The following is a 55,937-nucleotide window of genomic DNA, read 5'->3' on the forward strand; positions in this document are numbered from 1 at the left end:
CTGGACCGCGCGGACGCTGGGGCTGCACGACAAGCCGCTGGTCCTGCTGGACCCGTGGGGCCTCTACGCGCCGCTGAAGGAGCTGGTGCAGGGCATGCACGAGGCGGGCTTCACCCGGGCCGGCGTCTTCGACGCGATCTCCTGGACCACCACGGTCGAGGAGGCGTTCGAACATCTGGAGAAGCCCGCGGGGCGCCTGGCGCCGAGCCTCGACGAACTGGGCGAGGCCACGGCGGGCTAGGCGAGGCCGCGGCGGGCCAGCGCGGGCGGGCGCCTCCCGGCCAGGGACTCGGTCATCGCGACCGCGAGCCGTACCTGGTCCGGGCGGGCGGTGCGGAAGACCCGGGCGCCCAGCCAGGCGCAGATCGAGGCGGCGGCGAGTTCGGCGGCCTCGTCGTCCTCCGGGTCCCGGAAGGCCGCCGCGCCCTCCGCGGCCGCTGCGCCCCCGGCGTCCTGTACGCCCTGGGTGTCCCCGGCGGTTACGGCGCCCGCTGCGCCCCCGGCGGCCCCCGCCGTCCGCGTCGAGGTCCGTACCGAAGCCCGTACGGAGGCCCGTGCCAGTGCGGACGGGGTGACGACGACGGTGCGACCGGCCCGGACGAGGCGCTCGACCTCGTCGAGCGAGTGGGCCTCGACCCAGCCGGGTCCGTTCTCCGTGTCCGCTCCGACCACCAGGGGATCCGCCATGCGGCGATCATAGGTCCTGGCGCCGTGGACCTTGCCGGATGCCCGGTACGGAGCCCGGGGGAAGGGAGTTGTGGCACGATTCGTATGTGCTGGTCGTACTCGTTCTCGCTGCCCTGGCCATCCTCGCCGGCGTGGTGCTGGTCGCCACGGGCCGCGGCGGTGAGCTCAAGGAGTTCGCCCCCGACGTGCCGCCTCTGGCCCTGCCCGCCGCCGGACAGCTCACCGCGGTGGACTTCATGGCCCTGCGGCTGCCGGTGAGCCTGGTCGGCTACCACACGCAGAGCGTGGACGAGACGCTGCAGCGCGCCGCGAACGCGCTGAGCGAGCGCGACACCCGGATCGCGGTGCTGGAGCAGCGGGTGTCGGAGCTGCTGGCGAGCAGGCTCCAGGCGCGTCAGGAGATGCACGCCGCTCCGGCGTACGGGCCGGTCACCGAGCACCGGCCCGGCGCGCCCCGGCAGGATCTCGCCGCGGCGGGCGGGGACGCGGCCGTCTCCGCCCCCGCCGCTCCCGCCTCGCTCGGTGACCTGGAGGAGCCGGAGGACCCCGGCGACCCGGCGGAGGCCGGCCGTTTCGAGGGGCCGGGGGACGCCGGGGACCGGGAGGGTCCGGGAGGGGCCGGTGCCGAGGAGGCCGCGGACCGGGACCCGCGGGACGACCCGGAGCGCGAGCCCGGCGCCGCCTCCGCCCGGCGGGCGGGCGGACCGGCGGACGAGGCGGGACGCGGGTGACCGGGCCCGTCCGGTGCGGATGGGTGAGCTCCGCCCCCGAGTACATCGCCTACCACGACGAGGAGTGGGGCCGCCCGGTCGAGGGCGACGACCGCGTGTTCGAGCGGCTCACCCTGGAGGCGTTCCAGTCGGGCCTGTCGTGGATCACGATCCTGCGCAAGCGGGAGAACTTCCGGAGCGCGTTCGCGGGCTTCTCCATCCCCGCCGTGGCCGCGTTCGGCCAGGACGACGTGGACCGCCTCCTGGCCGACCCGGGCATCGTCCGCAACCGGGCCAAGATCGAGGCCGCGGTCTCCAACGCGCGGGCCGCGCTCGGCGTCGGCCTGTCCGACCTCGTCTGGCGCCACGCCGATCCCGGCGCCCCGGCGCCCGCGAGCGGCGCCGACGTGCCCGCCCTGACCCCCGGCTCCGTGGCGCTGGCCAAGGAGCTGAAGCAGAACGGCTTCCGCTTCGTCGGACCCACCACCGCCTATGCGCTGATGCAGGCCATCGGGCTCGTCAACGACCACGTCGCCGACTGCTGGGTCCGGGGCCGGATCTAGCGCTCCGCCGGGTTCTCCCGGTCCGCCGGGTCCGCGCAGGCGTCCTGGCGCCCGGCCTCCGGACGGGGGCGGGCCCCTCACGGGTCGGTCAGGTGGCGGTCGACGAAGGCCGAGGCCGCGGGGAGCAGGCGGGCGGCCTCCCGCTCGAAGTAGGCGCGGGCCTTCTCCCCGGGCCAGCCGCCCGGCAGCAGCTCGGCGGGCAGGCCCGGGTCGCGGAACAGGAAGTTGCGCCAGCCGTGCAGCAGCCTGCTCCGCACGGCGAACACCCGGTCGTCGTCGGCGTCGTCCGGCAGCGAGCCGAGCAGTTCCGTCGCCAGGGTCAGCCATTCCTCGTAGGCGGCCGCGATGGCGTCCAGGTCCCAGGTGCGGGCGACGAGCGTCCGGGGGTCGCCGTCGAGGACCGCTTCGAAGCGTTCGGCGCGGACCCCCTCGCCCGCGAGCAGCGGGTCGAGCTCGGGGGAGGGGCGCGGGCTGATCCAGGTGCCCTCCGTCAGCGGCGCGTACCCGAGGAAGGACAGGTCGGCCCGGAGCCGCTCCCGCCGGGGCCGCTCGCGTACCGGTTCGATCACGAGCAGGTGCCACCGGCCCGACCAGGCGGCGGCGCCGGGCCGGTAGATCCGCAGCGCGGCCTCGTCGAGCCGCCGCACGCATTTCGGGGTGACCTCGTAGCCGGGCCCCTGGGGCAGCCGGGCGGGTGCGAGCCAGCCCTGCCGGACCATGCGGGAGATGGCGGTGCGCACGGCCGGGGCCGCGATCTCCAGCGGGGCGAGCAGGCGGACGAGGGCGGCGACGGACGCGCGGCCGCCCCGCGAGCGCAGGTGGTCCCCGTACAGGTCGAAGAGTGCGGCGCGGGCGTTCACGGGGACCAGTCTGGTCGGCCGAGGGGTCCCGGACAACGGTATCGGACCTCCGCCGGAACCGGTCGCGAACCTGATCGTTCCCATTCCGAGCGTGGAGGCGGGATAATAGGACATCACAGAAGACGTGAATGCGTCGGCCACCCTCGGGTCAGTCGGAGATCCGGAGCCCGAAGCAGGAAGGGATACACGCATGGCGGCGATGAAGCCGAGGACCGGTGATGGTCCGCTGGAGGTCGTCAAGGAAGGCAGGGGGATCGTCATGCGGGTTCCCCTGGAGGGTGGCGGCCGGCTCGTCGTCGAGCTCTCCGCGGACGAGGCCGGCGCCCTGGGTGAGGAGCTGAAGAAGGTCGTCGGCTGAGACCGGACCGATGACACGGACCGACGACACGGCCCTGGCCGCAGGGCCGCCCCCGCGGCGGCCCGCGCCGGGGCCGCGGCGTCTCGCCCCGGCCCCGCGTCGGAGTCGTCGGAGTCACCGAGGCCCCGCCCGGAAGCCGGGACCTCCGCGTTGGAAGGAATGAGCGACGTGCCCCTGGAGACCTCGATCAGTACGGCCGTGCGGGCGCCGGAGGACGCCGCGTTGCTCGCGGTCCCCTTCGCGGCGGATCTCGACCCGCCGGTCGGGCTGCCCGTGCCCGCCGCCGAGCTGCTGGCCTCCTACCAGGCCAAGGGAGAGGCGGGGGAGATCGTCGAGGTGCCGGTGGCCCGGGGTGAGGCCGTCGGCCGGATCCTGCTGTACGGGATCGGCGACGGCTCGGCCGACGCGCTGCGCAGGGCGGGCGCGGCGGTGGCCCGCCGGGGCCGGGGCCGCGAGGAGATCGCCGTCGTGCCGCCGCCCGGGGCGTCCGCGGGATCGGTGGCCGCGTTCACGGAGGGCGCGCTGCTGGCCGCCTACGCCTTCCGGATCGGCGAGACCGTCCTCTCGTCCCGGCCGGTGGCCTCGATCCTGCTCGTCACCGGGGACTCCGGGGACTCCGGGGGGACGGACGGGGCGGCGGGAAGCGCCGAGACCGCGGGGACCGCGGCGGCGGCCGTCGAGGCCGGGATCGCCCGGGGGAGGGCCGTGGCCGGCGCCGTCGCGCTCGCCAGGGACCTGGCCAACACCCCGGCGTCGGTGAAGACCCCCGCCTGGCTCGCCGAGCGCGCCGCCGAGCAGGGCGTCGCCGTCCGGGTCTGGGACGAGCGGGAACTGCGGGCCGGCGGGTTCGGCGGCATCCTCGCCGTCGGGCAGGGCTCGGTGAGCCCTCCGCGGCTCATCCAGCTCTCCTACGAGCCGGAGGGCGAGGCCGCCGGGCACGTGGTCCTCGTCGGCAAGGGCATCACCTACGACACCGGCGGCCTCTCGCTCAAGCCGACCGAGGGCATGAAGTTCATGAAGACCGACATGGCGGGCGGCGCGGTCGTCATCGCCGTCCTGGGCGCGCTGGCCGCACTCGGCGCGCGGGTCCGCGTCACCGGCCTGATCGCCGCGGCGGAGAACTCCTTCTCCGGCGCGGCGCAGCGCCCCGGCGACGTGATCACGCAGTACGGCGGGCGGACCGTCGAGGTGCTCAACACCGACGCCGAGGGCCGGCTGGTGATGGCCGACGCGCTGGCCTACGCCGACGCCGAGCTGGACCCGGACGTCATGGTGGACATCGCCACGCTGACCGGGGCGATCGGCATCGCCCTCGGCAAGGGCCTGGGAGCGCTCTTCGCCTCCGACGACGGGCTGGCCGCGGAGCTGGCCGGGGCCGGAGAGGCCAGCGGCGAGCGGCTCTGGCGGATGCCGCTGATCGACGACTACGTCCCGGCGCTGGAGTCCTCCGTGGCCGACCTGGCCAACATCGAGGCCGGGTCCGCCTACGGCGCGGGCTCGATCACCGCGGCGCTGTTCCTGCGCGAGTTCACCGGAAAGCGGCCGTGGGCGCATCTGGACATCGCGGGCGTCGGCCGCAGCACGGTGGACGAGGGCCTGTCCGCCAAGGGGGCGACCGGCTTCGGGGTCCGCCTGCTGCTGGAGTGGCTGTCCGGCCGCTGAGCCCGGCCGCTGAGTCCGGCCGCTGAGCCCGGACGTGACCGGTGGCCGGGTCAGCCGGCGAGCTTGACCGCGGCGAGGATGCCGCCGCCGAGGGGGAGCAGCAGGGGGCGGAGCCGCTCGTCGGTGCGGACCAGCCGGCCCAGCTCGCGGACGGCGACGGTGTCCGGGTCGCGCCGGGCGGGGTCGGCGACCCGGTGGTGCCAGAGCGCGTTGTCGAAGACGACGACGCCGCCCACCCGCAGCAGCCGGACGGACTCGGCCAGGTAGTCGCCGTACTCCTGCATGGCGCCGTCGCAGAAGACCATGTCGTAGCCGCCGTCGGACAGGCGCGGCAGGACGTCCAGGGCCCGGCCGGTGATCAGCCGGACGCGGCCGCCGGAGAAGCCCGCCTGGGCGAAGGTCTGCCGGGCCAGCCGCTGCAGCTCGGGCTCCACGTCCACGCTGGTGAGCGTGCCGTCGGCGCGCATGCCGCGGAGCAGCCAGAGACCGGACACCCCGCAGCCGGTGCCGATCTCCACGACGGCGCGGGCGTTGACGGCGCTGGCGAGGAAGCAGAGGGCGGCGCCGCCGCTGGGCGAGGTCGGGGAGATCCCCACCTCCAGGCTCCGCTGCCGGGCGAGGAGGAGGATCTCGTCCTCGGGATGGAAGTCCTCGGCATAGGCCAGAGTGGCCTCCAACGGACTTGTCGGCGTCTCTGCCATCGGCCTCTCCTCCCGCTCTCTCGTGCACAGTCGCATGGGCGCTGGGTCGCAGCCTAAGGGAGGCGGCCCGGATCGGGAACTCATGCCCCGGGCAGGACGTTGCATGGATTAAAGCGGCGTTTGCCGGTCCTGTGGGTAGTGAGCGCGCACGAAGGGACGAAACCAGGCACTATGGCGATAGCGGTGGTCCCGAAGAGAGGGGTGCTGGTGGACGAGCCCGACCACCAGGTGGATGCTCCCGTGTCCGACTGGAAGCCTCCCACCTGGGACGAGGTCGTCCGGACCCACTCGGCGCGCGTCTACCGGCTGGCCTACCGGCTGACCGGCAACGTCCACGACGCCGAGGACCTGACCCAGGAGGTGTTCGTCCGGGTCTTCAGGTCCCTGTCGAACTACACGCCCGGCACGTTCGAGGGCTGGCTGCACCGCATCACCACCAACCTGTTCCTCGACATGGCGCGGCGCAAGCAGCGCATCAGGTTCGAGGGGCTCGCCGACGACGCGGCCGAGCGGCTGCGCGGGCGCGAGCCGTCCCCCGCCCAGGTGTACGACGACACCCACCTGGACGCCGACATCCAGGCGGCGCTGGACGCGCTGGCCCCCGAGTTCCGCGCAGCCGTCGTGCTGTGCGACATCGAGGGGCTCTCCTACGAGGAGATCGCCGCGACGCTCGGCGTGAAGCTCGGGACCGTCCGCAGCCGGATCCATCGCGGCCGGGCACAGCTGCGTGACGCGCTGGAGCACCGCGCGCCCCGGAGCGAGCAGTCCCCCCCGACCATCACCCGCGGGGAGGAGTTCGCATGACAGACCACAGACATCCGAAGCGACGGACCGGGAGCGGAAGCGTGAACGCGAGGCGAGGACCCGGATCGGCCCCGGCCGTCAAGGGCGACGTCCACGACTTCCACGACGAGCCGTTCGGCAAGGAGTCGGTATGAGTCATCTCGGAGAACGCGTTTCCGCGCTCGTCGACGGCGAGCTGAACCACCACGAGCGCGACCGCGCCCTGGCGCACCTGACCTTCTGCGCCGGCTGCCGCGCCGAGGTCGACGCCGTACGGGCGCTGAAGAGCCGGCTGCGGTCCCTGGAGGGGCCGTCGATGCCGACGGACCTGACCATGTCGCTGCTGCGGATGGCCGAGCCCGGTGGCCCGCTGCCGCCGCGGGAGCGGCCCTTCCCCGCCTCCCGGACCTTCGGGGGGGCGCCGATCCCGGGCATGCACAGCATCGCGCCGCCGGACAACCGGCCGCGCGGCCGGGCCGGCGGAGCGCGGCGGTCACGCCGGGCGGGCTACATGGCCGTGGGGTTCGCCTCCGCGGCGGTGGCGCTCGGCACGCTGTTCGTCGTCGGGGGCGCCGAGTCCAACCCGCGCGTGCCGCCGGTCGACATGTTCGCCAACCAGCCCGGGAGTCCCGCGAGCACCGTGCACCGCGGCGGTACGACGACACCCGTGCCCTCGCTGACGCCGTCGCCCGCTCGGTGACCCGCCCGCCCGTCACCGGGCCGCCGGAGGCCGCGCGCCCCCGGAGCAGGTGGCGGGCGGCCTCGTTTCCGCGGTCCCGCCGGGCGGAGCGCGGGGCCGCGGCTCGTGCACGGCGAGTCTCCGGGATACTGGTATCCGAGGCATTCGGACGGGCAAACCGCGCTTTACGTCTCTCGTATGCAGCTCCGGGGAAGATTGCCTGGCTGCCGCCGGCGAGCGGCCTCATACGAGGCAAGGAGTAGTGAGTATCCGATGACGACCGACGACCCCCGCACCCACGAGGCGCACGATGCCGAGGGACGTGCGCCGTCGGACTTCAACGGCGGCCGGGGCCCGGCCCCGGAGTCCTCGCGGCCCGACTTCCTGCCCGCGGGCGAGACCGCGGGCCTCCCCGGCGAGCGGAGCGGGCAGCAGGGCGACGAGGGGTGGAGCCAGCTGGGGAGGCCGCCGGCGCCGGGCGGATGGAGCCAGGAGCAGCCGGCGGCCCCGGCCGCGCAACAGGGCCGGGACGGCTGGGCCGACGCGCCGGAGGAGAGCGGCTGGGGCGACCCCTCCGGCCGTCCGCGCCCGGAGCCCGCGGTCGCGGGCCCGCCGTACGGGCAGGCGCCCGGCCACACGGCGGTCCTGGCCGCCCCGCCCCCGCCCCCGCCCCCGCAGGCGCTCGGCATGGGCTCCGGCTGGGCCCCGCCCCCGCCGCTCCCGCCGACCGCCGGCCCGGCGGGCGCCACGGCGGCGGCCGGGCGGCGCGGACCGGGCACGAGGACGCTCGTCGCCCTCGCGGTGGTGATCGCACTGCTCGCCTCGGTGCTCGGCAGCGTCGGCACCTACCTGCTGACCCGGCCGGGCGGCTCGGGGCTGGACCCGTCCTACCGGATCCCCGCGGCTGCCGGCGGCGCCACCGCCCGGCCGCCGGAGTCGGTCGCGGGCGTGGCCTCCAAGGTGCTGCCGAGCGTGGTCTCCCTGGCCGTCGAGGCCGGCGGCGGCGCGGGCACCGGCTCGGGCTTCCTGATCAAGGGCGGCTACGTGGTGACCAACAACCACGTGGTCGCGGCGGCGGCGGGCGGCGGGCAGATCCAGATCCAGTTCAACAACCGCAAGTCCACCGCGGCCAGGATCGTCGGCCGCGACCCCGAGTCCGACCTGGCCGTGGTCAAGCCGGACGACACCTTCGGCATGCCGGAGATCACCCTCGGCAACTCCGACAACGTGGTGGTGGGCGACCCGGTCATCGCGATCGGCTCGCCGCTCGGCCTGACCGGCACGGTCACCACCGGCATCGTCAGCTCGCTCAACCGGCCGGTCCAGGCGGGGGAGGAGAACAGCTCCGACACCACCTGGTTCAGCGCGATCCAGACCGACGCCGCCATCAACCCCGGCAACTCCGGAGGCCCGCTGGTCAACGCGCGCGGCGAGGTGATCGGCGTCAACTCGGCGATCGCCACCCTCGGCAGGCAGGTCGGCGGGCAGAGCGGCAGCATCGGCCTGGGCTTCGCGATCCCGGTCAACCACGCCCGCCGGGTCGCCGAAGAGCTGGTCACCACCGGCTCCGCGAGCAAGTCGCGGATCGGCGTGCTCATCGACCAGGCCTACCAGGGCACCGGCGTGCGGATCAGGAGCGAGGCGCAGGACGGCCAGGCGCCGGTCTCGCCCGGCGGCGCGGCCGACAAGGCGGGCCTCAAGCCCGGAGACGTCATCCTGGAGGTCAACGGCCTGACGTTGCAGGACGGTAACGAGCTGATCGCGCTGGTCCGGGGCCGGGCTCCCGGTGACAAGCTGGAGGTCACCTTCCAGCGGGGCGGCCAGGAGAAGACGACCACCGTGATCGTGCAGGCCGATCGCGCCACGCCCACGCCACGGCCCTCCTGACCGGCGCTTCATGGGAGTGTCCTCGCGGTTGGGGGCATTAGTCTGGAAGTGCTCCGGGACCCGTCCCGGAGCACTGACCTGAAGGGGGGCCGATGAACCCGCGCTCGAGAAGGGCCGCATCGGCAGGGCACCCCCTCGTGCTGAGCCGCTAGGAGATCGCCGTGTTCGGACTCGGGTGGTTTGAGGTCGCGGCACTGGTGGTCATCGCCCTGCTCGTCTTCGGGCCGGAGAAGCTTCCTCAGGCCGCCGCGCAGGCGGGCCGGACGCTGCGCAACCTGCGGCGGATGGCCAACAACGCCAAGGACGACCTCCAGGCGGGGCTGGGGCCGGAGTTCGCCGACTTCGACCCGGCGGACCTCAATCCGAAGAACTTCGTCCGCAAGCACCTGACGGCCGACCTGGAGGACGACTGGAACGGCGCCGCGTCGGCCGCGGTGCTCGCCTCACCCGCCTACACCCCGTCGTCGTACGCGGCCGAGGCGGCCGGAGAACTCGGCTACGGCGAGATCCCGCCGTACGACCCCGAGGCCACCTGAGGCGCGGCGGGGCCGCGGCGGAAGACGGCGACGCGCGAGGAGGCGCCCCCGGCGTGGGGCGCCTCCTCGCGCGTCTCCGTGCGCCGTGCGTCGTGTCCCGCGGATCCGGAAGGACGCCGTGCGTCGTGTCCCGCGGATCCGGAAGGACGCCGCTCAGCGGCCCCGGGTGGGGGAGATGCCGAGTTGCAGGCCCTTGAGGCTGGTGGACTTCTTGCTCAGGCCGGCGGCGATGCGGTGCAGTTCGGCCGCGGCGGGGGCGTCCGGGTCGGTGAGCACGAGGGGCTTGCCCTCGTCGCCGCCCTCACGCAGCCGCATGTCGATCGGGACCTGGCCGAGCAGCGGGACCCGGGCGCCGAGCGTGCGGGTCAGCGCGTCGGCCACGGACTGGCCGCCGCCCTCGCCGAAGACCGAGATCCGCTCGTCGCAGTGGGGGCACGGCAGCCAGGACATGTTCTCGATGACGCCGGCGATCTGCTGGTGGGTCTGCGCCGCGATCGACCCGGCCCGCTCGGCCACCTCGGCGGCGGCCTGCTGCGGGGTGGTCACCACGAGGATCTCGGCGGAGGGCATGCGCTGCGCCACCGAGATCGCGATGTCGCCGGTGCCCGGCGGCAGGTCCATCAGCAGGACGTCGAGGTCGCCCCAGTAGACGTCGGCGAGGAACTGGTGCAGCGCCCGGTCCAGCATCGGCCCGCGCCACACCACCGGGGTGTTGCCCTCCGGCTTGAACATGCCGACCGAGATGACCTTGATGTCATGCGCCACCGGCGGCATGATCATGTCCTCGACCTTGGTGGGCCGCTCGGAGACGCCCAGCATGCGGGGCACGCTGTGGCCGTAGATGTCGGCGTCCACCACGCCGACCTTGAGCCCGTTGGCGGCCATGGCGGCGGCGAGGTTCACCGTGACGGAGGACTTGCCGACGCCGCCCTTGCCGGAGGCGACGGCGAAGACGCGGGTCAGCGAGCCGGGCTTGGCGAAGGGGATCTCCTTCTCCGGTCCCCGGTCGCCGCGGAGCCTGGTCTGCAGCTCCTTGCGCTGCTCGGCGCTCATGACGTCCATCTCGACCTGGACGCCGGTCACCCCGTCGACGCGCGAGACCGCGGCGGTGACGTCGCGGGTGATGGTGTCCTTCATGGGACAGCCCGACACCGTGAGGAAGACGCCGACGCGCACCACCCCTTCGGGGGAGATGTCGACGCTCTTGACCATGCCGAGCTCGGTGATCGGCCGACGGATCTCAGGGTCGTTGACGGTCGCGAGAGCGGCCGTGACGAGTTCCGGGGTAGGTGCCATCGAAGTGTGGGCACGAGACCGCCACCGGTGAGGGCGACGGGGGATGCCGTCCCTCCTTGTCTGTGTGTCGTCCGGGCGTTCCGCGGGCGGGTCCATCGTATGAACCCGGGTGGGGTGCGAAGAATTCCGGGTGCTCGGTGCGGCGGAGGCGTCTTTGACGTCCCGTTACCCGCCGGGGGCGGGGGTTCGGAGGCGCCTCGTCGCGTGATCCGGACAATTCGCTATGTAGATGCGTGTGCAACGTTCTAAGGTTACTGGGTGACCCTGACGGCGGGCGAGTCAAGAGATGCCATCGGCTCGGAGGAGCTGGAGGTCTGGCGCATGCTCCAGCGGGCCCAGGTGCGGATCACCCGGCTGCTGGAGGCGGACCTGATGGTCGCGCACGACCTGGCGCTGGCCTCCTACGACGTGCTCGACCAGTTGGCGGAGTCGCCCGGCCGGCGGCTGCGGATGAACGACCTGGCCGAGCGGGTGCTGCTCTCGCGCAGCGGCCTGACCCGGCTCGTCGACCGGCTCCAGCGCGACGGGCTGGTAGAGCGGGAGGCCTGCACCAGCGACGCGCGGGGCCTGTTCGCGGTGCTGACCGACGCCGGCGCCGACCGGCTGGCCGAGGCCGCCCCCACCTACCTGCGCGGCATCCGCAGCCGCTTCCTGGACGTGCTCGACGAGGACGAGCTGCGCCAGTGCGCGGCCATGCTGACCAAGCTGTTCCCGGAGTCCGCCGGATAGCGGGCCGCGACGGGTCCCGGCGGTCAGCGGGGGCCCTTCGACCGGGCGGGGACCGGCTCGTACGGCCCGTGCGGCTCGCGGAGCTCCTCGGCGAGGTGCTGGAGCTCCGAGCGGAGGTAGTCGCGGGTGGCCACCTCGCCGAGCGCGATGCGCAGCGCGGCGATCTCCCGGGTCAGGTACTCGACATCGGCCTGGTTGCGCTCGGCGGCCCTGCGGTCGTGCTCGTTCTGCACCCGGTCCCGGTCGTCCTGCCGGTTCTGGGCGAGCAGGATCAGCGGGGCGGCGTAGGAGGCCTGGAGCGAGAGCATGAGCGTCAGGAAGATGAACGGGAAGGGGTCGAACCGCAGGCTCTCCGGGGCGAAGACGTTCCACAGGATCCAGACCGCGACGAACACCGTCATGTAGACGATGAAGCGCGCGGTGCCGAGGAACCGGGCGATCTGCTCCGAGAGCCGTCCGAACGCCTCCGGGTCGTAGTGCGGGCGCAGGCGCAGGCCCAGCTCGCGGGGCTGGTCGAGGCGTTCGGTCACGGGTTCCCTCCGCTGTCCTCGTCTTCCCGCCAGTCGCCGGGAAGCAGGTGGTCGAGCACGTCGTCCACGGTGACCGCGCCGACGAGCCGGCCCGCGTCGTCCACCACGGGCGCGGCCACCAGGTCGTAGGTGGCCAGATAGGACGTCACCTGCCTCAGGGTGAGGCCGGGTCTGATCGGGTCGAGCGAGTCGTCCATGACCGTGCCGAGCAGGGTGGACGGGCGCTCGCGCAGCAGCCGCTGGAAGTGGACCAGGCCGAGGAACCTGCCGGTCGGCGTCTCGACGGGCGGGCGGGTCACGTAGACCTGCGTGGCCACGGCCGGGATGTGGTCCTGCTGCCGGACGACCGCCAGCGCCTCGGCGACGGTGGCGGTCGGGGGCATGATCAGCGGCTCGGACGTCATGATGCCGCCGGCGGTGTTCTCGGGGTAGACCAGCAGCCGCCGGACCGGTGCGGCCTCCTCGGGCTCCATCAGCGCCATCAGCGCCTCGGCCTGCTCGGGGGAGAGGTCCTGGAGGAGGTCGGCGGCGTCGTCGGGGTTCATCTCCTCCAGCACGTCGGCGGCCCGCTCCGGGTTCAGGCGGCTCAGGATGCCGATCTGGTCGCGCTCGGGGAGCTCCTCCAGCACGTCGGCCAGCCGTACGTCGTCCAGGGCGGCGGCGACCTCGACCCGCCGCTTGTCGGACAGGGTGTGCAGGGCGCTGGCCAGGTCGGCCGCGCGCATGGTCTCGAAGGCGGCCAGCAGGCTCGCCGCGCCCTGGTCCTTCTGCACCGCGTCGAAGCCCTCGACCTCCCCCCAGTCCACGACCCTGCTCGCGCCGCGCCGCCGCAGGCCCAGCGTCCCGCCGCTCCTGGCCAGCGCGACCTTGGTGACCAGCCACTCGGAGGCGCGGGTCTTCTCCATGGCGAGGTCGAGCACCGTCATCCGCGTGCCGTCGACCTCCACGGCCAGGTCGAGCATCTCACCGATGACCAGGGTCTCCGAGGCCCGCTGCTCGAACCGGCGCAGGTTGAGCCGGCCGCTGAAGACCAGCGCGCCCGCCTCGACGGCGAGCACGCGGGTGATCGGGAGGAAGACCCGGCGGCGCGGCTGCATCTCCACCACGAGGCCGTGCACGTGAGGCGGGGCGGACCCGGCGACGGTGACCACCACGTCCCGGACCCGGCCGATCTGGTCCCCGGCGGGGTCGAAGACGGGCGTGCCGGCGAGCCGGGCGATGAAGATCCTCACATGTGAAGCGTAGGCAATGGGGCGGGGAGGCGGGCCGAGGCACGCTCACATGCCGGACATTTCTTGCCCCGGCCTCTCCGGCATGACAGCATCAAAACTCCTGAACGGTAGTTACATGGATGGTGTCACATGCGGCGTTCCGGCCTGCTGACCGCGTTCGCGTCCTCCTGGTGCTTCGCCTTCTCCGGACCGATGGCCAAGTACCTCGGCGGCGGCGGGCTGGCGCCGCTGGAGTCGGTCTGGGTCCGGCTGGCGGGGGCCGGGCTGCTGCTCGTCGGCGTCCTGGCGGCGGTCCGGCCCCGGGCGCTGCGCATCCCGCGCGCCCGGCTGCCCTTCTTCGGCGCCTACGCGGTGGTCGCGGTGGCGGGCGTGCAGGCGCTGTACTTCGCGGCGATCACCCGGCTGCCGGTGGGCGTCACCCTGCTGATCGAGTTCACCGCGCCGGTGTTCGTCGTGCTCTGGGTGCGCTTCGTCCGCCGGGTACGGCTGCCGCGGGCGGCCTTCACCGGGGCGGTGGTCGCCGTGGCCGGGCTCGGCATCGTGGTGGAGGTCTGGTCGGGCCTGAGCCTGGACCCGCTCGGCCTGCTGCCGGCCTTCGGCGCCGCGGCGTGCTGCGCCGGGTACTTCCTGCTCAGCGACGGTTTCGGCGACGACGTCGACCCGCTCGGCCTGATCGCCTGGGGCCTGGTCGGCGCGGCGGCCGTGCTCGTCCCGGTCTCCCGGCCCTGGGACATCCCGTGGGAGGCGTTCGGCGACGCCGTCGCGCCGTCACCGGGCGCCCCCGTGCTGCCGGTGGCGGCGGCGGCGCTCTGGATGATCCTGATCGCCACGGTCGCCGCCTACATCCTCGGCGTCACCGCGGTGCGCCGGCTGTCGGCCGCGGTCGGCTCCACGGTCGCCTCGCTGGAGGTCATCGCCGGAGCGGTGGTCGCCTGGCTGCTGATCGGCGAGGCCCTGGGCGTCTTCCAGATCCTCGGCGGCCTCATCGTCCTGACAGGGGCCTACCTCGCCCAGCGGGCCACCGCCGACCTTCCGGTCCGGGCGGGTTCGGCGGATCCGGCCGGGGAGCCGGTCGCCGCGGGGTGAGCCGTACGGCCCGCGACCGGAAGCCGGTCGCGGGGAGCGAGCCGTACGCGACAGGAGGTCGGCTACCGCGGGGTGAGCCGTACCACCTGGGACTCGGCGGCCCAGCGGGCGGTCAGGCCCGCGCCGTCGGCGGCGTTGAGCCGGTCCTTGGCCAGCGCGGCCACCGCCTCGGCGGCCTCGGCCTGGTCCACCACCTCCACGGAGGCCTCGAAGGAGACCAGCCGCGCGCCGTTGTCCTTGCTCCGCAGGGTCACCTGGACCCGGCCGGTCTCGGTCAGCCCGGGCAGCGACTGCTCGCCGCCGCCGGTGACCACGTAGATCGCGCCGTCGTGCCAGGTGTGCCAGGCCAGCCGGGGCCGGTCCAGCGCGAGCCACAGCACACCCGACTTCTTCGCGCCCTCCTCGATCACACTCATGCCACGAATGTACGGCCCGCGCCCCTGCGAGCCCCGGGCGCGGGCCGTACACGATCGGAGCGGATCAGCGGCGGGCGAGCCTCCAGGCGGCGGGGAGCAGCCCGGCCGCGGCGAGGATCTTGAGGCCGTCGCCGATCAGGAAGGGCAGGACGCCTCCGGCGAAGGCGGTGCCGAGGTCCAGGTCCTTGGCGACCATGAGCCAGGGCAGGCCGAAGGCGTAGATGATCAGGGTGCCGAGCGCCATCGTGCCGAGCGTGCGGACCGGGGTGCGGTCGCCGCCGCGGCCGGCGAGCGCGCCCACCACCGAGGCCGCCACCACGAAGCCGACGACGTAGCCGAGCGTCGCGTTGCCCCCGGCGGGGGAGAACCACGGCACGCCCAGCTGGCCGAGGGCGAGGTACAGGGCCATGCCCAGGAACGCGCGCGGCAGGCCGAGCGCGGCTCCCGAGAGCAGGACGGCGAAGGTCTGCATGGTCAGGGGGACGTCGGTGCCCGGGATGGGGAAGCTGAGCTGGGCGGCCACGCCGGTCAGCGCGGCGGCGCCCACGACGAGGGCGGCGTCGCGGACCCAGGTCCCCGGGATGAGGTCGGACAGGACGGCGGGCTGAGCCACCGGAGAAGCGTTTGCCATCGTTTCGTCTCCCTTTGCCGAAGCGTGCTCCCCATTATTCGGACATCCGGCCCGGGGTCCGCTCAAGAGGTGCGCCAAGAAACAGGGGGCGGAGTTTGTGCGGGCGCGACAGCGCCCCCGTCCGCGGAGTCTGCCGGGGCGCCCGCTACGGTGTGGCCATGCGCTCCCGACGTTCGTGCCTGGCGGTCCCCGGCAGCAGCCCCCGGTTCCTGGAGAAGGCGCAGGGCCTGGCCGTCGACGAGGTCTTCCTCGACCTGGAGGACTCCGTCGCGCCGCTGGCCAAGGAGGAGGCGCGGGGGAACATCGTGGCCGCGCTGCGCGAGGGCGACTGGTCGGGCCGGGTCCGGGTGGTCCGGGTCAACGACCTGTCCACGCAGTGGACCTACCGGGACGTCATCGAGGTCGTCGAGGGGGCGGGGGCGTTCCTCGACTGCCTGATGCTGCCCAAGGTCGAGGACGCCGGGCAGGTGGCCTGGCTGGACACCCTGCTGACCCAGATCGAGCGGACCTGCGGGCTGCCGGTCGGCCGGATCGGCATCGAGGCGCAGATCGAGAGCGCCCGCGGCCTGGTCAACGTGGACGCCATCGCCGCCGCGTCGCCCCGCCTGGAGACGCTGGTCTTCGGCCCCGCCGACTTCATGGCCTCGATCAACATGCGGACCCTGGTCGTCGGCGAGCAGCCGCCGGGCTACACCGAGGGCGACGCCTACCACTACATCCTGATGCGCATCCTGATGGCCGCCCGCGCGTACGGCCTGCAGGCGATCGACGGCCCCTACCTCGCGATCAAGGACCTGGACGGCTACCGGCGGGTGGCCGCGCGCTCGGCGGCCCTCGGCTTCGACGGCAAGTGGGTGCTCCACCCGACGCAGATCGAGGCGGCCAACGAGGTCTTCTCGCCGTCCCAGGCGGACTACGACCGCGCCGAGCTCATCCTCGACGCGTACGGGTACTACACGACGGTGGAGCGGCGCGGCGCGGTCATGCTGGGCGACGAGATGATCGACGAGGCGTCCCGGAAGATGGCGCTGGTGGTGGCGGCCAAGGGCCGCGCGGCCGGGCTGCCGCGCACCACCGCCTTCACCCCGCCTACGGCCTGACCCCGATGGCGGTGAAGGACCGCGGCGGCCTCCAGCCCGCCTAGAGTTTGACCCCGATGGCGGTGAAGAACCACAGCGACGAGGTCACCCAGAGGCCGGCCAGCGCGGTGAACGCCAGCCCGCCGAGCAGCGGGAGGGTCCAGCCGGGCAGCCCGCGCTTGGGCAGGGCCAGCATCTTCGCGGTGAACACGCCGTAGAAGAAGCAGCCCAGCAGCGAGTGGACCAGCACGCGGGCCACGTCGAACTGGGCGCCCAGCGCGTACAGGCAGTGGAAGGCCACCGGGATCGTGAGCAGGAACGCGGCCCGGCCCGACCAGCGGTGCAGGGCGCCGATCCACGGTACGTCCAGCCTGATGCGGCCCCACATCACCAGCGCGGAGAAGACCTGGACCCCGGCGAGCAGGAACGCGCCGGTGGTGAGCCAGGACTTCATGGCCAGCGGTCCGGAGAACCCGGCGGGGCCGACCGCGAAGCCGGTGGGCGTGTGGGCGCGGCCGTAGACGCCGAGCGCGACCGCGACCAGCCCGCCGACGAGGAGCGGGACAAGCAGCGGGGCGAGGTTCCGCCGGGGCGGGACCCGCAGGGCCTGCGTGTCGTCGGCCGTGCGGTCCGCCGAGGTGTCGCTCATCAGAACTCCTCTATGAACTCGTCGACGTCCTTGGGATCGACCTGCTCGCCGTTGACGGTCGCGTTCTCCCCGGGCTCGGGGACGGCGACGTCGGCGGGCGCGCCGTCGACCAGGGTCAGGCCGACGCGGGTGCCGTCGGCGAGGTAGATCCATCCGGCCCGGACCTTCGCGCCGCGGACGATCGCGGTGGCCCGGTAGAGGCCCGACGGCTTCTTGACCGTCGGCGCGGTGAAGTCCCACTCCTTCGCGCCGAACTCCAGCGTCCCGGTGGCCTTGCCGCCGCCGAGCGCGGCGGTGAGGGAGGCGCCCCCGGGTCCGGTCAGGACGACCTTGCCGTCGGCGGCCCTCCCCCGGAGCCAGGCCTCGACCCTGCCGTCGCAGAAGTAGCCGACGGCCTTGCCGTCGCGGATGGAGACGGCGACGAGCCCGCCGTTGCCCCGGACCCGGCCCGCGTAGTCGGCCTTGGCGGGGACGGGCCTGGCGGTCCTGGACGGCGCGGGCGCGGCGGTGGCCGCCGAGGTGGCCTCGGCCACCGCCGCGGGCTCGCCCGCGGCGCCCGCGTCCCGGGTCGGGGGTGCGGCGGTGGCGCTGAGCGCGCCGAGCACGGCGGTCGTCGCCGCGCCGGCCGCCAGCGTGAGTACGGGCCCCAGCCGTTTCATGTTCACTCCCTGGGGTCGGGGTTTCCTGCCCTCATGAAAGCTCCCACCGGCCGTGGTGTCTGTGAAGTAATGCGCACTGGGGCGGAGAGGAGAGATTCCTGTGCTCCCAAGAGGGGACGAAAGCGGATTCGCGATCTCCGACGGTGACGAATCCGGCGCTGGACCGATAAATCTCGCTAGAGAGGTCTCGCCAGGAGGGCTCCGGCGTGTTGGTCTGGATGGGGCGGCCCGCCGGGACCGCGCGACGGTGAGAGGTGATCGTTTCAATGGGACGGGGTAGGAGTAGGGTCGCGTACGATTTGCCGTTTCCATAAGGGATTGCGGTCGGGCGTCAGAGACGACTGGAACGGTCCGGAACCCGTGGATCCGGATGCGTAGGCTTCCTTCGAGGAGGTGCTGAGCGTGGCCTCGGGCCCTCACGACCCGCGCTCGCGAGAACGGCCGCCGGACGACGGCGGCCCGCCGGGCGGGACGGCGCACGGGACGGGGTCCCAGGAGCCCCGGGAGCCCCGGGAGCCCCGGGAGCCCTGGAGGAACCAGGAGTCCCGTAGCCCTGCCGGGTCCCCGTCCCCGCCGACGATCCAGCACTTCCCCCCGGGGCCCTCCGACGGCCGCCCGCGCGGTCTCCCGCTCTCCTCGCCCTGGGTCGCGCCCCCCTTCGCGGCCCCCGCCCTCGAGGAGGCCGATCTCCCTTCCCCCTCCCGGGCCTCCGGCGCCGGTCGCCGCCGTCCCTACGCCCAGCCGTACGCCTCGCCTTCCGCGGCCGCCTCGTCACCCGGCTCGGCGGAGCCGGGAGGCCCCGCCGAGCCGGGAGGCCCCGAGACGCCGGGGGGCTCCTCTGGGGCGCCCGCCACCGAACGGCGAACCCCGGAGACCTCCGCCGCCGAGCCGGGAGCGGGACCCCGCCCGCGGGGGAGAGCGGCGGACCGTCCCGATCGCCTGGTGGCCTCCGGGCCTGCCTCCGCCGTGCCCCCCTCCGCTCCGCCTCCCGGTCCGGAACAGGGAGCGGAGTCCCGCACGTCCCGAGGACCGGCGGACCGGCCGGACCGGCTGGTGGCGTCCGGCCCCGCTCGTCGGGTCCGGAGGCCTCAGGACGGACCTCAGGACGGACCTCAGGACGGACCGCAGGACGATCGGGGAGACCGGCCGCAGGCCGGAGCGGACTCCGGACCGGAGACCGGGCCGAGGGTGGGACCGTGGGTGGGACCGGCCTCCGAGCCCGAGCCCGTCTCCGGGCGGACCCCCGCGCCCGAGCCGCCCGCCGTACCCGGGGGCGGTACGGTGCCCGGACCGCCCGCCGTACCGCGGGAGGAAGCGAGAGGACGGGAGCCCGGGCGGCAGGACGACGTCGAGCCCGTGCGGCGGGTGGGGCGCCCGCCCGGCGGAAGACCGGCCCGGCCGGACCTCCTGGTGGCCCAGGGGCCTCCCCGGCGCGGGCCGGGCGGAGGGCGCCACCGGCCGGCCGTCGCGCCCTCGGCCGCCCGCCGTTCCAGCCCGAAGCGGGGCAGGGGCGGGCGCGGACTGGTCGTCCCCCTGGTCCTGGTCCTGGTCCTGACCGCGGCGGCCGGCGGGGGCCTGGCGCTGTGGGGCTGGGTGAGAGACTCGCTGGGCACGGGGCTGCGCCTGGCGGGCGGTGACTTCCAGCCGGCGGACGGGACCTTCGCCTCGCCCGCCGACGGCGGCGGCGACGGTTCCAGCCAGGTGCTCAACGCCATCGCCGCGGTGGGGCCGACCGTGGTGGCGGTCGGCAGCGACACCACCAGCCCCGTGCCCCGGCCGCTGTTCCTCGTCTCGCCGGACGGCGGCACGACCTGGCGGCTGGGGAAGGTGACCGGGTTCACCGGGCAGGAGGGCGGACCGACCACGGTCGGCCTGGTCGCGGGCGGCGACGGCCGGTGGCTGGCGGCCGGCAACGAGCCGTCCGGCGCCGGACGGCCCGCCGGAGGACGCACGGTGGGGCTGTGGACCAGCGTCGACGGCCACCGCTGGAGCGCGGTGGACGCCGAAGGGCTGACCGCGTTCACGGGCGGCGACAGGATCACGGACCTGGCCCGGACCTCGTCCGGCTTCGTCGTGGTCGGCACCACCGTCCTCGGTGACGGCACGCTGGGAGCCGTCGCCTGGACCTCGCCCGACGGCCGGAGCTGGACCAGGGTGGAGACCCGCGACATCGGCACCCCCGACCGGGTCCGCGGCCTCCGGGCGGTCGCCGCCCGGGGGAACGCCGTGGTCGCGCTGGCCGACCCGGCGCAGGGCGGTTCGGGATCGGTCGTGCTGCGCTCCGGCGACGGCGGGCGGTCCTGGCTCTCGTCCGGCGTGGCGCTGGACGGCGTCCTCCCGCAGCCCGGCACGCTCGCCGTGGCGGGCAAGGGGTTCGTCCTGGTCCCGCTCCAGCAGCGCAGCGCCAAGGGAGAGGTGCGGGTCCACTGCTCCGACGACGGCGGGAAGTGGGAGGCCTGCGGCGCCATCACCGGCCTGGACGCGCAGGGGTCGGGCGTCAAGCGCCTGACCTCCTCCCCCGACGGGGTGGCCGCGGTCACCGAGACGGACCTGGAGCGCTACGCCGTGCACACCAGCGCGGACGGCCGCGAGTGGAGCCGGGCCGCCGACCTCGGCCGGCGGCCCGGGTCGCTGCGGGCCCTGGCGGTCTCCGGCACGGGCACGCTCGTCGTCGGCGGCGACGAGCGCGCCGCCGAGGTGGACAACCGGCTCGTCCTCATCACGGCGGCCGAGGGGGGCGAGGCGAAGGCGGTCCCGCTGACCGAGATCCGGGGCCTGGTCCGGGCCGCCCGCGAGACGGCCCGGGTGGCCGCGGGGGAGGGCCGGTTCGTCGCCGTCGGCTCCGTCTTCGGCGACGCCGGGATCTGGAGCAGCACCGACGGGGAGGAGTGGCGGGCCGCCGGATCGGCGCAGATCCTCGGCGGCGCGCACCGGCAGGCCCTCGGCGACGTGGTGTACGGCAGGCGGGGCTGGCTCGCGGTGGGCACGGCCATGAGCGGCGCCTCCTCGACGGAGCCGCTGCTCGTCACCTCCGCCGACGGCGGCGACTGGCGCAGGGTCCCGGCCGCCGACGCCCTGAAGCCCGCGGGCGACCGCGACTTCCTCGCCCCCCACGCGGTCGCGGCCGGCCCGTCCGGCTACGTCCTGGCGGGCGAGGAGCGGGGCGCCGCCACCGCCGCCCCCGTCCTGTGGTTCTCCGCCGACCTGAAGCGCTTCACCCGGGCGGCGGATCTGCCCGCGGGCGGCGCGGGGGTGCGCCTGCACGACGTCTCGCCCACCTCGTCCGGCTACATGGCCGTCGGCGGCTCCGGTACGGCGGGGCACGAGACCGGCGTGGTCTGGGTCTCGGCCGACGGCGTCGCCTGGACCGCGCGCCGGCCCGTCCTCCCGGTCGGCGCCACGTCGGCGGGACTGCGGCACGTGGTCACGTACGGCGGGCAGGCCGTCGCGATCGGCGCGGCCGAGACCCCCGACGGCGACCGGGCGTTCGGCGCCGTCTCCCGGGACAACGGGGCGACGTGGGAGACGGTCTGGCTGCCCGCCGACCGGACGGCCGCCGTGCACGACCTGGCCGCGACCCCGGACGGGGTCGTGGCGGTGGGCCGGCAGGGTGCTCCGGGAGAGGGGGACAGCGCGGTGTGGACCTCCCCCGACGGACGGTCCTGGCAACCGCACACGCCCACCCAGGGGCACCTCGCCGGCGGCGGCGTCCAGTGGCTCGGTGCCGTCGCGGTCTCCGGCGGCCAGGTGGTGGCGCTGGGCCGGTCCACCACCTACGACGCCGACCACCTCACCCTGTGGCGCTCGACCCTGACGGCGGACCGATGACCGTTCGGAGAATCTCAGTGATTCTCATTCCTGATTCGCTGGCGTCTGCCAGGCCGGAACCTGGTCTTACGTCGCCTCCACAGGCGTTTAGCGTCTCCGGGGAACTGCCCGGCGACACAGGCTTACGCGGCCTGTTGCTCCAGCGCCATCGCGACGAGCAGATTGCGTGCCGCGTTGACGTCCCGATCGTGAACGGTGCCGCACTCGCACGTCCACACCCGGTCAGCCAAGGTCAGCCCGGCGTTGACCGCCCCGCACCCGCCGCACAGTTTCGACGAGGGGAACCAGCGACCGGCCGCCCACACGGTCGAGCCGTACCAGTCCGTCTTGTAGGCGAGCTGGCGGAAGAACTCCCCGAATCCGAGATCGGAGATCGCCCGCGACAGCCGCCGGTTGGTGACCATCCCGGCGACGTTCAGGGTTTCCACGGCGATGGCCTGCTTGGATCTCGCGAGCATCGTCGTGGTCTTGTGCAGGAAGTCCGCCCGCTGGTGAGCGACGTCCAGGTGGATCCGCCCGACGCGGCGGGCGGCCTTGGCCCGGTTCTTCGAGCCTTTCTGCGTGCGGGCCAGCGCCTTGTTCGCCCTGCGGAGCTTGCGCAGCGCGTTCTTGAGTGGCTTGGGAGCGTGGATCTCGGTGACGGTACCGTCGTCGTCCACGATGGTGGCGAAGGTTTTGACACCGACGTCGATGCCGCACGCGGGCGCGTCGGCGGCAACGGTACGGCGGGCGTTGACGTCGGTGCGGTCGATCTCCACCTGGAAGGAGATCCACCACCGGCCCGCGATCTCACGGATCGTGGCCCCGATGACGCGCGCCCGCTCGTCGTCGAGCCGGTCGGTCAGCCACGTCATGGCCTCGCGGGTACGCACGGTGCCGATACCCGGCAGCTTCACCGCCCGTTGCCCGGCCGGGCGGGCGCGGTCGGCGTCGTAGCGGAACCTCGATCCGTGCTTGCGCTTGCGCCACGCGGGGAATCCGACCTTGCGGCCTTTGCGCCTGCCTGCGCGGGAGTCGAAGAAGTTCTTGAAGGCGGCGGCCCGGACCCGGCACGCCTCCTTTGGTATCCGCGAGGACAGGCCGTCAGCGGTGAACCAGGGGAAGCGCCGCCAGTGTTCGGCACGCCAGGCCCGCTCCAGCGCGGGAGCCGACCACGGCACCGGGGTCAGGTCTTTTTCGTCCACGCCGTAGGTCTTCTCCGCTTCCCGCTGGTCGAGAGCGGCGCGGACCTTTTCCAGGCAGAAGTTCTCCACCACCCGCGACAGCCCGGCGTGCCGCCCCAGGCGGGCACGCTGGGCGGGGGTGGGATCCAGCTCGATCCGGAAGCCCTGACGGTCGCTCACGCGGTCTCGCCTGCGGCTCGGAGTGCGGCCTTGGCCCGGCGGGAAGCCGAGCGGCGGTCGTACAGGCGGGCGCAGAACGAGGTGAGGATCTCGGTCATGTCCCGCACGAGGTCGTCGTCGACTTCGGTGTCGTCGATGACGACGATGCGCCGCCCGGTCGCTTCCAGCGCGGCGGTCAGGTGCTCGATCCCGAACCGGGTCAGCCGGTCACGGTGCTCGACCACGATCGTGGTGACCTGCGGGTCGCGCAGCAGCCGGGCCAGTTTCGGCCGTCTGCTGTTCAGGCCGGAGCCGACCTCGCTCACCACGTCGGCGATGGCCAGTCCCATGCCGGTGGCTGCGGCGACGACTCGTCCGGCCTGTCGCTCCAGGTCGGTCTTCTGGTCGGCGCTGGAGACCCGGCAGTACGCCACCGTCCGTCCTTCGGCGGTGGTGGTGTGCTGTTCGAGTACGAGGTATCGGCCGGTGGCGGTTTTGACGACCGGGACGGGCATCTTTCCGTCTCGCGCCCACTGCCAGGCGGTCTGGTAGTGCACGCCGTTCCGCCGCGCCCATTCCGAAAGCTTCACGCCTTGATGATCTCAGATTAAAGCTGATGAACACTGATGATTTCGCTATCAGCTAACAACCCCAGTCGGCGAGGGCCTCCAGCAGGCCGGGGGTCACCGGCAGGCGGGACAGCTCGCCGGGGGCGAACCAGCGGGCGTCGGCGGCGTCGTCGCCGGGGGCGAGCGCGCCGCCGGCGACCTCGGCCAGGTAGTCGCGGATCTCGTAGACCACGCCCGGCGGGCCCGGACGCTCCACCGTGCCCGCCAGCGGTCCGACCGCGACCGTCAGCCCGGTCTCCTCCGCCACCTCCCGGACGACCGCCTCGGCGTCGGACTCGCCGGGCTCCACCCGGCCGCCGGGAACCGACCAGAACCCCTCGCCGGGCGGGCGGCCGCGGCGGACGAGGAGCAGCCGCCGGGAGTCGTCGCGGACGATCGCCCCCACACAATTTACGCGCACCTGAACAAGATTACGGCTCCATAACGGACTGCGCTCTTGACTGACCGGTCATCGGGAGAGCACCGTGGGTAGGCGTGAGAGCATCGCCTACCTGCCCGCGCTGTTTCGGCCCGCTTCGCCCGCCGAGTGCTTGGTCAAGCGCCTGGCGATGCGGCCCGCACGGTGACGTCCTGCCCCTGCAGCCGCCCCTGCAGCCGTCGGAGGCGGCCGTGGAGGCCGTCGTCCGCCAGGCCCGCGTCCCGGTCTGGATGCCGTGGCCGCTGCCGGCCGGTTGGCTGGTGACGGGGTTCACCGCGGCGGGAGACGAGCGCACCGGCACCCGGGCCACCGTCGTCGCGATGTCCGGTCCCTCGCTGACCCAGGGCCCCGCCGACCTGCTGATCATCGCGGAGGAGCCCGGGGTCGGGCTCGGCGCGGGGTTCGCCGGACTGCCGGGCCCCGACCCGGGGGAGGGGTTCGGCGAGGGCCCGCCGCACGCGAAGATCGATGTGAACGGCCACCCCACCGCGCTCTGGTGCGTGAGCGGCGCCTCCGACCGGGCGGTCTACGCCGGCGAGGCGATGGGCGACTGGCTGTGGGCCGTGGTCTGGCCCGCCGACGCGGGCTGCCTGGTCGCCCTCTTCGAGCTCTCCCTGCGCGACCTGCGCGACGACGGCCAGGTGTTCGACCTGCCCTTCGGGGCCTTCTCGCCGCGCCTGGAGGTCGGAGAGGCCTGACACCCCGGCAGGCCGCGGCGCGGGTCGGACGGCTAGCATTGAGGCGGTCCCCCCTCCGCCGCGGCCAGGGGGACGCGTGTTCGACATCCAGTTCTTCGTCGAGGCGTTCGTCACGATGTTCGTCATCATGGACCCGCCCGGCATCATCCCGCTCTTCCTCGCCTACACCGGCGGCCTCGGCACGGCGGAGCGCAAGCGGATCGCCTGGCAGGCGCCCATCGTCGCGTTCTGCCTCGTCGTGCTGTTCGCGGTCTTCGGGCAGGCGATCCTCGGCTACCTGCACGTCGAGGTGGCGGCCATGCAGATCGCCGGCGGCCTGCTGCTCCTGCTGGTCGCCCTCCAACTGCTCACCGGGGAGACCGAGCCGCCCGCCAACACGATGAAGTCCAATGTGAACGTCGCCCTCGTCCCCCTCGGCACGCCCCTGCTCGCCGGTCCCGGCGCGATCGTCGCGACCATCGTCTTCGCCCAGCAGGCCGAGGCCAAGAGCGGCGGCATCCTCGCGCTCGCCCTGGCCATCGGGGTCGTGCACATCCTGCTCTGGGTGTTCATGCGCTTCTCGCTGGCCATCGTCCGGGTCGTCAAGGAGAACGGCATCGAGCTCGTCACCCGCATCGCGGGCCTGCTGCTCTCGGCGCTCGCCGTACAGCTCATCATCACCGCCATGCGCACGCTCCTGGGCGTGACGCCGTGACGCCGTGACGCCGTGACGCCGTGACGCCGTGACGCCGTGACGTCGTGACGTCGTGACGCCGTGACGCCGTGACGCCGTGACGCGCGGCGTCGCCGCCGGCGGAGGCAGTAAAGTGCTGAAGCGTGACAGCCCGTATCGAGCGAGTGGTGACCGAGGGTGCCGTCGACGTCGACGGCACCGAGCACAAGGTCGAGAACAACACCTGGATCGTGGGTGACGATGACGAGGTCATCGTCATCGACCCCGCGCGCGACGCGGAGAAGATCCTGGAGCAGGTCGGCGAGCGGGAGGTGCTCGCCGTCATCTGCACCCACGGCCTGCCCGACCACGTCGGCGCCGCCATCGAGGTGGCCGCGCGCGACGAGGCCGTGGTCGCCATGCATCCCAAGGACAAGCCGCTGTGGCGCCGGACCTGGCCGGACACCTGGCCGGACATCGAGCTGGAGGACGAGGGCGTGTTCGCCGTCGCCGACGTGGAGCTGGAGGTCATGACGACCCCCGGCGTCACGCTGGGCGGCATCTCGCTCTACTGCGAGGCCCTGGACGCGGTCTTCACCGGCAAGACGCTCCTGGCCGACGGCCCCGGCAGGCTCGGCGGCGAGTACCCCGCGCTGGCCGACCAGCTGTCCACGATCGGCGGACGGCTGTTCACCCTGCGCCACGACATCCGCGTGCTGCCCGCGCACGGCGAGGAGGCCGTCATCGGCGACCTGGAGCCGCAGTTCGACGCCTGGCTGTCCGGTTCGCTGACCCGCGGCTCCGCGGAGGCGGAGGACGAGGGCCCGCTGAAGGACGGGACGCGTGCCGCGGGGATCCGGCTGAACCTCGACGGCGACTAGCCCTCGATGGACCAGCTCCCGCTGGAGGGCGTGCCGCGGCGGCTCTACTCCTGCACGCCGTCGCGGCTGAACGGCTGGCTGGACTGCCCCCGGCGCTACCGGTTCGGCTACCTCGACCGGCCCGCGCCGCAGCGGGGGCCGCGGTGGGCGCACACCAGCGTGGGCGTGAGCGTGCACAACGCCCTGGCCGGCTGGTGGCGGGAGCCGTACGACCGGCGCACCCCGGCGACGGCGGAGATCCTGCTGGCCCGGGGGTGGATCGCCGACGGGTTCCGGGACGCCGGGCAGTCGGCGGCCTGGCTCGACCGGGCGCGGGCGATGGTCGCCCGCTACACCGCGACGCTCGACCCGGCGGACGAGCCCGTCGGCGTCGAGCGGACCGTGGCGACCAGGACGTCCGTGCTCGCGCTGTCCGGGCGGGTCGACCGGCTCGACCGCAGGGGCGGGGAACTGGTCGTGGTCGACTACAAGACCGGCCGCCGCCCGCCGGCCGAGGACGACGCCCGCTCCTCGCTGGCGCTGGCCGTCTACGCCCTGGCCTCGGCGCGGATGCTGCACCGGCCGTGCCGGCGGGTCGAGCTCCACCACCTGCCGACCGGATCGATCGTGGCGTGGGAGCACACGGACGAGTCCCTGGAGCGCCACCTGCGCCGGGCGGAGGAGATCGCGGCCGAGGCCGCCGAGGCCGACGAGCGCTACGGGGCCTGGGCGGAGGCGGCGGGGCGGAACCCGCGCGCGGGGGCGGGCCGGGGACGGGCCGGGGCCGCGGACCCGGTTCGGGGCCGGGTCGCGGCCGGAGGCGCGGACCGCGCGCCGCCGGAGGTCCCGCCGGAGGTCGACGCGCTCTTCCCGCCGAGGACCGGCCCGCTCTGCTCGTGGTGCGACTTCCGCCGCCACTGCCCCGAGGGACGGGCGGCGGCGCCGGACAAGCTCCCCTGGGAGGGCCTGGCCGACCCCTGAGGGGCCCGCTGCGCGTCCGCGGGCCCTGCGCGGTTCTGGGGACTCAGGCGGCGAGGGAGGCCCCACCCGGCCAGCGCCGGGGATCGGTCAGCCCCTTCAGACCCCGGCTCACGTCGTAGCCCGCCGCGCCCAGCCGCTCGCGGGAGGCGGTGAGCATGGCGCGGGTCTGCGGGGTGAAGGCACGGTCGTGGACGGGCTCGGGGAGCGCGTTCATGCTCAGCCGGAATGCCCGCAGGGCCGCGGTGACCGCGCTGCGGGGCACCTCGGGCAGCACGCCGTACATCTGCCTGGCCCAGCCGGGCAGCGAGGAGTAGCACAGGGTGCCGAACGGGAAGTAGGCCGGTTTGCCGGGGTTGAGCATGCGGAGCTCGGCGGGCAGGCGCGGCCAGAGCAGGAAGCGGACGGTCGCGGCGGCCTCGGGGGTGACCTTGAGCGCGGGCCGGACCCCGGCGAAGTAGTCGTCCAGCTCGGCCAGCGAGCCCGGCACGTCCTCGGCGTGCAGGCCCACGTAGCCGGCGCTGCGGCGCTGCTCGGCGAGGTAGCGGTCGGCCTGGCGGTCGGTGAGCGCGAGACCCGCCCGCCGCGCCACCGACAGGTAGGACGAGACCTCGGCGCAGTGCACCCAGAGCAGCAGTTCGGGGTCGTCCACCCGGTGGATCCGGCCGGTGTCGGGATCGTCGATGCGCAGGCTCCGGTGGATGCCCCGCACCCGGCGGCCGATCTCCGCGGCCTCCGCGGGGCTGCCGAAGGTCACCCGGCCCACGAAGTCGGCGGTACGGCGGAGCCGCCCGAACGGGTCGTCCTGGAAGGTGGAGTTCTGCCAGACCCCGCGCATCGCGAGGGGGTGCAGGGCCTGGAGCATGAGGCCGCGGACCCCGCCGACCCACATGGAGCGGTCGATGTGCACGAGCCAGGTCGCGGTGTGCGGGGGCTGGACGACGATGTCTTCGATGCTCACCATAGTAAGTAGATGATTACACGGAATTGGACGGATCGTCCAACAGTGGTGTCTCCGCGGTCGGGGACCGCCCGGTGAGGCGCGGTCCACGGCGACCGCCGCGCGGGGTGCCGCCTCCCCGGCCGGGGACCGCCCTGCGCGCGGTCCACCGTGACGCCGCGGGGCGCCGCCTGCGCGACCGGGGCGCCGGGCGGTCAGCTCAGCAGCCGGGCCTCGGCGGCGTTCCAGAACCGGATGAGGGCGGCGGCCGTGGTCTCGGGGGCCTCCACGGCGGGGGAGTGCGCCGCGCCGGGGACGACCACGCACTCGGCGTCCAGCCGGTGCGCCATCTCGGCCTGCAGGTGCGGGGGCCAGCCGTCGTCGTGCTCGCCGTACAGGACCAGGGTGGCCACGCCGACCTGGGCGAGGTCGTCGCAGCGGTCGGGGGCGGAGAGCACCTGCCGGGTCATGGTGGCCATGCCCGTCGGCGAGTTGGAGAACAGCCGCTTGCGCAGGAACGCGACGATCTCGTCGGGCACCCCGGCGGCCAGCGCCTCCGGCTCCATCCGGTGGTGCCACAGGTGCTCCATGCCGAACTCGGGCAGCTCGGTGAGCATGGCGCGGCCGAAGCGCTCGCGCGGGCCGATGATCGCGCCCGGCCCCGAGCTCATCAGCGTGTAGGAGGCGAACTTGGTGCGGCCGTCGATGACCGCCTCCCGGGTGACCAGCCCGCCGAAGGAGTGGCCGACCAGGTGGAGGGGCTCGTCCCGGCGGACCGTCTGGGCCAGCAGGTCGACGTCGTTGCCGAGCGCCGCGCAGGTGTAGGCGGCGGGGTCTTCCGGGCCGCTCGTCTCGAACTGGCCGCGCATGTCGACCGCGATGACCCGGCGGCCCGACTGGGCGAGCGTCTGGAGGACGGAGATGAAGTCCTCCTTGCTTCCCGTGAGGCCGGGGACCATCAGGGCGGGCCAGCGCTCGGGGACGCCGCTGACGGGCAGCGCCTCCAGCGCGGCGAACGTGCCCGCCGCCGTGTCGATCGAGATCGGACGGACGCCGGGAGGCAGGGTCAGAAAACGCGGCGTGCTCACGTGAGACCACGATACCTCTCTGGTCGGGACGGCCTGCCGTCCCCGCGGCCGGGAGGGGCGCCGGGCGACACGCCCGGCGCCCCTCCCGCGATCACGGCTGGCTGCCGCGGCGGGGACCTCGCTGCTGGCCCCGGGCCGCCGGACGGCGGCGGTTCTGGACGCGCTCGGAGGCCGCCGAGGGGGCGATCTCGTCGTCGTCCGTCGCCAGATCGGGAGATTTGAAGATCACCGCGAACGGGCTCGGCGGAATGATCTTCTCCGGCTCGGGCCGCGGCTGCTGAGGCGCGGGCGTCGGCTCCTCGGCGGGGACGTCGGGGGCCTCGGCGTCCGCGGCGGGGACGCCGGGGGCCTCGGCGGTCGCCGGCTCGACGTCGGCGGGAGCGATCTCCGCGTTCCGCCCGGTCCTGCGGGTGCGGCCGCGCCGGGGCGCGGACCCACCGTCGTGCGGTGCCACATCTGCCTCCACCTGGGGGAGTTCGACGGGGGGAACCGGGACCTCCGCGGTCTCGACCGGCGCCGCGGTCCCGACCGGGGCCTGGACCTCCTCGGCGGCGACCGGCTCCGAGGCCTCCGCGCCGCTCCGGCCGCCGCGCGTGCGGCGGCGCTCGCGGGGGGCGCGGGCGGGGCGCTCGCGGCGCTCCTCCCGCTCCTCGTCGCGGCCCCTGCGGGTCGTGCGCGAACGGATGCGGCCGGTCTCGCCGAGGTCCTCGACCTCCTCGGCGGCCAGGCCGGCGCGGGACCGGTTGGCGCGCGGCAGCACACCCTTGGTGCCCTCGGGGATGCCCAGGGCGCTGTAGATGTGCGGAGAGGTCGAGTAGCTCTCGACGGGCTCGGCGAAGTCCAGCGAGAGCGCGGTGTTGATGACCTTCCAGCGGGTGAGGTCCTCCCACTCCACGAAGGTCACCGCGACGCCGGTGCGGCCGGCGCGGCCGGTGCGGCCGATCCGGTGCACGTACGCCTTCTCGTCCTGCGGGCAGTCGTAGTTGACGACGTGGGTGACGTCGTCGACGTCGATGCCGCGCGCCGCGACGTCGGTCGCGACCAGGACGTCGATCTTGCCGTTGCGGAAGGCCCGCAGGGCCTGCTCGCGCTGGCCCTGCCCGAGGTCGCCGTGGACGGCGGCGGCGGCGAAGCCGCGCTCCTTGAGGTCCTCCACGACCCGGTCGCAGGCGCGCTTGGTCTCGCAGAAGACCATCGTGAGCCCGCGGCCCTCGCACTGGAGAAGGCGGCCGAGGATCTCGATCTTGTCCATCCGGTGCGTGCGCCAGACGAACTGCGTGGTCTGCGGGGTCGCCTCGGCCTCGGCGTCGTTGTTCTCGGCCCGCACGTGGGTGGGGCGGTTGAGGTAGCGCCGGGACAGGCCGACGATCTCGCCCGGCAGGGTGGCGGAGAACAGCATGGTCTGCCGCTCGGCCGGGACGAGCTTGATGATCCGCTCGATGTCGGGCAGGAAGCCCAGGTCGAGCATGCGGTCGGCCTCGTCCAGGACGAGCACGCCGATCTGCGAGAGGTCCAGGTGCTTCTGCTTGACCAGGTCGAGCAGGCGGCCGGGGGTGCCGACGATGACGTCGACGCCCTGCTTGAGGGCCTCGATCTGGGGTTCGTAGGCGCGCCCGCCGTACACGGTGAGGATCCGGGAGCCCAGCTTGCCCGCGGCCGTGACCAGGTCCTCGGTGACCTGGACGGCGAGCTCGCGGGTCGGCACGACGATCAGCCCGCGGGGCTTCTTCCGGTTCTTCCTGGGCTTGCCGACACGTTGCAGCATCGCCACGCCGAAGGCGTAGGTCTTGCCGGTGCCGGTGCGCGCCTGGCCGATGATGTCCTGGCCCGCGAGGGCCAGGGGGAGTGCCATCTCCTGGATCGGGAACGGCGTGGTGATGCCCTCGGTGTCGAGGGCGTCAGCGATCTCTGGTGTGACTCCGAGGTCTCGGAACGTCGTCAGCTTGGCCTGCCTAAATCTCCGTTGAAGGCAGTCCTGCCGGGACCACGGGCGAGCAACTCCCCGTGCCGGGTCCTCGCGGAAGGGCCAGCCCTCTCAATGTCATCAGCGACCGCTGCGGCGTCACGCCGACTTCCGGGGGGCGTTCAGGATGGATCTCCTGGATTAACACAGTGCGGTCGCACTTTCACAGGGAAGTGTACCCGATACCACAACCGGGAACCGATTTCCCGGTATTCCGCACGAATAAGACCGGTGGCCCGGGACCGGTTCACCGGCGTCCCCGGGTACTCGTAGTCTGCCCCCATGAGTGATTCCCGTCCTGGCGTCGCCGACCTGCTCGGTGTGCTCGCCTACGCCGAGCTGACCGCGTTCCTCCGCCTCGCGGAGGAGGCCGCGCGGCACGCGCCGACGCTCACCGACCGGGCCGCACTCGGTGAGCTCGCGGCGGCCGAGTACGCGCATTTCCGGCTGCTCCGCGACCGGCTCGCCTCGATGGGCGCCGACCCGGAGGAGGCGATGGCGCCCTTCGTCGCGGCGCTGGACGGCTGGCACGAGCGGACCGCGCCGAACGACTGGCTGGAGGCCCTGGTCAAGGCGTACGTCGGCACGGGGATCGCCCTCGACTTCTACCGCGAGGCCGCCGCCCACGTGGACGCCGGGACGCGGTCGCTGGTGGAGGAGGTGCTGGCCGACGAGGGCCGGTGCCAGTTCGCGGTGGACCGGGTCGGCGCGGCCCTGGAGAAGGACCCCGCGCTGGGCGGACGGCTGGCGCTGTGGTCCCGGCGGATGGTGGGTGAGGCGCTGAGCCAGGCCCGGCGGGTCGCCGAGGCCCGGCCGGAGTTGGCGGTGCTGCTGGTGAGCGCGGACGGGGAGGACGTCACCCGGATGTTCAACCGGCTGACCGAGGCGCACGGCCGGCGGATGGCCGCCCTGGGGCTGACCCCGGGGCCGTGACCCGGGGCCGGGCCACGGCCCCGGGACGCGGGGGTCGGCGCCGCCGGATCAGAGGGTGCCGCCGAAACCGACGGGCCGGGCCTCCTCCTCGCCGATCTCGATGAAGCCGAGCGAGCTGATCGGGACGAGGACCCGGCGGCCCTTGACGTCGGTGAGGGAGAAGATGCCCCGGTCGGCGGCGAGGGCCTTGCCGAGTTCGTTCTCGACCTCCTCGGCCGAGAGGTCGGTCTCCACCACGAGCTCGCGGTGCACGGACCGCACGCCGATCTTGATTTCCATGTGCTGTGCTCCCTTTCGATGAGGGCTGCCTGTCTCATCGTCGCCCCTCGGGGAGCCCGGCGCGCCGGTTGATCGCGTCAAGCGAACAGATCCGCCGGTGCCCGGCGGTCGTGATCAGCCGGGACGGGACGGCGGTCAGCCGGTGCGGGGGAAGCCGGAGATGCCGCGCCAGGCCAGGCGGGCCATGAGCTGGGTGGCGGCGTCCTTGGGGATGGAGCCGTTGCTGCTGAGCCAGTAGCGGGCGCTGACCTCGGCCATGCCGACCAGGCCGACGCCCAGGAGGTGGGCCTCGTCGCTGGAGCAGCCGGTGTCCTCCTGGATGACGTGGCTGATCATCTCGGCGCTCTCGCGGAGGTTGCGCTCGATGCGCTGGCGGACCGGGGCCACGTTGCGCAGGTCGGACTCGAAGACGAGGCGGAACGCCTCGCCCTGCCCGGAGACGAAGTCGAAGAAGGCCCCGATCGCCGCCTGGACGCGCTGCTTGTTGTCGGTGGTGGAGGCGAGGGCGTCCCGGCAGCGGGTGATCATGTCGTCCACGTGCAGGTCGAGCAGGGCGAGGTAGAGCTCCTGCTTGCCGGGGAAGTGCTGGTAGAGAACCGGCTTGCTGACCCCGGCCCGCTCGGCGATCTCGTCCATCGCGGCCGCGTGGTAGCCGTTCTCCACGAACACTTCCTGCGCCGCGCTGAGCAGCTGACGGCGGCGGGCCATCCGGGGCAGCCGGGTGCCCCGGGGCTTGGCGTCCGGGGTAGTGGTCACGGCGTTCTCCTTGCGGGATGCTCCTGCGTCTCCTACGTCTCGGGCCATCCTACGCGCGGGTAACCAGGTCAGCGATAGTCGTCCTCGTCGAGCTCCACCTCGCGGCTCTGGTCCGTGGCGTCGGCGGGGTCGGCGTCGAAGGGGATCCGGTCGGGCCAGCTCCGGCTCACGGCGCCCATCCCGCGGTGCTGCTCGACGGCGTCCGCCTCGGGGGTCTCGAGGTCCGTCGCCGGGCCCGTCTCGGGGGACAGGGCGTCGTCGAGCTCCTCGAGGGTGGTGTCGTTCACGTCCATCTCCGACATCGGCCCGTCCTTCCGTCCTGCTGCGAACAAGGGACGCCCCCCAGCGTACGTCCCCCGCGCCCCCGGGCTCGGCAAGACAGGGCATCGGATGTGCCGTGGTGGGTATGTCCCTCATTGGTCAGTGTTTCCATATGCTTGGCGCTTTTCCCGAACATATGAGCGAGAATCGGTGGAGGAGTTCCGAGGCAGGGAGACGACATGCGGAGCATCTGGAACGGCGCGGTGGCGTTCGGGCTCGTCACGATCCCGATCAGGCTGTACGCCGCGACGGAGCAGCGCGGCGTCGCCTTCAACCAGGTGCACCGGGAGGACGGCGGGCGCATCCGGTTCCGCCGGGTCTGCGAGGTCTGCGGCGAGGAGGTGCCCTTCGCCGACGTGGCCAAGGGGTACGGCCTGCCGACCGGCGAGACCGTGGTGCTCGACGACGCCGACTTCGAGGACCTGCCGCTGTCGACCTCGCACCGGATCGAGGTCCTGCGGTTCAGTCCCGCCGACCAGATCGATCCCGTCCTGCTGGCCCGGCCCTACTACCTGGAGCCGGAGCCGGCCGGGGTGAAGCCGTACGTGCTGCTCCGCGACGCGCTGGAGCGGTCGGGCCGGGTGGCGGTCGCGAAGGTGGCGCTGCGCCGGCGCGAGTCGCTCGCGGCGCTGCGGGTCAGGGAGGGGGTCCTGGTGCTGGAGACCATGCTCTGGCCCGACGAGGTGCGCGAGGCGGATTTCGCGTTCCTGGAGCAGTCCGTGGAGATCCGGGCGCCGGAGGCGCGGATGGCAGAGTCGCTCGTCGCGACCATGAGCGGGGACTTCGACCCCGCCGCGCACCGGGACGCCTACCGGGAGGCGCTGCTGGAGGTGGTCGAGGCCAAGGCGGCGGGTCGCCAGGTCGTCCGGCCGCCGGCGCCGGTCGGGCAGGGCGGCCCCGAGGCCGACCTGATGGCGGTGCTGCGGGCCAGCGTGGACGCGGCCAAGCGGAACCGGGGGGCCGGAGGAGCCGGTGGGGCCGGTGGGGCCAGGGGGGACGCGGTCGGACGACGGGACCGTGTGGAGGACACCGGGAACACCGGGAACACCGGGGACGGGGAGGGCGCGGAGGACACGGAGGGGCGGGAGCGGGGCGGGCCGGAGCGCAGGCCGCGCCGGAGCCGCCGGCCGGCCTGACGAGGGACGGGCCGGCGGCCCCGTGCGGGAGCGTGCGGCGGGCGGGGCCCGGACGCGGCCGTGCCGTGGAGCCCTCGCGGGCACCACGGCACGGGAGTCACCTGCGGAATCGGTTACGAGCCGTTGGCGGACTCCTCGGTCGCGATCTTCGGACCCTTCTTCACATAGGCCTTGTGGACGTGGCCCTCGACGCCCGAGTCGCCGTAGACCTTGCGCCAGTTCTCCCGGGAGCGCTTGCAGTTGCCGGTGGTGACCTGCTCGGCGTACAGGACGTCCACGGTCTTGTGCCGCTTGTTCCAGGACTTGGGGGTCTTGCCCGGCTTCTTGCGCACCTTGAGGTAGCTGTCGGCGGCGACGTTGCGCACCTGGTAGAGGCAGGTGTCCTGGGCGTGGGCGGGAGTCGCCGTGACGGCGGTGAGGGCGACCAGGCCGCTGCCGGTCACGGCGGCGGCCGCAAGGGCACTGGCGATTCGCTTGGAGAGCATTCGTCACTCCTTCTCTATCGATGTTGTGACTAAGGCGTTGATGTCCGGATTCATTCTGCGAAAACGGGCACAGAGCGTGATATACCAAATACATAGAGTTACGATGTTCTATCTTTGGTACTTAACGGACAAAAGGGACGAAATAAACGACCCCTTCGGAGGAGGGGGACCGGTGCGGGTCGGGGGATGCCGCTGCAACCTGTCTGGAACGTGGATGTTTTTCCGGCTTCGTCCCGGTGGATATCGTCCTAACAGGCAGCGAATCCGCAGGAGGAAACATGGGGGACAACCCGATTCCGTGCTGGCCCGGCAGGACGGTCGAGCTCGGCGAGCGTCGCGTCCACGTGCGCTCGACCCCGCGCGGCCCCGCGGAGACGGCGGTCTACGTGCACGGTCTGGCGGGGTCGGCGACCAACTGGACCGACCTGATGGGCGAGCTGTCCGACGTGGTGACCGGCCATGCGATCGACCTGCCGGGCTCCGGCTACTCCCCGGAGCCGTACGACGGCGACTACTCCGTCGGCGCCCACGCCCGGACGGTCGCCGCGCTCATCGAGGAGCTCGCCGACCGGCCCGTCCACCTGTTCGGCAACTCCCTGGGCGGCGCCGTCTCGGTACGGCTCGCCGCCACCCGGCCCGACCTGGTCCGCTCGCTCACCCTGGTCTCCCCGGCGCTGCCCGACCTGGTCCTGCGGTACGGCCCGGCGCGCGTGGCCCTGTCCACGGTGCCCGTGCTGGGGGAGTGGGCCTTCGACCGGCTGCGGCTCCTGCCCCCGGAGCGCAGGCTCAACGCCACGCTCGGCATGTGCTACGCGGACCTCGGCCGGGTCCACCCGGAGCGGCTGCGCGAGGCGGTCGAGGAGCTGCGCCGCCGCGACGGGCTGCCGTACGCCGGGGCGGCGGTGATCAACTCGGCCCGCGGCCTCGTCGCGGAGTACCTCAGGGAGTACGTCAGCCGCGGGGCGGACAGCCTCTGGCGGCAGGCGGCCCTGGTGCGGGCGCCCACGCTGGTGATCCACGGCCGCCACGACCGGCTTGTCCACCCGCGGATGGCCGCGCGGGCGGGCCGTACGTTCCCGGACGTGCGGCTGGTCCTGCTGCCGGACGCCGGGCACGTGGCCCAGATGGAGGTGCCCGAGCGGGTGGCCCGGGAGGCCCGGCGTCTGATATCTGAGACGGCGGCCGTCTCGATTGGGGAATGAGCGCAGCCCCCGGCTAGGTTGTGAGTGGTGCGCTAGCCGCATCCGTCAAGACCCCTGAAACGGGAGCAGAACTGTGTCGTTGCCACCGCTGGTAGAGCCGGCAGCCGAGCTGACCGTCGACGAGGTGCGCCGTTACTCGCGTCACCTGATCATCCCCGACGTGGGCATGGCCGGGCAGAAGCGCCTGAAGAACGCCAAGGTGCTCTGCGTGGGCGCCGGAGGACTGGGATCCCCGGCCCTGCTGTACCTCGCGGCCGCGGGCGTCGGCACGCTGGGCGTCATCGACTTCGACGTCGTCGACGAGTCCAACCTGCAGCGCCAGGTCATCCACGGGCAGTCCGACGTCGGCCGCCCCAAGGCCGAGAGCGCCGCGGCCTCGGTCCGGGAGATCAACCCGCTGATCGACGTGGTCGTCCACAACGAGGTGCTGACCACCGAGAACGTCATGGAGGTCTTCTCCGGCTACGACCTGATCGTGGACGGCACCGACAACTTCGCCACCCGCTACATGGTGAACGACGCGGCGGTCCTGCTCGGCAAGCCGTACGTCTGGGGGTCGATCTACCGCTTCGACGGCCAGGCCAGCGTCTTCTGGGCCGAGCACGGCCCCTGCTACCGCTGCCTCTACCCCGAGCCCCCGCCGCCCGGCATGGTGCCCTCCTGCGCCGAGGGCGGCGTGCTCGGCGTGCTGTGCGCGTCGATCGGCTCCATCCAGGTCAACGAGGCCATCAAGGTGCTCACCGGCATCGGCGAGCCGCTGGTCGGCCGCCTGATGATCTACGACGCCCTGGAGATGACCTACCGCTCGGTCAAGGTCCGCAAGGACCCCGAGTGCGTGCTCTGCGGCAAGAACCCCACGGTCACCGCGCTCCTGGAGGACTACGAGGCGTTCTGCGGCGCGGTCTCCGCCGAGGCGCAGGAGGCGGCCTCCGGTTCGACGATCACCGCGGCCGAGCTCAAGTCCTGGCAGGACGCGGGTGAGAACGTCTACGTGGTCGACGTCCGCGAGCCGAACGAGTACGAGATCGTCTCCATCCCGGGCGCCGTGCTCATCCCCAAGGGCGAGTTCCTCAACGGCTCCGCCCTGGAGCGGCTCCCGCAGGACAAGAGGATCGTGCTGCACTGCAAGTCCGGCGCCCGCTCCGCCGAGTGCCTGGCGATCGTCAAGAACGCCGGCTTCGCCGACGCGGTCCACGTCGGCGGCGGCGTGCTGAGCTGGATCAAGACGGTCGACCCGAGCCTGCCGGCCTACTAGGCCCGCCGGCCCGGCCCCGCCGTCGTCCGTACGGCGCGCGCCCCGTGGAGCTCTGCTCCGCGGGGCGTCCGCCGTTTCGGGGAGGGCCCGTCCGGATCGGGCGGGCCGGTCCGGGGCGGGCGCCCCTCACTCCGGGGTGAGGCTGAGCCCCGACTGCGCGACGATCGCCTGCAGGGCCGCCACGTGGGCGAGGTAGGCCCCGCGTCCGGGCGCGGAGAGCTTCAGCCAGGTCCGGGGCCGCTTGCCGACGTATCCCTTGCGGATCTCGACGTATCCGGCGCCCTCCAGGGCGCTCGCGTGCTTGGAGAGCACCGAGTCGCTCACCCCGACCTGGTCGCGGACGAACCCGAACTCGGCCTCGTCCGCCGCCGCCAGCAGCGCGACGATCTGCAGCCGCACGGGCGCGTGGATGACCGGGTCGAGGTGCATCACTCACCCCTTTCGATCTTGGCGGCGTTGCGGCGGGAGATCCAGCGGGCGAGGAGCGGGCCGGTGAGGCCCATGACCGCGGTCAGCGTCAGGCAGGCCCACGTCGCGGCGTACGGGACCTCCCGCGCGGCCAGGAACAGGGCGAACGCCACGGTGAGGCCGACCAGCGAGAAGACCCAGACCATGTAGCCGGCGAATCCCGCCATGTCGAGGACGCTCTTGTGGGCCCGCATGCTGCCGCTGCGGCCGACCGCGATGGAGCACCCGGTGATCCCGGCCACCGCCAGCACGATGCCCGCGATCCGCAGGGGCAGCGGGGTCAGGGGGTCACTGGCGACCTGGATCAGGGTGACCGACAGGCCGATGCCCACCACGAACCAGGCGGGGAACCACGGGGTGGAGCGCACGGCCCGCGCCTGCGTGGCGCGGATGCCGGACAGGGCGCGGGCGGCCTCCTCCGGGGAGAGGTCCATGCTCTCGGGGGTGGCGTTCATGAGGGCTCCTTCTCCGGGCTTCTCCGGGCGGCTTCCCGCCGGCCCTTTCCGTTCTCTTTCCAATAAGGAAAGTACTTTCTGCTTTCCGCTCCGTCAAGTACTTTCCGGTGTCCCTGATCTCGGGAGAATGGGGAATGGCACCGGTCCGCCCGCACTAAGGTCGGGGGCGTGAACGACGTGCCGGGCCGGCGGCGGGCGCGGTCCGCGCTGGTGGCGGCGTCCGCCCTCACCCTGACCTGCGCGGCCGTGGCCGGTGTCGCCGCGAGCGCCGCGGGAGCCGAGCTCGTCCGGGGCCCGAGCGCGGCGGAGCTGGACCGGGCCGCCGCCGCCGAGGTGGCCCGCCGATGGCGGGTCTGGCCCGCGGGGAAGGTCTTCCCCGCGACGGTGCGCTACTCCGCCGAGCAGGGCGGGACCGAGCGGGCCCGCAGGGTGGGCATCTCCCCGGAGACGGACTGCGACCGGGCCGTGGACGCCGCGCTGCGCGAGGCGCTGACCCGGGCGGGCTGCCGGGGGATCCTGCGCGCCACCTACCTCGACGCCCTCCAGGGCGTCGTCCTCACCGTCGGCGTCGCGGCGTTCCCCGGGGAGGCCCGGGCGGCCTCGGCCGCGGCGGGACTGCCCAGGGGCGGGCGCCCTTCCCCGGGCCTGAGGGCCCTGGCCTTCCCCGGCACGGTCGCCGACCGGTTCACCCAGGCGGGCCGGCAGGCGAGCACGGTGCGCGCCGGCGGGCCGTACCTGGTGATGGTCACCGCGGGGCGGGCCGACGGGCGCCCGGCGAAGACGGCGGGCCGCCAGCGGCCGACCCTGTTCGCCTTCACCGGCGACATCGCCGACCGGATCCTCGCGGACCTGTCCGCTCCCGCCCGGCCGGACTGCTCCGCCCCGGGGTGGCGGTGCTGAGGCGACGGTCCCGGTGGCGGGGGCGGGCGCGGTGGCGGGCCCGGCGGGCGGTCCGGTGGACGGCCGCGGCCGGGACGCTGGCCGCGCTCGCCTGCGGGTTCGTCCCGGTCCTCCCCGCCGGGGCCGCCCACGCCGACGAGGTCAGGAGCAGACAGCGGGAGGTGCTGCGGACCCTGGACCTGCCCCGGGCCTGGCGGACCTCCCAGGGACACGGGGTGACCGTCGCGGTGCTGGACTCCGGGGTGGACGCACGCCACCGCGACCTGGCGGGCTCGGTGACCGAGGGCAGGGACTTCACGGCCGGGGCCAACCCGCCGGGCACGGCGCCCCCGCGGCTGCACGGCACCTACATGGCCTCCCTGATCGCCGGGCACGGCCACGGCCCGGGCGGCGCCGACGGGGTGATCGGGGTCGCGCCCCGGGCGCGGGTGCTCTCGGTGCGGGTGATCCTGGAGGACGAGGAGCCGGGGTTCCGGGAGTTCAACGCCGCCGAGCGGTTCGAGAACGTGGTGGCCAGGGGCATCCGGTACGCCGTGGACCACGGCGCCGACGTGATCAACATGTCGATCTCGAAGGAGCTGGCCACCGGTGAGGAGCGGGCGGCGATCCGCTACGCGGTCTCCCGGGGGGTGGTGCTCGTGGCGGCGGCCGGGAACGAGGGCGCGGGGAAGGCCGCCGACGACGGGTACGCGCCCTACTCCTATCCGGCGTCCTTCCCGGGGGTGGTCTCGGTGGCGGCCACGGGGCCGGGCCTGCGCCGGGCCTCCTTCTCCAACGCCAACCCCTCGGTCCTGGTGGCGGCGCCCGGCGTGGACGTCCTCGGGGCGGGCCCCGGCGACGCGTACTGGGTCGGCCGCGGCACCTCCCAGGCGACCGCGCTGGTCTCCGGCGTGGCCGCACTGATCAAGTCGGAGCATCCGGAGATGTCGCCCGCGCTGGTGGCGCAGGCGCTCACCGCGGGCGCGACCCGGCGGCCGGCGGGCGGCTACGACACCGGCACGGGTTTCGGCGTGGTCAACGCCGCCCGGGCGCTCGCCGAGGCGGCCCGGATCTCCCGCCACACCCACACCGCCGCGGGACCGGGGGTCCACGATCCGGCCCGCCCGCTGGGCGCGGACTCGCGAGCGGCCGGACCGGTCCGGGTGGTCCACCGGGACCGGCGCCGGATCGCCGTCTACGCGGGGGTGGCGCTGGCCGGCGGGATCGGGGCCGTCGCGTCCCTCGCGGTGATCGCGGTCACCGCCGGGCGGGTGCGGACGGCGGACCCGGTGCCCGTCCCGGCCGCCCACGAACCCGTACCCGCGCCCTGACCCGGCGGCCTGCCCGGCCATGTACCCCCGTGCCCCGGCCATGTACCCCGGCCATGTACCCCCGTGCCTCGGCTCGTGCCCGTACCCCGGCCCGGACTCCCGCTCCGGCCCGGACGACGTGTCCGGCCCGGACGGCGTGTCCGGCCCGGGGCGGCATCGCGGGCGCGCTCCGTGACGGCACGAGCACGGTCCGGCCATGGGGCGGGGAGGAGGCGCGACGTAGCATCGGAGTATGTCGCAGCCCGGGAGGTCCCAGGAGCCGGAACGGCGCCTGGAAACCTCACCGCCGCGTGCCCGCGGAGGCTGGCCGCCGGCGGGCGCCGGAGTGCGGCGCGCCGGGGCCGCGCGGGCCGGGGGAGGCCCCCCGCGTCCCGCCGCACGCCGGGCCAGGGTCCGCCCCTGGCCCCGGTCGTTCCGCGACCGGACGGCGGTCCGCGCCGCCGAGGCGGCCTCGATCGAGCGGGGGATCCGGTTCCGTGCGGTCTTCCTGCTGCTGGTGGGGATGATCCTCACCGTCGCCGCGACGGACGTGCTGGCCGGCGCGGTCGGCCTGCTCCGCGAGACCGCCTCCCGCCCGCTGACCCAGGCCGAGAAGGCGCGCTACGTCCAGGAGAACATCGCCGCGCGGTGGCGCACCTGGCCGGCGACCCTGGTCTTCCCGCCGGAACTGGAGTACATCGGTCTCGGCCGGGTCCAGCTCTACGCCCGCAGGGTCGGCATCGCCCCCGAGACGGCCTGCCGCTCCGGCGCGGACGCCGCGGTCGGGGCGGTCCTGGAGGAGCACGGGTGCCGCACGCTCCTGCGCGCCACGTACGTGGACCAGACGTCCGCGTTCGCGGTCACCGTGGGCGTCGCCGTCATGGAGGACGCCGAGCGGCGGCAGGCGGCGACCGGCGAGCTGTCGAGCGACGACCGGGTGGGCGTCCGGCCGGTGGCCTTCCGCGGCACCGCCACCGAGCTGTTCGGCGCGGCCCAGCGCCAGCGCAACGCCTGGGTGGGGGTCGGGCCGTACATCGTCTTCTCCACCGCCGGTTACACCGACGGCCGCACCCGCCAGTCGGTCGACCCCGGGGAGATCCTGCACAGCGAGCTGTGGCCGACGGCCCAGGCCGTGGCCGGGCGCATCGCCCGCGCGCTGGGCGACGAGCCCGCCGTACCCCGCTGCACCCAGGGGAACGTGTGCTGAGGCGGTGGCGGCTCCGGGCGGTGGGCGCGCCGGTCGCCGCCCTCGCGCTGGTCGCCGGGCCGGTCGCGGCGCCGGTCGCCGCCGACGTCCGGGAGGACCAGCGCTGGGTGCTGGAGGCGCTCGGCGTCGAGCAGGCCTGGCGGGCCACCAAGGGCGCGGGGGTCACCGTGGCCCTGGTGGACGGCGAGGTGGACGCGCAGGTCGCCGAGCTGCGCGGCAGGGTCACCGCCGGGCCGCAGATGGGACCGGGCGGACCGGACGGCCCGGCGGGCTCCGGCGGTGCGGACCCCGCCGGGCGGCGGCACGGCACCGCGATGGCCTCCCTCATCGCCGGCGCGGGCCGGGGCGAGGGCGGCCTGCTCGGCGTCGCCCCGGAGGCGCGCGTCCTGTCGCTGCCGCTGGTGCTGGACGACGGGCTCCCCGCGGCCTCGGACGAGGACCTGCGCACCCGCACCGACAGCCCGCTGGCCCGGGCGATCCGCTACGCCACCGACCACGGGGCCGCGGTCGTCAGCATGTCGCTGGGCGCCTACGGCCCGCACCGGGCCGAGCGGGAGGCGGTCTCCTACGCGCTCTCCCGGGGGGTGGTGCTCGTCGCCGCGGTGGGCAACGACGGCGACAGCGAGCACGCCGAGCGCGCCGGCACCTCCTTCTGGAGCTTCCCGGCCGGGTACTCCGGTGTCATCGGGGTGGGGGCGGTCGACAGGGCGGGCCGGCCCGCCCCGTTCAGCAGCGACAACCTGTCGGTCCTGGTCGCGGCGCCGGGCGTGGACGTGCCGGTGGTCACCCCCGGCGGGGCGTACGGGCCCTCGGACGGGACGAGTTCGGCGGCCGCCCTGGTGGCGGGGGTCGCCGCGCTCATCAAGGCGGAGCACCCGCGGATGCCGCCGGACATGGTCGCGCGCGCCATCGCCTCCACGGCGGACTCCGGCCCGGTGCCCGGATACGACGAGTACGTCGGATTCGGCACGGTGGACGCCGGGAAGGCGCTCGCCAAGGCGGGGGAGCTGATGGCGGCCGCGACCCCTGGCCTGGCGGACGAGGGCCGCCGCTTCGGCGGGGGGACGGCCTCGCAGGAGGCGCCCCGGCCGGGCGCCGACCCGTTCCGCCTCTGGCTGTACGCTGCAGGCCTGGCCTTCGGCGTGCTCGCCTTCGGCGGCGCCATGGTCGTCCTCACCCGCAGGCCCGCGCCGCGCTGAGGCCCGCGCCGCGCGGCGCGGGGCCCCGGGCGTCCGGGGCGTCCGGGGCGTCCGGAGGCGCGACTCGATTCGAACTCGATTCGAACTCGATTCGAACGCGTTTCGGACACCGTTCGGGCACTGTTCGGCCGCGGTGGCCCCGATGTCGGCCTTTCCGGCTCCGCGGGCCGGGGGAGATTCGCTAGGGTCGCGCATCATGGGGTACGAGTTGCGGGTGGAACGCCCGGCGCCGCTCACGTTCGCGGAACTCGCGGACGTGCTGGGGCGGGCGGGGTTCGAGTACCGCGGTTCGCAGGAGGCCGGCGAGGTCCTCGCGCGTCACGGCGACGGGGTCCACGCCGTCGCCGACTGGAACGGGACGCTGTCCGGCGCGCCCGGGTCGGACTGGCAGGTGGCCCAGCTGGTGCGGGTGTCCGCGCTGCTCGGGGCCCGCCTGGTCGGCGAGGACGGCGAGTCCTACGCGGTCCGCGACGGCGTGGTCGAGCAGGTGAACGGCACCGCGTCCTACGAGTTCGGCAGGATCGACGAGATCCTCGCGGCGGGTCCCGCCGTATGGCGGAGCTAGGCCGCCGGGGCGATCCCACCCCCTACGCCGAGCGGGTGCTCGACCTGGTCGAGCGCATCCCGCCGGGCAGGGTGATGTCCTACGGCGACATCGCCGAGTACCTCGGGGAGGGCGGCCCCCGGCAGGTCGGCAGGGTGATGTCCGTCTGGGGCGGCGGCGTCCCCTGGTGGCGGGTGGCGCGCGCCGACGGCACCCCGCCTCCCGGGCACGAGCGGCGCTGCCTGGACCGCTGGAGCGCGGAGGGCACCCCGCTGCGGGGCGCACGGGCGGACATGCGTCTCGCGCGATGGGACGGCCGTCCGGAACACGGTCCGATCCGTCCGGAGAACGACCGGTAACCGCTTCCTGCGCGGCCCACTACCATGACGGGGAACGGACAGTTCTGCCCGAAAGGCGGTGCCTCCCCGATGGCCACCGGCGCTTCACCCGCGCGAGCGACCGGCGACCCCGTCGCTGACCGTCTGCGGGTCGTCCAGGACCTCTGCGACCGGGGAGAACCCCTCGACTCGATCATGGCCGAGGTGCTCGCCGAAGGGCTGACCCCCGCGCAGCGCCGGAGGTTCGACGCCGAGGCGCTGGCCGGGCCCCTCGGTTCCCGGCTCGACATCGCGGCCAAGCGCGGAGCCGCCCGCCGCCGGGAGTTCGCCACCGCGGTCAAACCGTACCTCGCCGGGGTGGACGCGCGCGTCAAACGCGACCTGCCCGTCGCCCGGCGGCTGGCCTTCCACCTGATCGAGCGGCGCGGGGTGGACGAGCTGGCCGACGGCGACGCCCTGCGCAAGCTCGTCGCCGCCGCCGCGGAGCCGTCCCGGCGGGTCCGCCGGAGCCTGCGCTGGTACGCCGACCTGCCGCTCCGCGACGAGCTGCCGGAGCCGCTGTTTCGGCTGCGCGCCGCCGACCTCACCCCGGTCACCCAGGTCGAGGACGTCTCCTGGTCCGGCGGACGGCTGCGGATCAGCGGTCACGCCTACCTGGCGGGCCTGTCGGTCCGGAGCCGCCGCTTCAACCGGGCCGTCGTCGTGCTGCGCGGCCCGCGCTGGCTGCCCCCGATCCGGCTGCGCACCCGCAGGACCCACCACCCGGAGGCCACGCACGGCGCCCGGGAGGCGGGCTGCAACTACGACTGGTCCGGGTTCACCGCCGAGCTGAGCCCGTGGGCGCTGCGCTGGCGCGCCGCCCTGCGGGCCGTCGTCCGCGGGGGCAAGCGGCTGCTCCGCCGCCGGGCGACCGTACGCGACACGACCACCTGGCGCGCCGAGATCGTGATCTGGAGCCGGGGCGCCCGCGCGGTCGGCCTGCTCCGCGGCCCCTCCAGCGGCCGGACCGAGCGTCCCTCGGGCCTGGAGACCCGTCCGGGCTGGTGGATCCGGCCGGTCTGGACCTCCGACCGCGCCCTGCAGGTCGTGCTGCAGCCCACCCGGGCCGAGCTGACCGGGGTGCGGCTGGACGGCGAGCGGCTGGAGCTGAGGGTGTTCCTGCCCGACCGGAGGTTCACCCGGGGCCAGGCCCGGCTGGACGGCCACCGGGTGGCGGCGGACTTCAGCCCGGTCGAGGGCGGCACCGAGGTCGTCGTGCCGTTCGCGGTGGACGCGCTGCTCTCCGAGCGCGACGGCGGCAGGCTCTGGATCGAGCCCAAGGGCGACCCCGCGGCCCCCGTCATGCTGGGCCGGGCGGCGGAGAGCCGGACCGTCATCGGCGAGCGGGAGATCACCGTCCTGGGCGACCGGCGCGACCGGGTGATCGTCTCCGCGCACCGGATCCGGCCCGTCGTCTCCTCGGCGGTCTGGGAGCCGGACGGGACCCTCGTCCTGGAGGGCTCCTACCCCGGATCCGGCCCGGCCGAGCTGACGCTCCGCCACCGCAGCGGGCTGCTGTACACGACGCCGATGAAGCGCGAGGAGTCCCGCTTCGTCGTGCGCCTCGCCCCGGCGGCGATGCCCCGCTTCGGCGAGACCGTCCCGCTGGGCAGCGGCACCTGGAGCATCGCGGCGCGCGAGGCGTCCGGGGAGATCGTCCCGGTCCGGATGGACCACGCGGCCCTGGCGACGCTGGACGAGAGCCCGACGACCGTCGGCGGGCGCGAGTACCGCCTGGTCTCCACCCGGTTCGACGTGCCGGTGCTGGCGGTGGCCGAGAGCCGCCCCGACGACGAGAAGGGGCCGGGCGGGCTGCACCTGCTCCAGCGCTCCTTCTACCCGGCGCAGCGCGGCAGGGAGCTGCGCGAGGCCACCGTCTACGTGGCCTACGACGGCCGGCAGTACGAGGGCAACGTCCGCGCGGTCTACGAGGAGCGGCTGCGGCGCGGCGACGACCGCGAGCACGTCTGGGTGGTCAAGGACGGCGCGTTCACGCCGCCGGGGGCCGGGGAGCTCGGACTCGGCACCGGGATCGAGCCGACCGTGGTCCGCGCGGGCAGCCGGGAGCACTACGAGGTGCTGGCCCGCTCGCGGCACGTGGTGACCAACGGGCTCCTGCCGCCGTGGTTCCGGGCGCGCGAGGACCAGATGGTCGTGCAGACCTGGCACGGCAGCCCGCTCAAGCGCATGGGCAACGACCTGCCGCACATGTCCCGCGACCCCCGCCCGGCGGCCTGGCACCGGCAGGCGGCCGAGGTCCGGGGCTGGGACCTGCTGGTCTCGCAGAGCCCGTGGGCCACCCCGATCCTGCGCAAGGCCTTCGGCTACCAGGGCGAGGTCCTGGAGAGCGGCTACCCGCGCAACGACGTGCTGGCGTCGCCCGACCCGGCGGCCGCGGCGCGGGTGCGCGCGCGGCTCGGCGTCGGCGAGGACGTCAGGCTGGTGCTGTACGCGCCGACCTTCCGCGACTACGACCGCAGGAGCAACTCGATCCGGTTCGACCTGGAGCGGGCGCGGCGGGCGCTGGGGCCCGGCCACCGGTTCCTGATCAGGGCGCACTCCATGCAGGCGGCGCCCAACGTGCCGGAGGGCCTCGCCCTGGACGTCACCACCTATCCGGACATCGCCGACCTGCTGCTGGTCGCCGACGTGCTGATCACCGACTACTCGTCGGTGATGTTCGACTTCGCCGCGACCGGGCGGCCGATGCTCTTCTTCACCTACGACCTGCAGCGCTACTCGGCCAAGCGCGGCCTCTACCTCGACCTGGCCGCGCAGGCCCCGGGACCGCTGCTGTCGACCGGCGCCGAGGTGGTCGAGGCGCTGCGGGACGTCGAGGGACTGGCCGCCGCGCACGCCGAACGCTACGAGCGCTTCCGGCGCACCTACGCGCCCCGCGACGACGGCAAGGCCACCGCCCGGCTGGTCGACCGGGTCTTCGGCTCCTGACGCGTCCGCCGGCTCCGGCGGAGCCGGTGGCGGTCCGGTAGCGGCCCGGTAGCGGTCCTGCGGCGGCCGGGAGGGCGGACCGCGGGGGGAGCGGGCCTTCCGCGCCGGAGATCCGGACCGGAGGGGCCGAGTGGGCACGATCACTGCCCGACATCTGGTGGAATGGCGAGCTGTGAGGGGTCAGAACTGGCGGCTGGTGCGCCGTGAGGGTGCGGGGAAGGCCGTTGCCCCCGTGCTGGACGTGCACCAGCGGGCCGTGGTGGCCCACGGGAGCGGCCCGCTGCTCGTCCTGGCGGGTCCCGGCACCGGGAAGACCACCACGATCGTGGAGACCGTGGTGGACCGGGTCGAGCGCCGGGGCGTCGATCCCGAGCGGGTGCTCGTCCTGACCTTCAGCCGCAAGGCCGCCGACGAGCTGCGCGAGCGCATCACCGGCCGGATGCGCCGCACGACCCGCACGCCGCTCGCGCTCACCTTCCACAGCTACGCCTACGCCCTGCTCCGCCGCGAGGCCGTACTGGCCGGAGCGCCCGCGCCCCGGCTGCTCACCGGTCCCGAGCAGCTCCTGGAGATCCGCCGGATGCTCCTCGGCGAGCTGGAGGAGGGCGCGCCGCACTGGCCGGAGGACATGCGCGAGGCGCTCAAGACCCGCGGGTTCGCCGCCGAGCTGCGCGACTTCGTCGCCCGCGCCGCCGAGCGCGGCCTCGACGGGCCGGAGCTGGTGGAGCTGGGCCGCCGGCACGGCCGTGCCGACTGGGTGGCCGCCGGGCGCTTCGCGGACCGCTACCAGGCCCGCTTCGACCTGGACCCGGAACCGGTGCTCGACTACCCCGAGCTGATCCGCGCCGCCGCCGCCCTGCTCGCCGACCCCGGGGTGCGGCTCCGCGAGCGCTCGGCCTACGACGTCGTCCTGGTGGACGAGTACCAGGACACCGACCCGGCCCAGGAGCTCCTGCTCCAGCGGCTCGCCGGGGAGGGGCGCGACCTGATCGCGGTCGGCGACCCCGACCAGTCGATCTACGGGTTCCGGGGCGCGGACGTCCACGGGATCATGAACTTCCCCGACCGGTTCCGCGACGTCCGCGGGGAGAAGGCGCCCGTCGTCGCGCTGCGCGTCTGCCGCCGGAGCGGGCCCGGCCTGCTGGCGGCCACCCGCCGTGTCGCCGCCCGCCTGCCCGCCGTTCCCGGCGGGGCCGCCCACCGCGACCTCACGCCGGTGGACGGGGAGGAGCACGGGGACGTCCGGGTCGTGGTGGCCGAGGGGGCCGCCCAGGAGGCGGCGGTCGTCGCCGACACCCTGCGCCGGGCGCACCTGCTGGACGGGGTGCCCTGGTCGCGGATGGCCGTGCTGGTCCGCTCGGCGGCCCGGCAGGTGCCGCTGCTGCGCCGGGCGCTGGTCGCGGCCGGGGTGCCGGTCGTGGTGGGCGGCGGCGAGGCGCCGCTGATCCAGGAGCCGGGGGTGCGCCCGCTGATCCGGCTGATCCAGGTGGCCCTGCACCCGGAGACCCTCGACGAGGGCATGGCGGAGGAACTGCTGACCGGCGCGCTCGGCGGCACCGACATGATCGGCGTGCGCCGGCTGCGCCGGGCGCTGCGCGTCGCCGAGCACGAGGCCATGGCGCTGCCGGTGGAGGTCGGGGAGCGGGCCCCCGGGGAGCGCGGTCCGGACGCCTCCGCCGCCGGGCCGTCCGGCGGCAGGCCGAGGTCCTCGGGCGAACTGCTCGTCGCGGCGCTCAAGGACGCGCGGGAGCTGGTCCTGGTGGAGCCGCACATCGCGCTCCCCGCCGAGCGGCTCGCCAAGCTCATCGCCGCCGCCACCGAGGCCGTACGGCAGGGCGGCACGGCCGAGGACGCGCTCTGGGCCGTCTGGCGGCTCACCGGCCTGGCCGGGAAGTGGAGCGAGACGAGCGCCGCGGGCGGGCACCGGGGCCGGCAGGCCGACCGCGACCTGGACGCGGTCATGGTGCTGTTCGACCGCGCCGCCAAGTTCGTCGACCGGCTCCCGCACGCGGGCGTCGACGTGTTCGTGCAGGACCTCGTCTCCCAGGAGATCCCCGAGGACTCCCTCGCCCCGCGGGCCCCGGAGAGCGACGCGGTGCACATCATGACCGCCCACCGCGCCAAGGGCCTGGAATGGGACCTCGTGGTCGTCGCGGGGGTCCAGGAGGGGACCTGGCCCGACCTGCGGCCGCGGGGGTCGGTCCTGGCCACCGACGACATGTGCGCCCGGGCGGAGGGCTCCGGGCACCAGGACCCGGCCGCGGTCCGCGCCGCGCTCGCCTCCCAGCTGCTGGCCGAGGAGCGCCGCCTGTTCTACGTGGCCGCGACCCGGGCGCGCACCAGGCTCGTCGTCACCGCCGTGGGCGGGGAGGACGTCGAGGAGCGGCCGTCGAGGTTCCTGGCCGAGCTGGTGCCCGGCACGGGCGAGGAGGCGGCGGCCCTCGACGACCGGTCCCGGTGGCTGACCATGCCCGCGCTGGTGGCCGACCTGCGCGCGGCGGTCTGCGACCCGGCCCGGCCGGAGTCCCTGCGCCAGGTCGCCGCCGAGCACCTGGCCCGGCTCGCCGCGGCCGGCGTGAAGGGCGCCCACCCCGACGAGTGGTACGCCCTCACCCCGATCTCCGACGACCGCCCGCTCGGCTGGCCCGACGACGTCGTGCGCATCTCGCCCTCGGCGGTGGAGAGCTTCACCGCGTGCGGCCTGCGCTGGCTGCTGGAGACCTCCGTGGGCACGGGCGGCACGGACGCGACCCGCGGCCTGGGCACGGTCGTCCACGCGCTGGCCGTGCTCGCCGCCGACGGCATGCCCAGCGAGGAGACCCTCGCCAAGCACCTGGACAAGGTCTGGGACGAGCTGGACTTCGGCGGCGTCTGGTACAACCGCAAACAGCGCCGGGTCGCCGAGAAGATGATCGCCAGGTTCGTCGAGTGGAACCGGAAGAACCCCCGGACGCTGCTCGCCACCGAGGAGTCCTTCGTCGCGATGGTCACCGAGGGCGTGCAGATCAAGGGCCGGGTGGACCGGATCGAGCGCGACGGGCAGGGCCGCGCCGTGATCATCGACATCAAGACCGGCGGGAGCAAGCCCTCCGATGCCGACCTCGACCGCCATCCCCAGCTCGGCGTCTACCAGCTCGCCGCGCTGCTCGGCGCCTTCCAGCGGCACGGCCTGCACGAGCCCGGCGGCGCCGCCCTCGTGCAGGTCGGCAACGCGGCGGGCAAGGAGGCCAGGGAGCAGGTCCAGCGGCCGCTGGCGGAGGATCCCGAGCCCGGCTGGGCCCACGACATGGTGGACACCGTCGCGCGGGGCATGTCCCTGCCCTTCTTCCACGCCCGGGTCAACGACGGCTGCCGCACCTGCGCCGCGCGGGCGAGCTGCCCGGTCAACGAGAACGGGGGCCAGGTGTGCTGAGCCGTACCGCGCGGGGCCGTGCCGGGTCGTGCCGTATCGCGCCGGGCCGTACCGATGGAGGCCGGGGGTGCTGAGTCCGATCCGGCTCGCCGACAAGCTGGGCATCCTTCCCCCGACTCCGGAACAGGTCGCGGTGATCGAGGCCGGGCTCGAACCCATGGTCGTGATGGCCGGGGCCGGGTCGGGCAAGAGCGAGACCATGGCGGGGCGGGTCGTCTGGCTGGTCGCCAACGGCCTGGTCCGGCCCGAGCAGGTGCTCGGCCTGACCTTCACCAGGAAGGCGGCGAGCGAGCTCTCCCACCGGGTCCGCGAGCGGCTGGGCGCCCTCGGCCGCGACGTGTCCGCGGACCCGCTGGCGGGCGAGCCGACCATCTCGACGTACCACGCCTACGCCGCCCGGCTGGTGACCGACCACGCCCTGCGCGAGGCGCTGGAGCCCACCATGCGGCTGATCACCCCGGCCGTCGCCTGGCAGCTCGCCGGGCACGTGGTCAGCGCCTACGACGGGCCGATGGAGCAGCTCGACTGGGGGCCGGCCACGGTCACCCGGGCGGTGCTGGAGCTGGCCGGCGAGCTGGCCGAGCACATGCGCGAGCCGCAGGACGTGCGGGAGGTGGGCGCCTGGCTGAAGGAGCGGTACGACGCGCTGCCCGGCTCCCCGGTCGTCGCCCAGCGCAGGCCGCTGGCCGTGCAGCAGGCCAGGGAGCAGCTGCTCCCGCTGGTGGAGGCCTACACCCGGCTCAAGCGCAGGCGCGAGGTGGTCGACCACGGCGACCAGATGGCGCTGGCCGCCCGGATCGCGGCCGGGCACCCCGAGGTCGGCCGGATCGAGCGGGACCGGTTCGCCGTCGTCCTGCTGGACGAGTACCAGGACACCGGCCACGCCCAGCTCGTCCTGCTCCGCGCGCTGTTCGGCGGCGGCCACCCGGTCACCGCCGTCGGCGACCCCTGCCAGTCCATCTACGGCTGGCGCGGCGCCTCGGCCGGGAACCTCACCCGCTTCCCCCGCGACTTCCGCACGGCCTCCGGAGAGCCCGCCCAGGTCCGCCGGCTCTCGGTCAGCTTCCGCAACGGCGACGCCGTCCTCGACGTCGCCGCCCGGGTGCAGCTCCCGCTGCGGATGGAGGCGCGGGAGGTGCCGGTGCTGGTGCCCGGCGGCAACCGGGTCGAGCGCGGCCGGGTGCTGTGCGCCTTCCACGAGACGGCCGAGGACGAGGCCCGCTGGGTCGCCGACCAGGTGTGCGGGCTGCTCGGGAGCGAGACCGCCCCGGACGGCCTGCCGTGGGGCGAGGGCGAGCGCAGGAAGGCCAGGCAGAGCATGTGGGGCGGCCCGCACTGCCTGCAACCGCACGACGTGGCGATCCTCGCCCGCAAACGCTCGCAGTTCCCCGCGCTGCGCAGGGCCCTGGAGGAGCGCGGCGTCCCGGTCGAGGTGGTCGGCCTGGGCGGCCTGCTCACCGTGCCCGAGGTCGCCGACCTGGTGGCCATGCTGCGCGTGCTCTACGACCCGACGGCCGGGGACGCCCTGGTCCGGTTGCTGTCCGGCCCCCGCTGGCGGATCGGCCCGGCCGACCTGAAGGAGCTGGGCGAGCGGGCCCGCGAGCTGAACCGGGAGATCCGCGCGGCCGGTTCCCCGGTCGACGACCTGCTGGACCAGGTCGTCGCGGAGCTGTCGGAGGAGCGCGGCAGCCTGATCGACGCGCTGGACGAGCTGCCCGACCGGCCCGAGTGGCAGGAGGTGTTCTCGCCGCTGGCCTGGGTACGGCTGGTCGCCCTGGCGCAGGAGCTGCGGACCCTGCGCGGCCACGTGGGGCAGCCGCTCCCCGACCTGATCACCGAGGTCGAGCGCCGCCTCGGCCTGGACATCGAGGTGGCGGCCCGGGGGTCGGCCGCGGGCCCGTTCGCCGCCCGGGCCGACCTGGACGCCTTCGTCGACGCCGCCTCCCGGTTCGCCGGCGACTCCGAGGACCCGACGCTGGGCGCGTTCCTGGCGTTCCTCAAGGCGGCCGACGAGGAGGAGAACGGCCTGGACGCCGGGCGGGTGGGCGAGAGCAACAGCGTGAAGCTGATGACCGTGCACGCCTCCAAGGGCCTGGAGTGGCCGGTCGTGATCGTGCCCGGGATGTCGCAGGTGCTGTCGAAGGCCGGCACGCCGACCGTCGGCACCGTCTTCCCGGCCCGGCCGGTGGTGAGCCCCCGGTGGACGGAGAACCCGCGCAGGCTGCCCTATCCGCTGCGCGGGGACGCCTCCGACCTGCCCCGGCTGGCCGGGCTGGCCAGGGAGGAGCTCGCCGAGTTCGACGAGCGCTGCCGCGACCGCGACCTGCTGGAGGAGCGGCGGCTCGCCTATGTCGCGGTCACCCGCGCCCACTACCTGCTGATCGCTTCGGGCTACCGCTGGGGCGGCGCGGCCAAGCCCCTGGAGCCGTCGGAGTTCCTGCTGGAGATCCGCGAGACCTGCGGCCGGGTGGCCACCTGGCCGCCGCCGCTCGAGCAGGGCGCCACGAACCCCCTCCTCGCCGAGCCCGCCGAGTCCGTCTGGCCGGTCACCCCCGCCGGGGCCCGGTACGAGGCCGTCGTCGACGGCTCCTTCCTCGTCGAGGCCGCCCTCCGCTCCCTCACGGAATCCGCGGGGAGCCCAGGGAGCGCGGGGAGTCCAGGGAGCGCGGGGAGCCCAGGGAACGCCGGGGACGTGGGGAACGCCGGGGACGTGGGGAACGCCGGGGACGTGGGGAACGCCGGACGCCCCCGGACCGGGGCGCCCGCCGTACCCGTGCACGGTCCGGACGGCGACGGCGACGGCGACGGGGCCGGGTCCGGTGCGGCGGAGGGCGGGGAGGACCCGCGCCTGGCGGAGCTGCGCGGCTGGGACCGGGACCGGGCCAGGGCCTGGGAGCGGGACACCGAGCTCCTGCTCCGGGAACGGGAGCGGAACCGGCGGCGGGGCGGGCGCCAGGTCGAGCTGCCCGCCCGGCTCACCGTCTCGGACCTCGTCGCCCTGGCCGCCGACCCGGAGGCCCTGGCCCGGCGGATCCGCCGCCCCGTCCCGGAGCGGCCCGCGCCCCTGGCCCGCCGCGGCACCTCCTTCCACCGGTGGCTGGAGACGCGCTGGGGCCAGCAGCGGCTCCTCGACGAGTTCGAGCTCCCCGGCGCCGGCGAGGAGGCGGAAGAGGCCGAGGTCCTCCTGGCGGAGCTGCGCGCGAGGTTCGAGGAGAGCGAGTGGGCGGGCCGGGAACCGCTCGACGTCGAGGTCCCGTTCGAGATGATGATCGCCGATCGGCTGGTCCGCGGCCGGATGGACGCCGTCTTCCGCACCCCGGACGGCGGCTACGAGGTCGTCGACTGGAAGACGGGCCGCCGCCTGATGGAGACGACGCGGGCCGCGGCCTCCGTCCAGCTCGCCGCCTACCGCCTGGCCTGGTCCCGCCTGGCCGGCGTCCCCCTGGACCGGGTGGGCGCGGCCTTCCACTACGTGCGCTTCAACGAGACGGTCCGCCCGGTGGACCTCCTCGACGAGCGCGGCCTGGTCGCGCTCGTCGAGTCGGTCCCCGCGCTCAGGCGGGCGGGCGGACCGTGACGCTCAGGCGAACAGCGCGGCGACGTCGATCCGCAGGCCGAACGGCTCCGGCAGCTCCAGCGACCCGCCGCTGTGCACGGTGACCGTCTTGAGGTACGGCTCCCGCTCGTCGAAGGGGGCGGGGTCCTCGACCGGCTCGCTCATCAGGGTGACCTTCGGCGGCTCGGCCGTCGGGTCGACGATGAGGTAGAGCGGCACTCCGGCCCGGGCGTACTCGGTCGGCTTCTCCCGGTAGTCGACCGATGCCGTGCCACCCGAGCAGACCTCCACGACCAGCAGCGTCGAGTGCCCGTAGATGTGCATCTCGTCGTAGTCCTCCGCGTCGAGCGGAGCGACGATCAGGTCCGGAAGCCGCATGTCACGAAAAGGAGGGATGTGTATGCCGGAACTCTGGTAGAGAGCCCAGCCCATCTCCCGCTTCAGCTGGTACAGCAGATCGGTGAGCCGGTCGATGATCTTGTCGTTCCGGCGGGACGTCCACGGGCTCACGATGACCTGCTCCCGGACGATCTCCGCGGAGTATCCGCCTTCGTTGAGCTCTTCGCAGAGCCGGAGAGTCTGGTCGTCGACTGTTCCTGGCCATGGCCGGTGGGGCGCGTCTCTCCGGGCGCATGGCTGGTGGGTGGTCTGGTATCGAGGTAGGGACATGACCATTCCGGCATCCTCTCGGGACTCCTTACGCTGGCATCGTATGTCGATCCCCTCACATCCCGTCGCCGACCGTACCAGTGCCGTCTACACAATGTGACGAACTCTCCAGGCCGGTCGGCCGCAGGTAGCGGAAGCCCGGACGCGGGTGCATCAGGAAGTCGTGGTGGGAGATGTTCCAGGCGTAGGCCCCGGCCATCGCGAACTCGACCACGTCCCCCGGCTCCAGCCGGACCGGCGCCCGCCTGGCCAGCACGTCCTTCGGGGTGCACAGCTGCCCGACGATCGTGACCGGCTCGCCGGGCCCGCCCGGGCCGCCGGCCGAGGTCCAGCCGGCCAGCGGCTGGTCGTGGCCCTTGGTGGCGGGGGTCCGCAGGTGGTGGGTGCCCCCGGCGACCACCGCGAACAGCTCGCCGTGCACCCGCTTGACGTCGATCACCCGGGTGACGTACCGCCCGCAGTAGACGGTGAGCGACCGCCCCGGTTCGACCCGCAGCACCTCGCCGGGCCGCCGGAGTCCCGCCAGGCCCGCGCCGTACGCCTTCCAGTCGAACCGGGCGTCCGGGTCGGCGTACGACACGGCCATGCCGCCGCCCAGGTTGACCTCGGCCGCGCCGATCCCGCGGGCGTAGTCCAGGACGGCCTCCGCCAGCCCCAGCATCCGCGGTGCGTCCAGCCCGCTGGCCAGGTGGGCGTGCACGCCCCGCCAGCGGAGGAGGTCCTGGCCGCGGAGCAGGGCGAGGCACTCGGCGATCCCGCCGGGGTCCATGCCGAACGGGGTCGCGCCGCCACCCATGGCCAGCGAGGCCCCCTCGACGGGCAGGTCCAGGTTGACGCGGAGCAGGACGTCGGCCGGCCACCCGAGGGCGAGCAGCCGCCGCAGCTCTCCGGGGCTCTCCACGTGCAGCCGGTGGACGGGCGGGGCGCCGCCCGAGCCTCCCCGACCGCCCGAGTCTTCCCGACCGCCCGAGCCTCCCCGGCCGCCGGAGCCTCCCCGACCGCCCGAGCCTCCCCGACCGCCCGAGCCTCCCCGGCCGCCGGAGCCTCCCCGGCTGCCGGAGTCTTCCCGACCGCCCGAGCCTCCCGGGGTTTCCGGGCCGCGAGAGCCGCCAGGACCTCCCGGGTTCCCCGGACCTGCCGGGCCGTCCGCCGGGCGGACGGCGGCGGCCAGCTCGGCGTCGGTCTTGCCCGGACCGCCCATCGCGACCGGCACCTCGGGGAACAGCGCCCGCACGTGCGCCAGCTCCCCGCCCGAGGCCACCTCGAAGCCGTCCACGTACCGGGCGAGCACCCGCAGCAGCTCCGGGTCGGGATTGGCCTTCACCGCGTAGTGCAGTTCGACCCCGTCCAGCGCCGCCCGGACCTCGGCCACGTGGGTGTCCAGCTCCCGCAGGTCGTAGACGTAGGCGGGCGGCTCCCCCGGAACCACCGGGCAC

The 55,937-nt window shown here is 74.4% G+C and carries 54 protein-coding genes (2 of these 54 only partly in view); 30 read left to right on the forward strand and 24 right to left on the reverse strand.

Annotated features, from left to right (window positions below):
• On the forward strand, window positions 1-241 hold the 3' portion of the coding sequence (locus HS045_RS13020) for a TIGR00730 family Rossman fold protein (protein ID WP_196451569.1). 347 nt of this gene lie to the left of the window's left edge; 241 of the gene's 588 nt are visible here — the last part of the coding sequence; its start codon lies off the left edge, out of view; the stop codon is at window positions 239-241.
• Here the strand turns inward: HS045_RS13020 and HS045_RS13025 are convergent.
• Window positions 238-687 (reverse strand): hypothetical protein, encoded by a 450-nt coding sequence (locus tag HS045_RS13025; RefSeq protein WP_196451570.1) that lies wholly within the window; start codon window positions 685-687, stop codon window positions 238-240. The genes HS045_RS13020 and HS045_RS13025 overlap by 4 nt on opposite strands.
• An 86-nt stretch (window positions 688-773) precedes the next feature.
• On the opposite strand from HS045_RS13025, the gene HS045_RS13030 reads away from it, so the two are divergent.
• Entirely contained in the window at window positions 774-1,418 is a 645-nt protein-coding gene (locus tag HS045_RS13030) for a hypothetical protein (RefSeq protein WP_196451571.1), read from the forward strand.
• A complete protein-coding gene (locus tag HS045_RS13035; RefSeq protein WP_196451572.1) occupies window positions 1,415-1,960 on the forward strand; it encodes a DNA-3-methyladenine glycosylase I in 546 nt (181 codons plus the stop codon). Before HS045_RS13030 ends, HS045_RS13035 begins: the two co-directional genes overlap by 4 nt.
• 77 nt (window positions 1,961-2,037) lie before the next feature.
• On the opposite strand, the gene HS045_RS13040 is transcribed toward HS045_RS13035, so the two are convergent.
• A complete protein-coding gene (locus tag HS045_RS13040) occupies window positions 2,038-2,820 on the reverse strand; it encodes a PaaX family transcriptional regulator C-terminal domain-containing protein (RefSeq protein WP_196451573.1) in 783 nt (260 codons plus the stop codon).
• A gap of 190 nt (window positions 2,821-3,010) precedes the next feature.
• Here HS045_RS13040 and HS045_RS13045 point away from each other — a divergent pair, with 190 nt between their 5' ends.
• Window positions 3,011-3,178, forward strand: a complete 168-nt coding sequence (locus tag HS045_RS13045) for a DUF3117 domain-containing protein (protein WP_068901342.1) — start codon at window positions 3,011-3,013, stop codon at window positions 3,176-3,178.
• Window positions 3,179-3,337: 159 nt separating this feature from the next.
• Window positions 3,338-4,840 carry a M17 family metallopeptidase gene (locus tag HS045_RS13050; RefSeq protein ID WP_196451574.1) on the forward strand — a complete coding sequence of 501 codons (1,503 nt, stop codon included), beginning with the start codon at window positions 3,338-3,340 and terminating at the stop codon, window positions 4,838-4,840.
• 50 nt (window positions 4,841-4,890) lie between these two features.
• Here HS045_RS13050 and HS045_RS13055 read toward each other — a convergent pair whose 3' ends face one another.
• Window positions 4,891-5,541 (reverse strand): O-methyltransferase, encoded by a 651-nt coding sequence (locus HS045_RS13055; RefSeq protein WP_196451576.1) that lies wholly within the window; start codon window positions 5,539-5,541, stop codon window positions 4,891-4,893.
• 171 nt (window positions 5,542-5,712) lie between these two features.
• Here HS045_RS13055 and sigE point away from each other — a divergent pair, with 171 nt between their 5' ends.
• From sigE to HS045_RS13075, 4 genes are all read left to right on the forward strand, one after another.
• The gene (sigE, locus tag HS045_RS13060; RefSeq protein WP_230884017.1) at window positions 5,713-6,345 is read left to right on the forward strand and encodes an RNA polymerase sigma factor SigE; all 633 of its coding nucleotides are present in this window, start codon (window positions 5,713-5,715) and stop codon (window positions 6,343-6,345) included.
• A gap of 130 nt (window positions 6,346-6,475) precedes the next feature.
• Window positions 6,476-7,024 carry an anti-sigma factor gene (locus HS045_RS13065; protein ID WP_196451577.1) on the forward strand — a complete coding sequence of 183 codons (549 nt, stop codon included), beginning with the start codon at window positions 6,476-6,478 and terminating at the stop codon, window positions 7,022-7,024.
• Between the two features lie 252 nt (window positions 7,025-7,276).
• Window positions 7,277-8,890: a trypsin-like peptidase domain-containing protein gene (locus tag HS045_RS13070; protein ID WP_196451578.1), complete on the forward strand. Its 1,614-nt coding sequence runs from the start codon at window positions 7,277-7,279 to the stop codon at window positions 8,888-8,890.
• Window positions 8,891-9,051: 161 nt separating this feature from the next.
• Complete coding sequence (locus HS045_RS13075; protein ID WP_196451579.1) at window positions 9,052-9,426, forward strand: sec-independent translocase; 375 nt, start codon at window positions 9,052-9,054, stop codon at window positions 9,424-9,426.
• A 153-nt stretch (window positions 9,427-9,579) separates the two neighbouring features.
• Here the strand turns inward: HS045_RS13075 and HS045_RS13080 are convergent, their stop codons facing one another.
• A complete protein-coding gene (locus HS045_RS13080; RefSeq protein ID WP_196451580.1) occupies window positions 9,580-10,722 on the reverse strand; it encodes an Mrp/NBP35 family ATP-binding protein in 1,143 nt (380 codons plus the stop codon).
• A 258-nt stretch (window positions 10,723-10,980) separates the two neighbouring features.
• On the opposite strand from HS045_RS13080, the gene HS045_RS13085 reads away from it, so the two are divergent.
• Window positions 10,981-11,451 (forward strand): MarR family transcriptional regulator, encoded by a 471-nt coding sequence (locus HS045_RS13085; RefSeq protein ID WP_307827498.1) that lies wholly within the window; start codon window positions 10,981-10,983, stop codon window positions 11,449-11,451.
• 23 nt (window positions 11,452-11,474) lie between these two features.
• On the opposite strand, the gene HS045_RS13090 is transcribed toward HS045_RS13085, so the two are convergent.
• Window positions 11,475-11,981, reverse strand: a complete 507-nt coding sequence (locus tag HS045_RS13090) for a DUF1003 domain-containing protein (RefSeq protein WP_196451581.1) — start codon at window positions 11,979-11,981, stop codon at window positions 11,475-11,477.
• Entirely contained in the window at window positions 11,978-13,213 is a 1,236-nt protein-coding gene (locus tag HS045_RS13095; RefSeq protein WP_307827499.1) for a magnesium transporter MgtE N-terminal domain-containing protein, read from the reverse strand. The genes HS045_RS13090 and HS045_RS13095 overlap by 4 nt, the downstream gene beginning before the upstream one ends.
• Before the next feature lie 129 nt (window positions 13,214-13,342).
• Here HS045_RS13095 and HS045_RS13100 point away from each other — a divergent pair, with 129 nt between their 5' ends.
• Entirely contained in the window at window positions 13,343-14,299 is a 957-nt protein-coding gene (locus HS045_RS13100; protein WP_196451582.1) for a DMT family transporter, read from the forward strand.
• Window positions 14,300-14,361: 62 nt separating this feature from the next.
• Here the strand turns inward: HS045_RS13100 and HS045_RS13105 are convergent, their stop codons facing one another.
• Both HS045_RS13105 and HS045_RS13110 read right to left on the reverse strand, forming a co-directional pair.
• Window positions 14,362-14,715, reverse strand: coding sequence for a hypothetical protein (locus tag HS045_RS13105; RefSeq protein WP_196451584.1), 354 nt, complete (start codon window positions 14,713-14,715; stop codon window positions 14,362-14,364).
• Between the two features lie 64 nt (window positions 14,716-14,779).
• A complete protein-coding gene (locus HS045_RS13110; RefSeq protein ID WP_196451585.1) occupies window positions 14,780-15,346 on the reverse strand; it encodes a biotin transporter BioY in 567 nt (188 codons plus the stop codon).
• Between the two features lie 158 nt (window positions 15,347-15,504).
• Here HS045_RS13110 and HS045_RS13115 point away from each other — a divergent pair, with 158 nt between their 5' ends.
• A complete protein-coding gene (locus tag HS045_RS13115) occupies window positions 15,505-16,446 on the forward strand; it encodes a CoA ester lyase (protein ID WP_196451586.1) in 942 nt (313 codons plus the stop codon).
• 40 nt (window positions 16,447-16,486) lie between these two features.
• Here HS045_RS13115 and HS045_RS13120 read toward each other — a convergent pair whose 3' ends face one another.
• Together HS045_RS13120 and HS045_RS13125 are read right to left on the reverse strand one after the other, a co-directional pair.
• Window positions 16,487-17,074, reverse strand: coding sequence for a DUF6529 family protein (locus HS045_RS13120; protein ID WP_196451587.1), 588 nt, complete (start codon window positions 17,072-17,074; stop codon window positions 16,487-16,489).
• A complete protein-coding gene (locus HS045_RS13125; protein ID WP_196451588.1) occupies window positions 17,074-17,733 on the reverse strand; it encodes a hypothetical protein in 660 nt (219 codons plus the stop codon). Before HS045_RS13125 ends, HS045_RS13120 begins: the two co-directional genes overlap by 1 nt.
• A gap of 1,200 nt (window positions 17,734-18,933) precedes the next feature.
• Between HS045_RS13125 and HS045_RS13130 the strand changes: the two genes are divergently transcribed.
• Window positions 18,934-21,561: a hypothetical protein gene (locus tag HS045_RS13130; protein WP_196451589.1), complete on the forward strand. Its 2,628-nt coding sequence runs from the start codon at window positions 18,934-18,936 to the stop codon at window positions 21,559-21,561.
• Between the two features lie 122 nt (window positions 21,562-21,683).
• Here the strand turns inward: HS045_RS13130 and HS045_RS13135 are convergent, their stop codons facing one another.
• Genes HS045_RS13135 through HS045_RS13145 form a run of 3 tightly spaced genes read right to left on the reverse strand, consistent with a single transcriptional unit; the run spans window position 21,684 to window position 23,912 of the window.
• Window positions 21,684-22,904 carry an RNA-guided endonuclease TnpB family protein gene (locus tag HS045_RS13135; RefSeq protein ID WP_196451590.1) on the reverse strand — a complete coding sequence of 407 codons (1,221 nt, stop codon included), beginning with the start codon at window positions 22,902-22,904 and terminating at the stop codon, window positions 21,684-21,686.
• On the reverse strand, window positions 22,901-23,473 hold the full coding sequence (locus HS045_RS13140) for an IS607 family transposase (RefSeq protein ID WP_196451591.1): 573 nt from the start codon (window positions 23,471-23,473) through the stop codon (window positions 22,901-22,903). Before HS045_RS13140 ends, HS045_RS13135 begins: the two co-directional genes overlap by 4 nt.
• A 52-nt stretch (window positions 23,474-23,525) precedes the next feature.
• The gene (locus HS045_RS13145; protein ID WP_196451592.1) at window positions 23,526-23,912 is read right to left on the reverse strand and encodes an NUDIX hydrolase; all 387 of its coding nucleotides are present in this window, start codon (window positions 23,910-23,912) and stop codon (window positions 23,526-23,528) included.
• A gap of 74 nt (window positions 23,913-23,986) precedes the next feature.
• On the opposite strand from HS045_RS13145, the gene HS045_RS13150 reads away from it, so the two are divergent.
• The 4 genes from HS045_RS13150 (at window position 23,987) to HS045_RS13165 (ending at window position 27,121) form a co-directional block, all read left to right on the forward strand.
• Complete coding sequence (locus HS045_RS13150; protein ID WP_196451594.1) at window positions 23,987-24,628, forward strand: DUF6758 family protein; 642 nt, start codon at window positions 23,987-23,989, stop codon at window positions 24,626-24,628.
• 76 nt (window positions 24,629-24,704) lie between these two features.
• Window positions 24,705-25,322, forward strand: a complete 618-nt coding sequence (locus tag HS045_RS13155) for a MarC family protein (protein ID WP_196451596.1) — start codon at window positions 24,705-24,707, stop codon at window positions 25,320-25,322.
• Between the two features lie 122 nt (window positions 25,323-25,444).
• On the forward strand, window positions 25,445-26,161 hold the full coding sequence (locus HS045_RS13160; protein ID WP_196451598.1) for an MBL fold metallo-hydrolase: 717 nt from the start codon (window positions 25,445-25,447) through the stop codon (window positions 26,159-26,161).
• Between the two features lie 6 nt (window positions 26,162-26,167).
• Window positions 26,168-27,121 (forward strand): PD-(D/E)XK nuclease family protein, encoded by a 954-nt coding sequence (locus HS045_RS13165; RefSeq protein ID WP_196451601.1) that lies wholly within the window; start codon window positions 26,168-26,170, stop codon window positions 27,119-27,121.
• A 43-nt stretch (window positions 27,122-27,164) separates the two neighbouring features.
• Here the strand turns inward: HS045_RS13165 and HS045_RS13170 are convergent, their stop codons facing one another.
• The 3 genes from HS045_RS13170 to HS045_RS13180 all read right to left on the reverse strand — a co-directional run bounded on the left by HS045_RS13170 (window position 27,165) and on the right by HS045_RS13180 (window position 30,998).
• Entirely contained in the window at window positions 27,165-28,082 is a 918-nt protein-coding gene (locus HS045_RS13170) for an oxygenase MpaB family protein (protein WP_196451602.1), read from the reverse strand.
• Window positions 28,083-28,273: 191 nt separating this feature from the next.
• Complete coding sequence (locus HS045_RS13175; protein WP_196451603.1) at window positions 28,274-29,146, reverse strand: alpha/beta fold hydrolase; 873 nt, start codon at window positions 29,144-29,146, stop codon at window positions 28,274-28,276.
• A 91-nt stretch (window positions 29,147-29,237) separates the two neighbouring features.
• Complete coding sequence (locus HS045_RS13180; protein WP_196451604.1) at window positions 29,238-30,998, reverse strand: DEAD/DEAH box helicase; 1,761 nt, start codon at window positions 30,996-30,998, stop codon at window positions 29,238-29,240.
• A 393-nt stretch (window positions 30,999-31,391) separates the two neighbouring features.
• Between HS045_RS13180 and HS045_RS13185 the strand changes: the two genes are divergently transcribed.
• Window positions 31,392-32,042: a ferritin-like fold-containing protein gene (locus tag HS045_RS13185; protein WP_196451605.1), complete on the forward strand. Its 651-nt coding sequence runs from the start codon at window positions 31,392-31,394 to the stop codon at window positions 32,040-32,042.
• Between the two features lie 48 nt (window positions 32,043-32,090).
• On the opposite strand, the gene HS045_RS13190 is transcribed toward HS045_RS13185, so the two are convergent.
• The 3 genes from HS045_RS13190 to HS045_RS13200 all read right to left on the reverse strand — a co-directional run bounded on the left by HS045_RS13190 (window position 32,091) and on the right by HS045_RS13200 (window position 33,379).
• The gene (locus tag HS045_RS13190; RefSeq protein ID WP_196451606.1) at window positions 32,091-32,321 is read right to left on the reverse strand and encodes a DUF3107 domain-containing protein; all 231 of its coding nucleotides are present in this window, start codon (window positions 32,319-32,321) and stop codon (window positions 32,091-32,093) included.
• Window positions 32,322-32,456: 135 nt separating this feature from the next.
• A complete protein-coding gene (locus HS045_RS13195; protein WP_307827500.1) occupies window positions 32,457-33,077 on the reverse strand; it encodes a TetR/AcrR family transcriptional regulator in 621 nt (206 codons plus the stop codon).
• 68 nt (window positions 33,078-33,145) lie between these two features.
• The gene (locus HS045_RS13200) at window positions 33,146-33,379 is read right to left on the reverse strand and encodes a hypothetical protein (RefSeq protein WP_230884018.1); all 234 of its coding nucleotides are present in this window, start codon (window positions 33,377-33,379) and stop codon (window positions 33,146-33,148) included.
• 198 nt (window positions 33,380-33,577) lie between these two features.
• Here HS045_RS13200 and HS045_RS13205 point away from each other — a divergent pair, with 198 nt between their 5' ends.
• Window positions 33,578-34,534 carry a Ku protein gene (locus HS045_RS13205; RefSeq protein ID WP_196451609.1) on the forward strand — a complete coding sequence of 319 codons (957 nt, stop codon included), beginning with the start codon at window positions 33,578-33,580 and terminating at the stop codon, window positions 34,532-34,534.
• A gap of 113 nt (window positions 34,535-34,647) precedes the next feature.
• Here HS045_RS13205 and HS045_RS13210 read toward each other — a convergent pair whose 3' ends face one another.
• On the reverse strand, window positions 34,648-35,019 hold the full coding sequence (locus HS045_RS13210) for a hypothetical protein (protein WP_196451611.1): 372 nt from the start codon (window positions 35,017-35,019) through the stop codon (window positions 34,648-34,650).
• A gap of 278 nt (window positions 35,020-35,297) precedes the next feature.
• Here HS045_RS13210 and HS045_RS13215 point away from each other — a divergent pair, with 278 nt between their 5' ends.
• Both HS045_RS13215 and moeZ read left to right on the forward strand, forming a co-directional pair.
• Complete coding sequence (locus HS045_RS13215) at window positions 35,298-36,221, forward strand: alpha/beta fold hydrolase (protein WP_196451613.1); 924 nt, start codon at window positions 35,298-35,300, stop codon at window positions 36,219-36,221.
• A gap of 73 nt (window positions 36,222-36,294) precedes the next feature.
• Window positions 36,295-37,476, forward strand: a complete 1,182-nt coding sequence (gene moeZ / locus HS045_RS13220; protein ID WP_196451615.1) for an adenylyltransferase/sulfurtransferase MoeZ — start codon at window positions 36,295-36,297, stop codon at window positions 37,474-37,476.
• 126 nt (window positions 37,477-37,602) lie between these two features.
• Here the strand turns inward: moeZ and HS045_RS13225 are convergent, their stop codons facing one another.
• The gene (locus tag HS045_RS13225) at window positions 37,603-37,905 is read right to left on the reverse strand and encodes a transcriptional regulator (protein WP_196451616.1); all 303 of its coding nucleotides are present in this window, start codon (window positions 37,903-37,905) and stop codon (window positions 37,603-37,605) included.
• Window positions 37,905-38,399 carry a hypothetical protein gene (locus tag HS045_RS13230; protein WP_196451617.1) on the reverse strand — a complete coding sequence of 165 codons (495 nt, stop codon included), beginning with the start codon at window positions 38,397-38,399 and terminating at the stop codon, window positions 37,905-37,907. Before HS045_RS13230 ends, HS045_RS13225 begins: the two co-directional genes overlap by 1 nt.
• 168 nt (window positions 38,400-38,567) lie before the next feature.
• On the opposite strand from HS045_RS13230, the gene HS045_RS13235 reads away from it, so the two are divergent.
• The 9 genes from HS045_RS13235 to HS045_RS13275 all read left to right on the forward strand — a co-directional run bounded on the left by HS045_RS13235 (window position 38,568) and on the right by HS045_RS13275 (window position 53,853).
• Window positions 38,568-39,299 carry a hypothetical protein gene (locus HS045_RS13235; RefSeq protein ID WP_307827501.1) on the forward strand — a complete coding sequence of 244 codons (732 nt, stop codon included), beginning with the start codon at window positions 38,568-38,570 and terminating at the stop codon, window positions 39,297-39,299.
• Window positions 39,293-40,609, forward strand: coding sequence for a S8 family serine peptidase (locus HS045_RS13240; RefSeq protein WP_307827502.1), 1,317 nt, complete (start codon window positions 39,293-39,295; stop codon window positions 40,607-40,609). Before HS045_RS13235 ends, HS045_RS13240 begins: the two co-directional genes overlap by 7 nt.
• Before the next feature lie 232 nt (window positions 40,610-40,841).
• Window positions 40,842-41,795: a hypothetical protein gene (locus HS045_RS13245; RefSeq protein WP_230884019.1), complete on the forward strand. Its 954-nt coding sequence runs from the start codon at window positions 40,842-40,844 to the stop codon at window positions 41,793-41,795.
• A complete protein-coding gene (locus tag HS045_RS13250; protein ID WP_196451618.1) occupies window positions 41,789-42,994 on the forward strand; it encodes a S8 family serine peptidase in 1,206 nt (401 codons plus the stop codon). Before HS045_RS13245 ends, HS045_RS13250 begins: the two co-directional genes overlap by 7 nt.
• A gap of 196 nt (window positions 42,995-43,190) precedes the next feature.
• Complete coding sequence (locus HS045_RS13255) at window positions 43,191-43,559, forward strand: hypothetical protein (protein ID WP_196451619.1); 369 nt, start codon at window positions 43,191-43,193, stop codon at window positions 43,557-43,559.
• Entirely contained in the window at window positions 43,547-43,897 is a 351-nt protein-coding gene (locus tag HS045_RS13260) for an MGMT family protein (protein WP_196451620.1), read from the forward strand. The genes HS045_RS13255 and HS045_RS13260 overlap by 13 nt, the downstream gene beginning before the upstream one ends.
• Window positions 43,898-43,966: 69 nt before the next feature.
• On the forward strand, window positions 43,967-46,864 hold the full coding sequence (locus tag HS045_RS13265) for a CDP-glycerol glycerophosphotransferase family protein (protein WP_230884020.1): 2,898 nt from the start codon (window positions 43,967-43,969) through the stop codon (window positions 46,862-46,864).
• Window positions 46,865-47,036: 172 nt separating this feature from the next.
• Window positions 47,037-50,276 carry an ATP-dependent DNA helicase gene (locus HS045_RS13270; RefSeq protein WP_307827503.1) on the forward strand — a complete coding sequence of 1,080 codons (3,240 nt, stop codon included), beginning with the start codon at window positions 47,037-47,039 and terminating at the stop codon, window positions 50,274-50,276.
• A 67-nt stretch (window positions 50,277-50,343) separates the two neighbouring features.
• Window positions 50,344-53,853, forward strand: coding sequence for a UvrD-helicase domain-containing protein (locus HS045_RS13275; RefSeq protein WP_307827504.1), 3,510 nt, complete (start codon window positions 50,344-50,346; stop codon window positions 53,851-53,853).
• 3 nt (window positions 53,854-53,856) lie between these two features.
• Here HS045_RS13275 and HS045_RS13285 read toward each other — a convergent pair whose 3' ends face one another.
• Together HS045_RS13285 and HS045_RS13290 are read right to left on the reverse strand one after the other, a co-directional pair.
• On the reverse strand, window positions 53,857-54,507 hold the full coding sequence (locus HS045_RS13285) for a Uma2 family endonuclease (protein ID WP_307827505.1): 651 nt from the start codon (window positions 54,505-54,507) through the stop codon (window positions 53,857-53,859).
• 49 nt (window positions 54,508-54,556) lie between these two features.
• Window positions 54,557-55,937 carry the 3' portion of a type III PLP-dependent enzyme gene (locus HS045_RS13290; RefSeq protein ID WP_196451622.1) on the reverse strand. The gene runs 92 nt beyond the window's last position, so only the last 1,381 of its 1,473 coding nucleotides appear in the window; its start codon lies beyond the right edge, outside the window; the stop codon is at window positions 54,557-54,559.

The sequence above is a fragment of the Planomonospora sp. ID82291 genome, from assembly GCF_015711645.1.
In the GTDB taxonomy this organism is placed as follows: domain Bacteria; phylum Actinomycetota; class Actinomycetes; order Streptosporangiales; family Streptosporangiaceae; genus Planomonospora.

Bases quoted from the DNA above. Each gene is read 5' to 3' on its own strand.
- HS045_RS13205 (WP_196451609.1), top strand. From the start codon at position 33,578: ATGCGGAGCATCTGGAACGGCGCGGTGGCGTTCGGGCTCGTCACGATC.
- HS045_RS13185 (WP_196451605.1), top strand. From the start codon at position 31,392: ATGAGTGATTCCCGTCCTGGCGTCGCCGACCTGCTCGGTGTGCTCGCC.
- HS045_RS13120 (WP_196451587.1), bottom strand. From the start codon at position 17,074: ATGAGCGACACCTCGGCGGACCGCACGGCCGACGACACGCAGGCCCTG.
- HS045_RS13200 (WP_230884018.1), bottom strand. From the start codon at position 33,379: ATGTCGGAGATGGACGTGAACGACACCACCCTCGAGGAGCTCGACGAC.
- HS045_RS13110 (WP_196451585.1), bottom strand. From the start codon at position 15,346: ATGGCAAACGCTTCTCCGGTGGCTCAGCCCGCCGTCCTGTCCGACCTC.
- HS045_RS13265 (WP_230884020.1), top strand. From the start codon at position 43,967: ATGGCCACCGGCGCTTCACCCGCGCGAGCGACCGGCGACCCCGTCGCT.
- HS045_RS13230 (WP_196451617.1), bottom strand. From the start codon at position 38,399: ATGAACGCCACCCCCGAGAGCATGGACCTCTCCCCGGAGGAGGCCGCC.
- HS045_RS13260 (WP_196451620.1), top strand. From the start codon at position 43,547: ATGGCGGAGCTAGGCCGCCGGGGCGATCCCACCCCCTACGCCGAGCGG.
- HS045_RS13050 (WP_196451574.1), top strand. From the start codon at position 3,338: ATGAGCGACGTGCCCCTGGAGACCTCGATCAGTACGGCCGTGCGGGCG.
- HS045_RS13100 (WP_196451582.1), top strand. From the start codon at position 13,343: ATGCGGCGTTCCGGCCTGCTGACCGCGTTCGCGTCCTCCTGGTGCTTC.
- HS045_RS13065 (WP_196451577.1), top strand. From the start codon at position 6,476: ATGAGTCATCTCGGAGAACGCGTTTCCGCGCTCGTCGACGGCGAGCTG.
- HS045_RS13190 (WP_196451606.1), bottom strand. From the start codon at position 32,321: ATGGAAATCAAGATCGGCGTGCGGTCCGTGCACCGCGAGCTCGTGGTG.
- HS045_RS13170 (WP_196451602.1), bottom strand. From the start codon at position 28,082: ATGGTGAGCATCGAAGACATCGTCGTCCAGCCCCCGCACACCGCGACC.
- HS045_RS13180 (WP_196451604.1), bottom strand. From the start codon at position 30,998: ATGGCACTCCCCCTGGCCCTCGCGGGCCAGGACATCATCGGCCAGGCG.
- HS045_RS13080 (WP_196451580.1), bottom strand. From the start codon at position 10,722: ATGGCACCTACCCCGGAACTCGTCACGGCCGCTCTCGCGACCGTCAAC.
- sigE (WP_230884017.1), top strand. From the start codon at position 5,713: ATGGCGATAGCGGTGGTCCCGAAGAGAGGGGTGCTGGTGGACGAGCCC.
- HS045_RS13055 (WP_196451576.1), bottom strand. From the start codon at position 5,541: ATGGCAGAGACGCCGACAAGTCCGTTGGAGGCCACTCTGGCCTATGCC.
- HS045_RS13045 (WP_068901342.1), top strand. From the start codon at position 3,011: ATGGCGGCGATGAAGCCGAGGACCGGTGATGGTCCGCTGGAGGTCGTC.
- HS045_RS13165 (WP_196451601.1), top strand. From the start codon at position 26,168: ATGGACCAGCTCCCGCTGGAGGGCGTGCCGCGGCGGCTCTACTCCTGC.
- HS045_RS13025 (WP_196451570.1), bottom strand. From the start codon at position 687: ATGGCGGATCCCCTGGTGGTCGGAGCGGACACGGAGAACGGACCCGGC.
- HS045_RS13070 (WP_196451578.1), top strand. From the start codon at position 7,277: ATGACGACCGACGACCCCCGCACCCACGAGGCGCACGATGCCGAGGGA.
- HS045_RS13255 (WP_196451619.1), top strand. From the start codon at position 43,191: ATGGGGTACGAGTTGCGGGTGGAACGCCCGGCGCCGCTCACGTTCGCG.
- HS045_RS13105 (WP_196451584.1), bottom strand. From the start codon at position 14,715: ATGAGTGTGATCGAGGAGGGCGCGAAGAAGTCGGGTGTGCTGTGGCTC.
- HS045_RS13115 (WP_196451586.1), top strand. From the start codon at position 15,505: ATGCGCTCCCGACGTTCGTGCCTGGCGGTCCCCGGCAGCAGCCCCCGG.
- HS045_RS13225 (WP_196451616.1), bottom strand. From the start codon at position 37,905: ATGCACCTCGACCCGGTCATCCACGCGCCCGTGCGGCTGCAGATCGTC.
- HS045_RS13245 (WP_230884019.1), top strand. From the start codon at position 40,842: ATGTCGCAGCCCGGGAGGTCCCAGGAGCCGGAACGGCGCCTGGAAACC.
- HS045_RS13285 (WP_307827505.1), bottom strand. From the start codon at position 54,507: ATGGTCATGTCCCTACCTCGATACCAGACCACCCACCAGCCATGCGCC.
- HS045_RS13210 (WP_196451611.1), bottom strand. From the start codon at position 35,019: ATGCTCTCCAAGCGAATCGCCAGTGCCCTTGCGGCCGCCGCCGTGACC.
- HS045_RS13215 (WP_196451613.1), top strand. From the start codon at position 35,298: ATGGGGGACAACCCGATTCCGTGCTGGCCCGGCAGGACGGTCGAGCTC.
- HS045_RS13125 (WP_196451588.1), bottom strand. From the start codon at position 17,733: ATGAAACGGCTGGGGCCCGTACTCACGCTGGCGGCCGGCGCGGCGACG.